Source organism: Lysinibacillus sp. C5.1, from assembly GCF_016350185.1.
Classification (GTDB): Bacteria; Bacillota; Bacilli; order Bacillales_A; family Planococcaceae; genus Lysinibacillus; species Lysinibacillus sphaericus.
This window is the reverse complement of the sequence record NZ_CP066226.1, coordinates 877570-935240: the sequence shown is the minus strand read 5'-3', so window position 1 is coordinate 935240 and position 57671 is coordinate 877570. Positions and strand designations below refer to the sequence as shown.

Annotated in this window: 57 protein-coding genes (2 of these 57 only partly in view); 15 read left to right on the top strand and 42 right to left on the bottom strand. The window is 38.1% G+C overall.

Annotated elements, in window-relative coordinates; translation table 11 throughout:
* The 12 genes from I5435_RS04270 to I5435_RS04215 form a co-directional block, all read right to left on the bottom strand.
* Positions 1–1829, bottom strand: partial view of a stage V sporulation protein D gene (locus I5435_RS04270; protein ID WP_025218752.1) — the 5' portion only. Its footprint begins 88 nt before the window's first position; the window shows 1829 of its 1917 coding nt (coding positions 1–1829); its start codon is at positions 1827–1829; its stop codon lies off the left edge, out of view.
* Between the two features lie 58 nt (positions 1830–1887).
* Complete coding sequence (locus I5435_RS04265) at positions 1888–4104, bottom strand: penicillin-binding protein (RefSeq protein ID WP_337983306.1); 2217 nt, start codon at positions 4102–4104, stop codon at positions 1888–1890.
* Positions 4101–4469, bottom strand: a complete 369-nt coding sequence (ftsL, locus tag I5435_RS04260) for a cell division protein FtsL (protein WP_024362146.1) — start codon at positions 4467–4469, stop codon at positions 4101–4103. Before ftsL ends, I5435_RS04265 begins: the two co-directional genes overlap by 4 nt.
* A complete protein-coding gene (gene rsmH, locus I5435_RS04255; protein WP_024362147.1) occupies positions 4470–5420 on the bottom strand; it encodes a 16S rRNA (cytosine(1402)-N(4))-methyltransferase RsmH in 951 nt (316 codons plus the stop codon).
* Positions 5421–5481: 61 nt separating this feature from the next.
* Positions 5482–5913 carry a division/cell wall cluster transcriptional repressor MraZ gene (mraZ, locus tag I5435_RS04250; protein WP_024362148.1) on the bottom strand — a complete coding sequence of 144 codons (432 nt, stop codon included), beginning with the start codon at positions 5911–5913 and terminating at the stop codon, positions 5482–5484.
* A 255-nt stretch (positions 5914–6168) separates the two neighbouring features.
* Positions 6169–7785 carry a bacillithiol biosynthesis cysteine-adding enzyme BshC gene (bshC, locus tag I5435_RS04245; RefSeq protein WP_337983305.1) on the bottom strand — a complete coding sequence of 539 codons (1617 nt, stop codon included), beginning with the start codon at positions 7783–7785 and terminating at the stop codon, positions 6169–6171.
* A gap of 101 nt (positions 7786–7886) precedes the next feature.
* Positions 7887–8282: a DUF3397 domain-containing protein gene (locus I5435_RS04240; protein ID WP_024362150.1), complete on the bottom strand. Its 396-nt coding sequence runs from the start codon at positions 8280–8282 to the stop codon at positions 7887–7889.
* Positions 8279–9181, bottom strand: a complete 903-nt coding sequence (locus I5435_RS04235) for a ketopantoate reductase family protein (protein ID WP_337983304.1) — start codon at positions 9179–9181, stop codon at positions 8279–8281. Before I5435_RS04235 ends, I5435_RS04240 begins: the two co-directional genes overlap by 4 nt.
* 375 nt (positions 9182–9556) lie before the next feature.
* The gene (locus tag I5435_RS04230) at positions 9557–9934 is read right to left on the bottom strand and encodes a transcriptional regulator (protein WP_024362152.1); all 378 of its coding nucleotides are present in this window, start codon (positions 9932–9934) and stop codon (positions 9557–9559) included.
* A 110-nt stretch (positions 9935–10044) separates the two neighbouring features.
* Complete coding sequence (locus I5435_RS04225) at positions 10045–10812, bottom strand: enoyl-CoA hydratase/isomerase family protein (RefSeq protein WP_024362153.1); 768 nt, start codon at positions 10810–10812, stop codon at positions 10045–10047.
* A 279-nt stretch (positions 10813–11091) separates the two neighbouring features.
* On the bottom strand, positions 11092–11265 hold the full coding sequence (gene rpmF, locus I5435_RS04220) for a 50S ribosomal protein L32 (protein WP_010858320.1): 174 nt from the start codon (positions 11263–11265) through the stop codon (positions 11092–11094).
* Positions 11266–11289: 24 nt separating this feature from the next.
* On the bottom strand, positions 11290–11823 hold the full coding sequence (locus I5435_RS04215; protein ID WP_024362154.1) for a YceD family protein: 534 nt from the start codon (positions 11821–11823) through the stop codon (positions 11290–11292).
* A 258-nt stretch (positions 11824–12081) separates the two neighbouring features.
* On the opposite strand from I5435_RS04215, the gene I5435_RS04210 reads away from it, so the two are divergent.
* Entirely contained in the window at positions 12082–13293 is a 1212-nt protein-coding gene (locus I5435_RS04210; protein ID WP_024362155.1) for a nucleotidyltransferase, read from the top strand.
* A 337-nt stretch (positions 13294–13630) separates the two neighbouring features.
* Here I5435_RS04210 and I5435_RS04205 read toward each other — a convergent pair whose 3' ends face one another.
* Positions 13631–14677, bottom strand: a complete 1047-nt coding sequence (locus I5435_RS04205) for a SepM family pheromone-processing serine protease (RefSeq protein ID WP_024362156.1) — start codon at positions 14675–14677, stop codon at positions 13631–13633.
* A gap of 41 nt (positions 14678–14718) precedes the next feature.
* Here I5435_RS04205 and I5435_RS04200 point away from each other — a divergent pair, with 41 nt between their 5' ends.
* The gene (locus I5435_RS04200) at positions 14719–15696 is read left to right on the top strand and encodes a hypothetical protein (RefSeq protein WP_024362157.1); all 978 of its coding nucleotides are present in this window, start codon (positions 14719–14721) and stop codon (positions 15694–15696) included.
* A 116-nt stretch (positions 15697–15812) separates the two neighbouring features.
* Here I5435_RS04200 and coaD read toward each other — a convergent pair whose 3' ends face one another.
* The 3 genes from coaD to I5435_RS04185 all read right to left on the bottom strand — a co-directional run bounded on the left by coaD (position 15813) and on the right by I5435_RS04185 (position 18369).
* Positions 15813–16355, bottom strand: coding sequence for a pantetheine-phosphate adenylyltransferase (gene coaD / locus I5435_RS04195; RefSeq protein ID WP_052599454.1), 543 nt, complete (start codon positions 16353–16355; stop codon positions 15813–15815).
* The gene (gene rsmD / locus I5435_RS04190) at positions 16303–16869 is read right to left on the bottom strand and encodes a 16S rRNA (guanine(966)-N(2))-methyltransferase RsmD (protein ID WP_337983303.1); all 567 of its coding nucleotides are present in this window, start codon (positions 16867–16869) and stop codon (positions 16303–16305) included. The genes coaD and rsmD overlap by 53 nt, the downstream gene beginning before the upstream one ends.
* A gap of 75 nt (positions 16870–16944) precedes the next feature.
* Positions 16945–18369 (bottom strand): RNA polymerase II, encoded by a 1425-nt coding sequence (locus I5435_RS04185; protein ID WP_337983302.1) that lies wholly within the window; start codon positions 18367–18369, stop codon positions 16945–16947.
* A gap of 56 nt (positions 18370–18425) precedes the next feature.
* Between I5435_RS04185 and I5435_RS04180 the strand changes: the two genes are divergently transcribed.
* Positions 18426–18815, top strand: a complete 390-nt coding sequence (locus I5435_RS04180; protein WP_024362161.1) for a DUF7147 family protein — start codon at positions 18426–18428, stop codon at positions 18813–18815.
* A 2-nt stretch (positions 18816–18817) separates the two neighbouring features.
* Here the strand turns inward: I5435_RS04180 and I5435_RS04175 are convergent, their stop codons facing one another.
* Entirely contained in the window at positions 18818–19090 is a 273-nt protein-coding gene (locus I5435_RS04175; protein WP_024362162.1) for a YlbG family protein, read from the bottom strand.
* 225 nt (positions 19091–19315) lie between these two features.
* Between I5435_RS04175 and I5435_RS04170 the strand changes: the two genes are divergently transcribed.
* Positions 19316–20221: a glycerophosphodiester phosphodiesterase family protein gene (locus I5435_RS04170; RefSeq protein WP_337983301.1), complete on the top strand. Its 906-nt coding sequence runs from the start codon at positions 19316–19318 to the stop codon at positions 20219–20221.
* A 280-nt stretch (positions 20222–20501) separates the two neighbouring features.
* Here the strand turns inward: I5435_RS04170 and I5435_RS04165 are convergent, their stop codons facing one another.
* On the bottom strand, positions 20502–21554 hold the full coding sequence (locus I5435_RS04165) for a tartrate dehydrogenase (RefSeq protein ID WP_229388708.1): 1053 nt from the start codon (positions 21552–21554) through the stop codon (positions 20502–20504).
* A 284-nt stretch (positions 21555–21838) separates the two neighbouring features.
* Entirely contained in the window at positions 21839–22285 is a 447-nt protein-coding gene (locus tag I5435_RS04160; RefSeq protein ID WP_024362165.1) for a YlbF/YmcA family competence regulator, read from the bottom strand.
* Positions 22286–22371: 86 nt separating this feature from the next.
* Here I5435_RS04160 and I5435_RS04155 point away from each other — a divergent pair, with 86 nt between their 5' ends.
* Positions 22372–22875 (top strand): PaaI family thioesterase, encoded by a 504-nt coding sequence (locus I5435_RS04155; RefSeq protein WP_337983300.1) that lies wholly within the window; start codon positions 22372–22374, stop codon positions 22873–22875.
* On the opposite strand, the gene I5435_RS04150 is transcribed toward I5435_RS04155, so the two are convergent.
* On the bottom strand, positions 22853–24325 hold the full coding sequence (locus I5435_RS04150) for a UDP-N-acetylmuramoyl-L-alanyl-D-glutamate--2,6-diaminopimelate ligase (protein WP_337983299.1): 1473 nt from the start codon (positions 24323–24325) through the stop codon (positions 22853–22855). The two genes, I5435_RS04155 and I5435_RS04150, sit on opposite strands and share 23 nt — an antisense overlap.
* Positions 24326–24539: 214 nt before the next feature.
* Positions 24540–25652: a CAP domain-containing protein gene (locus tag I5435_RS04145; RefSeq protein WP_337983298.1), complete on the bottom strand. Its 1113-nt coding sequence runs from the start codon at positions 25650–25652 to the stop codon at positions 24540–24542.
* 148 nt (positions 25653–25800) lie between these two features.
* Between I5435_RS04145 and I5435_RS04140 the strand changes: the two genes are divergently transcribed.
* Together I5435_RS04140 and ytvI are read left to right on the top strand one after the other, a co-directional pair.
* Complete coding sequence (locus I5435_RS04140; RefSeq protein ID WP_024362169.1) at positions 25801–26202, top strand: YugN family protein; 402 nt, start codon at positions 25801–25803, stop codon at positions 26200–26202.
* A 223-nt stretch (positions 26203–26425) separates the two neighbouring features.
* The gene (gene ytvI, locus I5435_RS04135; RefSeq protein ID WP_080653308.1) at positions 26426–27490 is read left to right on the top strand and encodes a sporulation integral membrane protein YtvI; all 1065 of its coding nucleotides are present in this window, start codon (positions 26426–26428) and stop codon (positions 27488–27490) included.
* 17 nt (positions 27491–27507) lie between these two features.
* Here ytvI and I5435_RS04130 read toward each other — a convergent pair whose 3' ends face one another.
* The 7 genes from I5435_RS04130 to cyoE form a co-directional block, all read right to left on the bottom strand.
* Complete coding sequence (locus tag I5435_RS04130) at positions 27508–27969, bottom strand: DUF420 domain-containing protein (RefSeq protein WP_024362171.1); 462 nt, start codon at positions 27967–27969, stop codon at positions 27508–27510.
* Positions 27970–28002: 33 nt separating this feature from the next.
* Positions 28003–28929 (bottom strand): cytochrome c oxidase assembly factor CtaG, encoded by a 927-nt coding sequence (ctaG, locus tag I5435_RS04125; protein WP_025218742.1) that lies wholly within the window; start codon positions 28927–28929, stop codon positions 28003–28005.
* Positions 28930–29256: 327 nt separating this feature from the next.
* Complete coding sequence (locus tag I5435_RS04120) at positions 29257–29601, bottom strand: cytochrome C oxidase subunit IV family protein (protein ID WP_024362173.1); 345 nt, start codon at positions 29599–29601, stop codon at positions 29257–29259.
* A 1-nt stretch (position 29602) separates the two neighbouring features.
* A complete protein-coding gene (locus I5435_RS04115) occupies positions 29603–30229 on the bottom strand; it encodes a cytochrome c oxidase subunit 3 (protein WP_024362174.1) in 627 nt (208 codons plus the stop codon).
* Positions 30229–32112 (bottom strand): cytochrome c oxidase subunit I, encoded by a 1884-nt coding sequence (ctaD, locus tag I5435_RS04110; protein ID WP_024362175.1) that lies wholly within the window; start codon positions 32110–32112, stop codon positions 30229–30231. The genes I5435_RS04115 and ctaD overlap by 1 nt, the downstream gene beginning before the upstream one ends.
* Before the next feature lie 39 nt (positions 32113–32151).
* Entirely contained in the window at positions 32152–33240 is a 1089-nt protein-coding gene (gene coxB / locus I5435_RS04105; protein WP_024362176.1) for a cytochrome c oxidase subunit II, read from the bottom strand.
* A 98-nt stretch (positions 33241–33338) separates the two neighbouring features.
* On the bottom strand, positions 33339–34256 hold the full coding sequence (gene cyoE, locus I5435_RS04100; protein WP_024362177.1) for a heme o synthase: 918 nt from the start codon (positions 34254–34256) through the stop codon (positions 33339–33341).
* Between the two features lie 336 nt (positions 34257–34592).
* On the opposite strand from cyoE, the gene I5435_RS04095 reads away from it, so the two are divergent.
* Positions 34593–35516: a COX15/CtaA family protein gene (locus tag I5435_RS04095; RefSeq protein ID WP_024362178.1), complete on the top strand. Its 924-nt coding sequence runs from the start codon at positions 34593–34595 to the stop codon at positions 35514–35516.
* A gap of 377 nt (positions 35517–35893) precedes the next feature.
* Here the strand turns inward: I5435_RS04095 and pyc are convergent, their stop codons facing one another.
* From pyc to I5435_RS04080, 3 genes are read right to left on the bottom strand one after another with little or no spacing between them, the layout of a single operon-like run.
* Positions 35894–39328, bottom strand: a complete 3435-nt coding sequence (pyc, locus tag I5435_RS04090; protein ID WP_025218741.1) for a pyruvate carboxylase — start codon at positions 39326–39328, stop codon at positions 35894–35896.
* Between the two features lie 11 nt (positions 39329–39339).
* The gene (locus I5435_RS04085) at positions 39340–40521 is read right to left on the bottom strand and encodes an FtsW/RodA/SpoVE family cell cycle protein (protein WP_025218740.1); all 1182 of its coding nucleotides are present in this window, start codon (positions 40519–40521) and stop codon (positions 39340–39342) included.
* A gap of 60 nt (positions 40522–40581) precedes the next feature.
* Positions 40582–40863 carry an Fpa/YlaN family protein gene (locus I5435_RS04080; RefSeq protein ID WP_024362181.1) on the bottom strand — a complete coding sequence of 94 codons (282 nt, stop codon included), beginning with the start codon at positions 40861–40863 and terminating at the stop codon, positions 40582–40584.
* A 182-nt stretch (positions 40864–41045) separates the two neighbouring features.
* Between I5435_RS04080 and I5435_RS04075 the strand changes: the two genes are divergently transcribed.
* Both I5435_RS04075 and I5435_RS04070 read left to right on the top strand, forming a co-directional pair.
* Positions 41046–41546, top strand: coding sequence for a hypothetical protein (locus I5435_RS04075; RefSeq protein WP_025218739.1), 501 nt, complete (start codon positions 41046–41048; stop codon positions 41544–41546).
* 12 nt (positions 41547–41558) lie between these two features.
* Positions 41559–41762 (top strand): YlaI family protein, encoded by a 204-nt coding sequence (locus I5435_RS04070; RefSeq protein ID WP_024362183.1) that lies wholly within the window; start codon positions 41559–41561, stop codon positions 41760–41762.
* 96 nt (positions 41763–41858) lie between these two features.
* Here the strand turns inward: I5435_RS04070 and I5435_RS04065 are convergent, their stop codons facing one another.
* From I5435_RS04065 to typA, 5 genes are all read right to left on the bottom strand, one after another.
* The gene (locus I5435_RS04065; protein ID WP_024362184.1) at positions 41859–42653 is read right to left on the bottom strand and encodes an ABC transporter permease; all 795 of its coding nucleotides are present in this window, start codon (positions 42651–42653) and stop codon (positions 41859–41861) included.
* On the bottom strand, positions 42646–43413 hold the full coding sequence (locus tag I5435_RS04060) for an ABC transporter ATP-binding protein (RefSeq protein WP_025218738.1): 768 nt from the start codon (positions 43411–43413) through the stop codon (positions 42646–42648). Before I5435_RS04060 ends, I5435_RS04065 begins: the two co-directional genes overlap by 8 nt.
* A complete protein-coding gene (locus I5435_RS04055; protein ID WP_337983297.1) occupies positions 43414–44406 on the bottom strand; it encodes an ABC transporter substrate-binding protein in 993 nt (330 codons plus the stop codon).
* Positions 44407–44662: 256 nt separating this feature from the next.
* Positions 44663–45061, bottom strand: a complete 399-nt coding sequence (locus I5435_RS04050) for a YlaH-like family protein (RefSeq protein ID WP_024362187.1) — start codon at positions 45059–45061, stop codon at positions 44663–44665.
* A 31-nt stretch (positions 45062–45092) separates the two neighbouring features.
* Positions 45093–46937: a translational GTPase TypA gene (gene typA, locus I5435_RS04045; RefSeq protein WP_025218736.1), complete on the bottom strand. Its 1845-nt coding sequence runs from the start codon at positions 46935–46937 to the stop codon at positions 45093–45095.
* A gap of 141 nt (positions 46938–47078) precedes the next feature.
* On the opposite strand from typA, the gene I5435_RS04040 reads away from it, so the two are divergent.
* Complete coding sequence (locus I5435_RS04040) at positions 47079–47264, top strand: DUF5325 family protein (protein ID WP_337983296.1); 186 nt, start codon at positions 47079–47081, stop codon at positions 47262–47264.
* A 153-nt stretch (positions 47265–47417) separates the two neighbouring features.
* Here I5435_RS04040 and I5435_RS04035 read toward each other — a convergent pair whose 3' ends face one another.
* Both I5435_RS04035 and I5435_RS04030 read right to left on the bottom strand, forming a co-directional pair.
* Positions 47418–48611, bottom strand: a complete 1194-nt coding sequence (locus tag I5435_RS04035) for a M20 metallopeptidase family protein (protein WP_337983295.1) — start codon at positions 48609–48611, stop codon at positions 47418–47420.
* Between the two features lie 12 nt (positions 48612–48623).
* Positions 48624–50150, bottom strand: a complete 1527-nt coding sequence (locus tag I5435_RS04030) for an AbgT family transporter (protein WP_024362191.1) — start codon at positions 50148–50150, stop codon at positions 48624–48626.
* Positions 50151–50296: 146 nt separating this feature from the next.
* On the opposite strand from I5435_RS04030, the gene I5435_RS04025 reads away from it, so the two are divergent.
* Positions 50297–51595: a hypothetical protein gene (locus I5435_RS04025; protein ID WP_337983294.1), complete on the top strand. Its 1299-nt coding sequence runs from the start codon at positions 50297–50299 to the stop codon at positions 51593–51595.
* A 52-nt stretch (positions 51596–51647) separates the two neighbouring features.
* Here I5435_RS04025 and I5435_RS04020 read toward each other — a convergent pair whose 3' ends face one another.
* The gene (locus tag I5435_RS04020) at positions 51648–52445 is read right to left on the bottom strand and encodes an inositol monophosphatase family protein (protein WP_025218735.1); all 798 of its coding nucleotides are present in this window, start codon (positions 52443–52445) and stop codon (positions 51648–51650) included.
* A gap of 334 nt (positions 52446–52779) precedes the next feature.
* Positions 52780–52977 carry a hypothetical protein gene (locus I5435_RS04015; RefSeq protein WP_024362194.1) on the bottom strand — a complete coding sequence of 66 codons (198 nt, stop codon included), beginning with the start codon at positions 52975–52977 and terminating at the stop codon, positions 52780–52782.
* A gap of 122 nt (positions 52978–53099) precedes the next feature.
* On the opposite strand from I5435_RS04015, the gene I5435_RS04010 reads away from it, so the two are divergent.
* Positions 53100–53726 carry a YktB family protein gene (locus tag I5435_RS04010; RefSeq protein WP_024362195.1) on the top strand — a complete coding sequence of 209 codons (627 nt, stop codon included), beginning with the start codon at positions 53100–53102 and terminating at the stop codon, positions 53724–53726.
* Between the two features lie 511 nt (positions 53727–54237).
* Here I5435_RS04010 and I5435_RS04005 read toward each other — a convergent pair.
* Both I5435_RS04005 and I5435_RS04000 read right to left on the bottom strand, forming a co-directional pair.
* Positions 54238–54525: a UPF0223 family protein gene (locus tag I5435_RS04005; RefSeq protein WP_024362196.1), complete on the bottom strand. Its 288-nt coding sequence runs from the start codon at positions 54523–54525 to the stop codon at positions 54238–54240.
* A gap of 21 nt (positions 54526–54546) precedes the next feature.
* Positions 54547–55506, bottom strand: coding sequence for an NAD(P)H-dependent flavin oxidoreductase (locus tag I5435_RS04000; protein ID WP_024362197.1), 960 nt, complete (start codon positions 55504–55506; stop codon positions 54547–54549).
* Positions 55507–55652: 146 nt separating this feature from the next.
* Here I5435_RS04000 and I5435_RS03995 point away from each other — a divergent pair, with 146 nt between their 5' ends.
* The gene (locus I5435_RS03995) at positions 55653–57122 is read left to right on the top strand and encodes an aminotransferase class I/II-fold pyridoxal phosphate-dependent enzyme (RefSeq protein ID WP_024362198.1); all 1470 of its coding nucleotides are present in this window, start codon (positions 55653–55655) and stop codon (positions 57120–57122) included.
* Positions 57123–57392: 270 nt separating this feature from the next.
* Positions 57393–57671 carry the start of a class I SAM-dependent methyltransferase gene (locus tag I5435_RS03990; protein WP_337983293.1) on the top strand. It continues 318 nt past the right edge of the window, so only the first 279 of its 597 coding nucleotides appear in the window; it begins with the start codon at positions 57393–57395; the stop codon falls past the right edge of the window.

Below are 57671 nucleotides of genomic sequence, written 5' to 3'. Positions count from 1 at the left end.
CCATGCCATTCAATACGGAATGGATAATGTTGCTTGGCAATGTCATCCTTCGTTTGACCAATAAAACTAGGTACTTTCACAGTAAGTGGGTCACCCCAACGATAATCCTTTTCAAGCTGTTCCTTTGATTTTTCAATGCCAATAAAAGGTGCTACATCTTCAATAATTTGACCAACAATCGGAGCCGCTACCACGCCACCAAATTGCGTTGTTTTCTTCGGATTATCCACCGCTACATATACGACAATTTGTGGATTATCGGCTGGTGCAAAGCCTATAAAAGATACGATATACTCGCCATCTTTATACCGGCCATTTTCAACTTTTTGTGCTGTACCTGTTTTACCCCCAATACGTAGACCATCTCGATACGCTTGTCGACCTGACCCCTTCGCTACTACCGACTCTAATGCTTCACGTACTTTTGCAGACGTTTCTTCACGAATTACTTGCCTTTTAATAACTGGTTTTGTTTCGTTAATCGTTTCACCCGTATCTGGATTAAATATTTTCTTTACAACATACGGCGTATACAGCTTGCCCCCATTGACTGCAGCAGCTACTGCTTGCACCTGCTGGATCGGTGTTACGGCTACCCCTTGACCGAATGAAGTGGTCGCTTGTTCTACAGGGCCAAATGCCTCTTTCGAAAATAGTATCCCTGAAGCTTCACCAGCAATATTGGAGCCTGTTTTTTCTCCAAAACCAAAGTCTTTAATATACTGTAATAATCTTTCACTACCCAAACGTTGACCTAATTCTATAAAACCAGGGTTACAAGAATTTTGTACAACTTCTAAAAACGTTTCATGTCCATGACCTTCACGCTTCCAACAGCGCAGTCTAGCACCGGCAACCATTGTATAGCCTTGATCGTAAAAAGTATCCTTTTCTAAGTCCACCAAGTTCTCTTCTAAAGCAGCACTAAGCGTAATAATTTTGAAAGTAGAACCTGGCTCATAGGTCATCCACACCGGCAAATTCCGATTGTAGATAGCAGGCTCGACCTGTTGATATTCAGCCGGATGAAAGGTTGGATAGGAGGCTAAAGCTAGTATTTCACCTGTATTAGGATTCATTGCTACCGCCATTGCCTGATCTGCTTCATAACGTTCCATTGCCTGTGATAATTCACGTTCAACGACTTGCTGTACATCGACATCAATCGTTAGCTCAATTGTTGCCCCATCTTCTCCTGCTTTCCATGCACTTGCAACATTGGGTAAGTTATTACCTTTGGCATCTGTAAAAAGTCGTATAGCTGAAGAATTCGCTCGCAATAGTTTGTCATACTCATATTCTATACCTGCTAGCCCTTGCGCATCATATCCTGTAAAACCTAAAAATCGCGATAGAAGCGTGCCATAAGGATAATCTCTTGAGTAATCCACACCACTATATAATCCCTCAATTTGCATGCCTTGTAGTTGAACAGCTTTCTCGTAGGAAATATTTTTCCCTTCAGGTGCTAGCTTTACTAAGTACGCCTTTTTCTGCATCTTTTCCAACAGTTTTTGTTGGTCTACTTCCAGTACCTGTGCTATTTGTGCGGCTGCTCCTGCAATATCTTTACTTTGCGAAGGCATAAAATATAAGGTAGGCGCCAGCTTATTAGTCACAATACTATTACCATCCCTGTCCGTAATATGTCCTCGCTCATTGGCAAAAGGAATTTCACGATCCCAGTTTTCTTCTGCTTTTTGTGTCAATTCTTTTTGATCAAATACTTGTAAAACAAATAACCGAATAACTATCGCTACAGCTACGCACAAAAACAAAACATATAAAATACGTAAACGTTTTTTGGAATGGATAGAAATCCACTTCATTCGACATCACACCTTGTTTTTTACAACGTATGAAATAAAGTGGACTTCTATTCAATGGCTATTCATCATCTACCTGTTCAATTTCTCCTTCAGACGGCGCTTCTACATCTTGTACAAAGCTTTCAGCAGGTGTTTTCAACTTCACTACAATTGGCGCACTATCTGAAATTACGGTACCTGCAGATACACTTTGACTGACTGCAAAGCCCTCTCCAACAACTTCAATTTCTAGACCTGACATGGATTTAAAAACTAATAGATTACGTAATGACCAGTTTGTAAAGTTTGGCAATGCAATATCCCCTGCTGTTTTCAAAAAGACAAAACTACCTTTGACAAGTTTTTGTCCACTTTTCGGATATTGCTCTAAAATTTCTCCTCCAGTTCCAACAATTACTGGATTTAATCCATCGTTTGCCAGTTCAACTTGAATAGCTTCTGCATGCTGACCAGTATAATCTTGTATAGCTGTATGATTGACATGCTGAACATCAGCAGGGCTAATATTTAAATGTTTTAAACTATTTTGCATAACTGGCTTAAATATTTTGGAAACTGGTACAGAACCTAGCTCACCTTTAAGCTTTGGTTTTTCCACCGACACATACATAATGAGTTGCGGATCATCATATGGCGCCATTCCTAGGAATGAATACAAGAACTGATTGGCTCCCCATGAATAGGTTCCGTTTGCCTTTGGTATCTGGGCTGTACCCGTTTTACCAGCTACTTGGTATTCATCAAGGATAAAGTCCTTCGCTGTCCCAAACTCTGATGTTAATGTCGAAGCAAGAATTTCACGTACTTGTTTTGCTGTATCTGCTGACACTGGTTGGCCTTTTTCTTCCGGCTCATGTTTTTGGATAATTTCACCAGTTGAAGAATCTACAATCTTATCGATAACGTACGGCTGCATCATCTTACCGTCATTCGCAATCGCTGTCATCGCTTGGATTAGCTGTATCGGTGTCACGGTTGAACCTTGCCCATACGTCGTTGTCACGCGTTGAATTGGATATTTCGATAAAATCGTACCCGTTGCTTCATTCGGTAAATCAATGCCTGTTTTCTTACCAAAACCGAATTTACCTAAGTAATCAACAAATACATCATCACCAATGCTTTTTAATAAATGGGCCATTGCTGTATTAGATGAACGTTGGAAACCTTGTAAATACGAGATTTTCCCCCAACCTACTTGGTTATGATCTCGAATTGTACGGTCATAGACTGTATATTGCCCAGACATATATTTTTCAGATGGTAACCATTTACCTGTATCGATGGCAGAAGCAAGTGTGAACGTCTTCATCGTCGAACCTGGTTCAATGGTTTCTTCAATCACAGCATTAAGCCATTTCATATTCGTACTTTCACGTGTATCTGGATTAAAAGTTGGACGCTGTGACATCGCTAATATTTTCCCTGTTTTCGGTTCAGCTACAACGACAATCATTGACTCGGGATTATATTCTTTCTCAACTTGCGTCATAGCATCCTCTACGAAACTTTGAATCGTTTTATCAATAGTTAAAAAGATATTATCGCCATCTTTTGCAGGTGTCACCATTTTTTCACTGTTTGGTAATAAGTAACTAAAGGCATCTGTTTGGTATTTTACTTTGCCATTAACACCCGTTAACTCCTTGTCATAGGTAAGTTCTAATCCCATTTTCCCTTTCGTCGTTACGGTGCCGTCCTTATTGTCCTCTTTCAGAGCAAAACCAATTAAATGTGAAGCAAAAACACCATTCGGATAATAGCGTTTTAAATCGCTAACAAACAAAATCCCAGGTAATTTTTCTTCTTTAATTTTGCTCATGACTTCATGGTTAATTCCTCTACCTGCCACACCAAACTCCACCTGATATGGCAAAGTTCCATCACTGCGGAGCTTCGTTAGCCTTTTATAAATATCCTCTTTATCCATTTTGATATATTCACTTAAGATTTCTGCCGTTTTTTCAGGGTCTACAACATGATGGGGTCTCTTTTCATCTGTAGTAGCCTTATCACTAACTACGGCAATTAGTCGATAACTAAGCGTATCTTCAGCTATAACTTGTCCATTTCTATCAAAAATTTTGCCTCGGTTTGCTGTGATTGCACTTTCTTTGTTATATTTAGCCGCTGCTTTTGCAGCGAGCGCTTGTCCTTCTGCTTCACCTGTCGCCTGTAATGTAATCATTCGCGTGAATAATAGAAAAAAGAGCCCTCCATAAAAAACTAGTAATAGAAAGGCTCCCCATTGGAATCGAAATCTCTTTTTTTTCATTCTCCCGGCACTACCTTTACATTTTTCTCATTTTGAGTTAAACCGAGTTCTTTTGCTTTTTTCCATATATTTTCGTATGTAGAAAGTTCACTTACACGAACTGTTAAGTCAACATTCTGTTTTGCAATCTCATCTGCTTCTGCTTCGATTTTTTGAATATCCATGCTTGTCGTTTGAATCGCTGCTTGATTATTCAAAACTAACACTGACAATACAATGATGATACTTACTAAAGCTAGTAGCATCATTTTTTCAAACTTCTGGTTCGTTTTTTTACGACGTATGATAGTGGGTTGTGGACTAGGTGGTGTTATCGGTTGTTGCACATGTTGCTGTTGGTGCTGCCTTACACGTACTGCTGCCATTTACTCACGCCCTTTGTCGTTAATTTTCTCCACCACTCTAAGCTTCGCTGAACGAGCTCGATTGTTAACTGCTAATTCTTCCTCAGAAGGTAGAATCGGCTTTCTAGATATAAGCTTTAAAGTTGGCTTCATGTCATCAGGAATTACAGGTAAATTTGGTGGTAATTCCGGTAAAGATGACGCTTCTTTAAAAATAGTCTTGCATAGGCGGTCTTCCAATGAATGGAATGTAATAACACTAATACGGCCACCTACATTAATCATATCAATCGCATCGACTAACGAATCCTCCGCTGCGCCTAGCTCGTCATTCACAGCAATTCGAATTGCTTGAAATATGCGCTTCGCAGGATGTCCACCTTTACGGCGAGCCGCTGCTGGTATACCCTCTTTAATAAGTTCTACAAGCTGTCCTGTTGTTTCAATTGGAGCTGTTTTACGAGCCTCTTCAATTTTACGAGCAACTTGCTTCGAAAATTTTTCTTCCCCATAACGGAAGAAAATACGAACTAAATCTTCGTATGCCCAGTCATTCACGACATGATATGCTGTAAGCGCTGCCGTCTGATCCATGCGCATATCGAGTGGTGCATCATGATGATAGCTAAAACCACGCTCTGGCGTATCTAATTGCGGAGAAGAAACGCCTAAATCATATAAAATGCCATCTACTTCTTGTATACCAAGTGCTAGTAGCTCTTCTTTTAAATAACGGAAATTCGAATGAACAAATGTAACACGCTCTAAATAAGCAGCTAATCGAATTTTCGCATTTTCAATAGCCGTCGTATCTTGGTCAAAACAAATGAGACGACCTTTATCAGATAATTGTTGTACTAAATATTCACTGTGTCCTGCTCCACCAAGCGTACAGTCCACATATACACCATCAGGATCGATGTTCAACCCATCAACAGTTTCTTTTAATAGCACGGTTGTATGATCGAACATACCAATCGCTCCCCTCAGGCCTTAACCTTTTCAGTTGACGTTTTCACGTCTAATACAAAAATTAAAAATCAAAGCCAATCATATTTTCTGCAATTTCATTAAAAGATTGTTCAGACTCCGCAAAATAAGTTTCCCAAGCATCTTTTGCCCATATCTCAATTCGATTCGAGACACCTAGCACAACACATTCTTTTATTAAATGAGCATGTTGCATAAGTGTTGAAGGAATATTAATACGACCTTGCTTGTCTATTTCTACTTCCGTCGCACCTGAAAAGAAGAACCTCGCAAAAGCACGAGTATCTTTCTTTGTCATCGGTAAACCTTTTAATTTTTCTTCGAGTTTTCGCCATTCATCCATAGGATAGCCAAACAAACAATTATCAAGTCCGCGTGTCACAACAAAGGTTTCACCTAAGGCTTCACGAAATTTTGCGGGCACGATTAATCGTCCTTTCGCGTCAACAGAGTGTTGATATTCTCCCATGAACATGCTAGTCACCCCACTTTATTAAATAATGTACCACATCGCCCCACTTTCCTCCACTTTTTTAAAAAAAAACTTGACAATTTCATCTCATATGTGTGTTTAGACCTTTAGACAAATTTTCATTTTGTGCTAAAGGGCATAAAAAAAGAACTACCCTTAGTAGGATAGCTCTCTTTTTTCCTGCAAAACCGACAGATTCCTTCAAATCTACGTTTACACCCTAGCTTTTAATAGCCCTAAAGGCATATGTTTGTGATATTACAAATAAAGGAAATAGTGGTGATTTCCAATATTGTATGTTTTCTTCAACATTTCTTCAATTAACGTAGGTCCAAACTCATTTATATATTGATACGGATTATAAGAACGCTCTTGGAACCCATCATTTGGATACAGCTCATTTTGAAGTGTCATTAATTTTCGAATAGTCGTTTCATGCTTACTTAGCACTGTTTGTTCTACTTTTTGTTGTAAATACTCAAACTGTCTAACATGATTTTCTTTGTTTTTTTCAAGTATTTTATCTAATGATATTTGTTGTTCTGCAAAATAGCGCTCAAGTGTAGCGTATTTTTCTAAAAGCAGTTGTTGCATGTCTAAAATTTGACGCTTCGCTTCAGCATCTTGCACTTCAGCAATAAATTGCTCCTTTAAAGCGATTGCTTTACCATTCCATATATCTTCAACCGTTAAATGATATTCACGTAATAGTTGATCTACATGGCGCGTAATAATCGTAATATTAAGACGTGGTGCAAAAATTGGCATTTGTAAACCTAATACAGCAAACGCATCCTTTAATGTCGCCCAGTATGCAAGCTCACCAGGGCCACCAACAAATGCTAATACTGGTATCGTCATTTCCTGCATTAACGGACGCGTAACAACATTATTACTCAAATTCTCTGGATGTTGCTGTGCCATCGTTAAAAGCTCTTCTTGCGAAAGTTTAATATTTGCTGCTAAATTAACAAATTGATGTTGTCGTCTTTCTAATAAAAAGCGCTCTCCATCTTTAACATAGAACAAATTAGCTGCATCTTCAGTTGCTAATATCGGCTTACCATAACCCGCTCTGTCCAACGCAGCTTCTTTTTCTGTTACTAGTCTTGCAATTTCTTTACTATGATGAATGAGCTGAACAAAATGGTTACGTTCATATTGACGGAATTTCACATCGGCTGCATCAATCATTAGAAGACCTTCGTCTTTGAACAGCGTATTCATTAGTCGTGCAAAGAAATCAGTAAATGTTTCACTCTCGTTCAACGCATCCAAAAGTTGATTGAACAACCTTTCAGTGTGCGCTGTTTCACCAAAGTCCTTGATGATCGTATTAATTAATTGGGTCATCGCTTCTTTGTTTAAGTTTGTAGTCGAAGCCATTGTTTTTCTTCTTGAACGCTCACCATACGCACGCTTTTTTATATCCGTATCGCGCATTGTAAATGTATGGTTAATTTCCTCTAAGTCATGATCTTCCCCAGCAATCCAAAAAATCGGCACAACTGCTCGTTGAAGCTTTTCACTTTGCTCTTTTGCTAATGTTATGACCGAAATTGCTTTATGAACTGAGTAAAGAGGGCCAGTTAGTACACCCGCTTGTTGCCCACCGACAACTGCAACAGCTCCTTGCTCTAGTTGTTGCAAATGCTCATTCGTTTTATCTGATAAGCCAAGTGGCTCCATAAACTGACGAATTATTGCTGTTAACTCTTTTTGATCACCTGCTCGCTGTTCTAAATATTCCGCTCGCATTTCAAACGACTTATCATTGTATTCATATTCAAAAAACTCATGAATGGCAGTATTTGGCGACCAATAATCTGCTAGCACACGATTTTTTACGGGTACTTGGATTGACTCCAGTTTCATTTAACACAAACTCCTCTACTCACTAAATCATCGTATTCCTTGTAAACATTTTTTAATGCTATTATTTTACCCCTTCTGTCTTCAACATGAAAAGAAAATGCTTATACAGATTGTAAATATTCTACAACAGATTGAATCATACCGACTAGACAAATTAAAAGATACGCTGTACTAAGTACTAAAAATAAAAAACGCCAAATTTTTCGCAATAGCGGCCTCACTTCAATTTCCTTTTTCGTACGCCAATCAACATATGTAAAAACAATCGCTAGCACAATTGCTAGCATGACTAAAAGAGCTCCCACATTCACTCCCCACAGCGCACCAATTGCCAATGGCACAGAAAAAAACAGCCAAAACGTCGTGACATCTGATGCGGCACCAAATGCATGAGTGCCTCTAATATTAACCTTTCGACTAACAGCATAGACAATTACAAATAACAGAATTGGACAAAAAATAATAACACTTATGACTATATGTAAAATATCTTTCAATATTGTTCACCGCTCTCTTCCATCGCTAGAACTTGGTGATATAAAGTTCGCAAAGTAGGTAAAGAATAACCGTTTGCTGAAGCTTTTTGTAAAACTGCCCCTACAATCGTGTCAACTTCGCTTTTTCTACCCTGCATGCGATCAGCTAGCATCGAGGATGTATTCTTCCCTGTTTTTTCACACAAAGTTATTACTGCTGAAAATGGAATTGTCTGTTGCATGTCTACAAAGGCCTCTGCTAACTCTTGATATATGGTATGCATTAAAAAGAACGCATGCTTATTTGTTAATAACTCACCGTTCTTTATTTGCAATATAGCCGTTAATGGATTAATCAGACAGTTCAATACAGCTTTTTCAAAAAGCATTTGTTCGGCATTTTCAACCATTTCTATTGGGCATAAAGGATTTTGCATCTGTAGTAACTGATGAAATATTCCATCGTTCCCACGCGCTATCCCTATTTTACACAGACCCATCCCTCTATGCTGGACTGTAGTAAAATTAATTATTTGGGCACCAAAAGAAACCGAGCAAAAGGCTATCGTTTGCTGCGGTAAACGTAAAGCTTCATCGAAATGCGCTAAACCATTTTGCACAAATAGCAATGGCACTTCCTTTGGAACATCCAATAATTGTTTATAAATATTTTGTAGTTGCCGATATTTAACTGCTATTATAATCAAATCGGGTTTCGATATCGTCTTCAACTCTACTGTAGAAGCAATTTGATGCACTGTCTGCGTTCCATCTAACTGAACCCTCGTTAAGCGCTTTAATTGAAGTTCATGTGCTTGTTCCTGTCTTCTCACCACTAACGTTACGTGCATATGAGCTTCTGCCAGGAAACTAGCCATTAGCTGGCCTACTGCTCCAGCTCCAATAACTACTACATTCACAATGTTCGCCACCTCCACTTAATGAAAAGAGGCTATCTAACAGTAAAAGCAAACTTTTAAACAGCCTAAATTGACAAAGCCAATCAACACTTTTCCAACATTTACTACACTCGTCCTATCATAACACAATCATTACTTTGCCTTACGCTATAGAAGGAGGTGCCTCAGAAATACCTCTGAGACACCTCCTTTGCAGGTGTTTCTATTATACAAGATTGGTTGGTAATTACGATACAATAATGGTTGTTTTCATACAATGAAGGTAAACATATAGTCAACATTTGCGTTTACACCTTGATTTCTTTAGCTTCATTTTCTTATAAGCACTGTCGCTAATCAGCCATCTCTACTAATAGGCATTTTTCTTTCAAAATGTTAATCTTTCATTAACGAATAACCTTGCTGTAACCATTTCACTAGCTTTTCATGCTCGTTTTGTAATTCACGATGTTTAATTTCAAGATTTTGATAAGCTTCCGTTAATTCATCAAAACTCGTTAACGCTAATTTTAAATGGCTTCGCATAGATTGTTGAGGTTGATTGCGAACAGCTAAAAGCGATTGACTATATTGCCCACGTAATGTTTTATTCCAACGAAAACCACATGCTTGTTTTGTACGTCCAAGCTCATTAGCAGCCATTTCAAATGCCTCTAACTGCGTTTTACCGTTTTGCACATTATGCAAGACAATTTCTGCTAATCTTTCATCGTCTTCCTTTGTCCATTGATCTTTTCTTTTTTTCAGTTCCATAATCTATCACCCTCACATTTTTTACTACTATATGCGTTACCAGGCAAAATAGAATCACAGGACGAAAAAAGACAGTGATTATGTTTCGAGCTAATCACTGCCACTATACACTACTTACTGTTCTTTTTTGTTAGAAAATTATTAACTGCCTCGTGATGCGCTTCACTTTCCCATAATTTTGCACATGTGCGAACTTCCTCCATAACGCGCTCATACATATTACGCTCTCGCCATTTACGAAGTTCAATTTCTTTATACGCTTTGTGCACGGAAGGATGTATTTTGCGCATATGTTCAATAAACTCATTCAAAGCAAGTTCCTTCGATCCTTCAAATACACGCATTGCCCAACCAATCTCATATAGTAAATCAGCCGGATATGGCTTTGCATCCACTAGCATCTTCATTGCGCGGTCATGGCGTAAACCTCGTTCAAATAAGTAGGTTCCACCACCCCAGCCACTTGTAATTGCTAATGTCCCTTGAATAAAGCCACATTTAGCATGGCTAGCCACTAAACGAAAATCACAAGCAGTGGCAATCTCGCAGCCACCGCCTACAGCAGTCCCATTAATCAGTGCTATCGTCGGTACTGGTAATGTAGCAAGATCATATAAGATTTCCCCCATCTTACTTAACATTCCAAAGGCTTCATCTTCAGTTTCAAGAGAATGAAATTCTGATAAATCCCCTCCTGAACAAAAAGATTTTTCCCCCGCTCCTGTCACGACTAAAAAACGCACATCGTCATGATTTTGTATATATGTAATTACTTCTCGAAGACCATTCATTACCTCATCATTCACAGCATTACGCTTTTCTTCACGGTTTATGGTAAATGTCATGATCCCATCTTGATTATCAATACTATAAGCCACTATAGTTCCCCCTTTGTCCCCATCAATTATACGTCGGCTAAATCGGAGCCCACTTGAAAAGACCCTCTGAAAATGTATAACGTTTGCTAATACCTTATCACTTATTCAGCAATCGTTCGAAACCTCACTGAAGCAAGCTAAATAAATTGTATCACACTATTGTTATAGCACTATATAAATTTAAAATATTTATGAAAAATTCTGTTATTTCAAGCAAACAAAAAGGCTAGTAAAGAGCCATGGTCTCTTTACTAGCCTTTTAAGTGAGCAAACACTGTATTATTTGCTTACTACTTCTTTACCTTTGTATTGTCCGCAAGCTTTGCAAACACGGTGTGATAATTTTGCTTCACCACAGTTTGGGCAAGCTACCATACCAGGTACAGATAGTTTGAAATGCGTACGACGCTTTCTTTTTGCAGTTTTAGAAGTTCTTCTAAATGGTACAGCCATTGATGGCACCTCCTTACAGATCGTCTATTCGTCTGTTTGATCAAAATACTTAGCTAAAGCAGCTAGTCTTGGATCCACTTTTGGTTCGTCAGTTTTTTTGTGAAGCGCCACGTCTTCATCTGTTGCGTAAGACCAATTTTTACCACCTTGCACTTGTCCTTCGGTATTCTCTTTGAATACTTGCAATGGTACCTCAAGAAGCACTAGCTCCTCAATAACTGGCTTCATGTCGATTACTTCACCATCAAGATAGTGAATATCACCGTCATCTTCCCCTCTTTTTTCTTCGTCAATCCAGCTGAATATTTCAACTGTCTCAACTTCGATAGGAAACTCAACATCTTCCCATGTGCGAGCACAAGGTAGTGTTAACGTTGCTGTCACAGTTAGCTGACAAGTCATTTGCGATGCACCGAATGTACATAGCCCTTTTACATGAACGGGCGAAATTGCTCGAATATCCTGGTTTCGCTCCATCACCTCATCCAATTGGACATAGGTATCGATCGGCATTCCGTCTTGACGGTATTTAGATAATTGATGAATTGACCATTTCATTCGTTTAATCACCTCGAGACAACACTGTTGATTATATAATGTGTAAAAATAGATGTCAAGATAATTTCTTGTCACCACTCGAAAACCCACCTATAATTAAGTACATCTAATTTGTATTTAGCCTCTTGTCGTAACCGACAGTAAATCATCAGTAGCTATAAGCAAAATTTCAGATAGAGGCACTGTAACACTATTTGTAGCATCTTGACTGGTCAAAATCAAGATGCGAGAAAAATATAAATAAAGGAGGTTTTACATGTGAAAGCAGTCGGCATTGTTGTTGAATACAATCCTTTTCATAATGGACATGCTTATCATTTGGAACAGGCAAAAAAAGTAGCGCAAGCGGATATAGCAATCGCTGTGATGAGCGGGACATTTTTGCAGCGCGGTGAACCTGCCATGGTAGATAAATGGACACGTACAAAAATGGCACTCGCTAGCGGTGTGGATATTGTTATTGAGCTACCGTATGTCTATAGTACCGCACCTGCAACTGATTTCGCAAAGGGGGCGATTTCATTATTGTCGGCAATCCGCTGTGATGCATTTGCCTTTGGTAGTGAAGATGGTTCCATTCAGCCCTTTTTGAACACCTATCAGTTAATTTCGCAACACCGTACTGAATACAACTCGCTTATTAAAGAAAGTGTGCAAACAGGTGTTAGCTATCCTAAAAGCTTACATTACGCCTATGAACAGCTTTCTCAAAAGTTCCCTGCACCATACATTGATTTAGCACAACCGAACAACATACTCGGATTCCATTATATTGAAGCAGCTATGATGTTAGGGAGCAAAATTAAGCCTTTAACCATTCCTCGTATAGCAGCAGGATATCACGATGCACTACAGGAAGGGGCATCGATAGCAAGCGCAACTGGAATTCGCAAAGCGCTCGCTTCGACAGGATCTTTACAAAGTGTGCAAGAAGTACTGCCGGATGCATCTTTTCATTATTTACAAGATTGGATTTTACAATACAAGAAATTCGCTAGTTGGGAGGCTTTTTGGCCGCTCTTACAGTTTACCCTTATAAGACATAGTGCAAGCGAGTTAACACGCTATGCAGAAGTTACAGAAGGTATTGAACATGCGCTACTAAAAGCAGCTAAAACAAGTAACTCCTTTAGTAGTTTTATGGAGAAAATTAAATCTAAACGCTATACATGGACACGTCTACAACGCATGCTAACACATATTTATACTGGTTTTACAAAAGAGCAGCTAAAAAGCTTTCAAGCGCCTTCAACAATTCGCTTACTCGGTATGAGTACAAAAGGGCAAGCTTACTTAGGCGTACATAAAAAGGATTTCACATTGCCTTTAATAAGCCGAGTTGCCTCTACGAATGATGCGATGCTAGCAGTAGATATACATGCTGCTGAAGTTTATAGTTCTAGTATTGAACTTGGCGCACAGCAGGCTACATTACCAAAAGATTATCAAATGCCGCCGATTCGATTTTAACGAGCGGCCTAACTTATCAATATTGATAGCTACTACCGTGGGAGAGGACGCCTTAAGCTCCTTGGAAGGGGCTGGAGTATCACTTTTTATATAATAATAAGGGCATCTGTCATTATTACGCTAATGCCCTTTAATGCGCGCGCCCTAGTTGCTGATAGCTTAAGACAATGACTTCTGCGAGAACAGCACATAATATTAGACGCAACAGCGATAGTTACGGTTATCCTATGCCAAGCTGATAGCATCGTCGTTGCGGACATCGACAACATAGTAAAAAGTGTTAGATTGATTGTCAGCAATCTAACACTTTTTCAGTTTGACAAGTTAAAATATCACATTATTTTGGTGCTAGCTGTTTTAAATAAGCAATCGCATCATCGACTGTTTTCACAGGGACAATTTTCATTTTCGTCCCAATTTCTTTAGCCGTTTTGACAGCCGTCGCATAGTTCGATTCTAACTCAGGATATTTCGCTTTCATTTCAGGTGTAATCTCATCATCAGGTGCAAAAAATATTTCCATACCGTCACGATCGGCTGCAATAATTTTGTAGTCAATACCACCAATACGCCCAACAGAACCATCGATTAACATTTCACCAGTTCCAGCCACAGCATAGCCTTTTGTTAAATCCTCATCGATTAATTGATTTAATATTTCTAGTGTAAACATAAGCCCCGCGGAAGGTCCGCCAATATCTTCGGTTTTCATCGTAACATTTGGATTAGTTTCAATCGATTTACTCTCCGCATAAGTAATCCCTAACCCAGCTCGCTTTTCCTCTGCTTGCGGAATTTCTTTCAAGGCAATGGTTTCTTGTTGTTCCTTTTTATCGCGTAAAAACTGAATCGTCACTTTATCGCCGAGTTGTTTTTTGGATAAAAGCTCCACAAGCATTTGTTGATTCGTAATTTCGATACCATCCACTTTCGTTATTTCATCCCCAGCTTTTAATAATCCATCTGAAGCGCCACCATCTAAAACATTTAATACAAATACACCATTGAAATGTATTTTCGCCTCTAGGCCCGCTCTTTGAAAAGCTACATATTTTGCATTGAATTGAGAATCTGACATTAATTTCAGTTGACGAACATTATATTCCTCGTCATCCTCTAATGGATTTCTTACTTGTTTAATATCCATTATTTTTTCATATTTTTGTGTTTTCGCCCAGAGATACGAAAACGGTGTAGCTTGTTGCATAGCAACTGTCATTAAACTCATCGAACCCGCCTCATCAGAATGATTATTGGCGACAGTGACAAATTTACTAACATCGTATGCACTTCCAGGCTTCATAATATACGCGTCTAGTCGGTATAACATAAAAAAACAAAGCGCGACTAAAAACACTGCATAAAGACCAATTTTTTTCTTCATCGAATGGACACCTCCTAAGACGCACGCAAAACTATTAGTTCATGTTTTTGCCTTTTTTACATATATTGATTTTAGCATTTGCCTATGTGAATGACAAAAAGTTGAAACGAGATGATATCATGTTTGCGACAATTCAAATAGCGCTCTGCATACTTCTTATCCTATTACTCTTGTTGTTCCCACAAACTGCTCATAGTGGTACCGATTTAGGATTAAATCTTTTTATGGAGGCGTTATTCCCTTATTTATTGCCTTATCTTATTTTAACGCAATGGTTACTTCGTTTAACCGCTCCTATGCGTGCAAAAACAAAACGAATTTCTCTATACGTACAAGCCTATCTTATTAGCGCACTTGGTGGATACCCGACAGGAGCCACAACTATTGTCTATTTAAAAAATAGTGGACAATTACACTTAAAAGAGGCGAACTTTTTACTTGCCGTTTGTCATGCCCCAAGCCCTCTTTTCGTACTAGGTTTTGTCAGCCTTGATTTATTAAACAGTAATACGTTTGGTTGGCTGTTTTTATGTTTACTACATAGTTTTAATATTTGTTGCTTAGTAGTTGGTTATTTTTTATTTCGTAAAACCGACCCTCCTACCATTTCTGTACACAATACCGTCTTATATACAGCCCCATTTTCAGAGAGCATAAAAGAAACGGCACCAACCATTCTATTAGTTGGCACAACCATCATTTTTTTCACAACCATTCAAACCATATTACAACAAGGATTAGATAAAATGTTACCTGCTATTCCACAAACAGTTGAGCTTGCTATCGCCGCGATTCTTGAAGTAACAAACGGATTAAAAATGACGGTTACTGAGTTTTCTGATTTCCCGTATTTATCATTACTCGTTGTCATAATGTTGACAATGCAAAGCATAAGTATTCATTTACAAATTTTTGTTATTGCAAAATCAGCCAAACTTTCTGTCAGACCTTACATCAAATTTCGCCTTCTTAGCATAATCATTGTGCCAACAATTTATGCTGCTTTTTTCTTACTATAGTGCCAGTCACCCAAACAATTCTGAATTTTCCTTGCTTAAGCCGCGTAAAATGGTTGTATATAAAAAAGACTATAGAATGGACTCGAATTTTTTCAAGTCCGTCTATAGTCTACAGATTATTTAGCAAAACCATATTTTTCCTTTAAAGCTCGTTCAACACAAGCTGGAACCAACTCACGGACATCGCTTCCGTATTTCGCTACCTCTTTAACAATGCTAGAGCTTAAGAACGAATATTGATTTTTTGTCATAATAAAAAATGTTTCAATCGTTTCATCTAGAAAACGGTTCATCGAAGTAATTTGCATTTCGTATTCAAAATCCGAAACTGCTCGTAATCCACGAACAATGGCTTTCGCATTCTTTTCTTTTGCATAGTCAATCAGAAGACCAGATGAACTCTCAATTCTGACATTTGGCAAGTCCTTTGTAACTTCCGCCATTAATGACATCCGTTCATCTACAGAAAATAATGGATGCTTGGATGAATTGTTTAACACTGCCACATAAACCACATCAAAAACATCTGCAGCACGCTTGATAATATCTAAATGACCAAATGTAACAGGATCAAAACTTCCAGGAACAACAGCAACTTTCTCCAACCTACTCTCCCTCTTCCCCAGCACAACGATAAACCGAAATAATCGTTCCGCCATATGTTTCTTGTCTCTGTAATAGAAAAGCACCAAAGCTAGAAGGCAATTCTACCTCTTTTGCATGTTCACATAAAATAATACCATTGCGTTGTACTTTATCATGCTCGACAAGCACCTGTACTAAATCATAGTATTCTTTATGATGATAAGGCGGATCTAAAAATACAATATTAAATGTAATATCACGCTTTAACAGCGCTTTCACAGCACGCTTTGCATCAATGCGAAAAAGCTCTGAACAATCTTCATAACGACACTTCTTGATATTTTCCTGTAATACCTGATAGGCTTTTACGTCTTTTTCAATGAAGACAGCATGTTCTACACCTCGACTAAGCGATTCAATTCCTAAACCGCCACTTCCAGCAAATAAATCGAGTGCTGTCCCTCCATCAAAAAAGGGACCGATTATATTAAAGATGGATTCTTTTACCTTGTCTGTTGTAGGTCTTGTTGTACTCCCCGCAACAGCCTTTAGGGGCATTCCTTTGCGTTCTCCTGCTACTACTCTCATAGATGTAATTCACCGTACTTTCTGCTACATATAGAAAGCATTTTTGCAGCGAAAGACATCCTCCGCTGCAAAAAATTATTCTTGTTCTTGTGTTAACACTTGAATACGACCATCACTTTTTTGTAGTTCTACTAAAAATAGACGTTGTAACCAAGCTTCTTCTACATAATAATGATCCACAATTTTTATAATTGGATCAGAGATTGTGGAATATCTACGTTGATTGAACACGTAAAATCCAGATTCTTTTGGGAAACGGAATGTTCGATTATCACTATTTACATAATAGCCGTTTTTCCCTTCACTAGCTGTATAACCTAGGTATGGTAGCAATGTATCAGCACTGTATAATACTTGACCCTCATATAAAATAACATGAACATCTTTTTTAATTGTGCCATCTACATAAATACTACGCTCATCTTCCAATAATAATGGATACGTACCATTTTCTTGGCTTGCATTCAATTGGAAATACGAAGTTTTTGCATTCAATATTGTTGATAATAGCTTGTCCATTGAAACCGGCGATATCGGCTCTTGTCCAAGATTGTGCATCGCATCTTTCCATGCCACCTGTTGATCTGACGTCATGTACTCTTTTAATGTCTTCACAATTGCTTTTGACTTATCTGAGCCAATTGAATCCTTCACTAAATAGGATGCCACAACTTCCGCTAACCATGCCGGTGAATTTTCAAATGTATATTGCGATTGAATTTGCGAAAGAATCACTTCCTGCTCCACCGCTTGAGGTGTTAGCGTCGGTAAAAATAATAAACGTTCATCATGTTGGGCAACAGGATTTTTCTCTTGAATAATCGCTATGTGCTCATCATTTAAAAACTTGATATTTTCAAGTGATTTTAAGAAATCGTTTGAAATTGCCTGCTGTGCATAAATTGTTAAAACAGGCGTCTGTTCTTGTGCCTTTAAATTACCAGCCTGCCAATAAATATCACTCACTGCACCGTTTCCACTAAACATCGTATAGTTAACAAGTGATAATTGTTGCTGACCTACTAAAGGTAAACCTGTAATCCATTGACCAACAGTTTTACTATCTGTTGAAATATGAATGACAGAATAAGATACTTCTCCATTCGTTAAAGTAGCAAATACATTTTGAAGAAGCATTTTGTCTTTCAGTCCGCCCTCAATAGGGATTATGTATGAAACAGATTGTGATTTTGTTTCGCCTTTAGCAAAATAGGATGCTTCCTCTGATAAACGTTTACAACTATTTTCATTCTCGATAAAACATGTTGGGTTTGTTGCATCGTCCGGCCATTTAATTTTCACCTTTTGATTTGGTAAATTTTTAAAATGATGACGAATATCAAGACTATTTTCACGATACACAATCTCAATTTCTTGAGAATAGTGGAATGGACCACCGTTTCCTGATTCTAAATCAGAAGAATATGCCTGATATTGGAAAAACAACACACCTGTAACGACTAATACTAAAATTGTAAAGAAACTCATTGCAAATTTCATGTGCTTGACCTCCCGCAGCATGATACTATGTGTATTGGAAAGGATGTGCAATATATATGCCACAACAGTTTATAGAATTAGGAGAAGGCTATGGCGATGTTTATGAACTACTTGAAATTATTAAAACAAATCAAGGTCGCTTTCACCAAGCCTTTATACTAACGTCTACAAAAGAAGATAAAAAGGTTGCTTCTTTAGCTATTGCTTTAAAACCAGTCGGAGAAAGTAAATTCATGCCGATTTATATTTGTCGCGAAGGAATTCCATTTCAAGAGGACAAGCCTTCAAAGCGTCAAATCATGTTCGAAGAAAGTATTGAACAACTGGGTCGAAAAGCGGTTGTTGTAGAAATAAAGCACTCATCTATATTTTCGGAGCCAAAACTATTTTATCAATACTTAATTGGAATAATGAGACTACATCACTATATCCCAGCATTAAATTAATGTTATAGGCCCGTTTTATAGTCATATTCCTTCGCTTTATCCGGCTTTGCATTTTCGAACTCAGTTTTAACGAAGGGACGATAAGATTCCACAACGTCTTTCACAAATGGAAGGCGTTGTAATTTTATTGTCATCATTTCAATGTCCTCTCGATCGCAATACAGTACTACATATTTTTGCTTACGAGAAATGTAATGAACATGACCATATTTTCGAAGTGATTTCGCATGTTTTAATTGATGGACGTAAACGATTAGCCCTTGTCGTTCGTTCATATAGTTTTCCCTCATTTCTTACATAAAAGCATACCATAGACCGGAAAATGATAGCAACAGAGTTTAGCTGACAGAACGCTCATTTTTCCGTTATAATGGAAAAGCATAGCGCGTTTATCGACAGATTTACATTCTCTCATGCTAGATAAAAGTGCTTTAGCTAAAACATTGCAAGTGAATTCGCCAGCACCTTTTATATTAATTTGATTGTTAAGGAGGACGAATATGGGTAAGAAAACGAAGATAGCTATTGCAATAGCAGCAGCCAGCGCAGCTGCTTGGGCAGGTAGTAAAGCTATTTCTAAACCTCAACAGCGTGAAGGGAAACAAGCATTACAATTTGATCGCCCGATTATTTTGGCACATCGCGGCGGAGCACATTTAGAACCCGAGCATACAATGCTTGCTTTTGAAAAATCGGCACAACTAGGTGTAGACGGCTTTGAAATAGACATTCGCTTAACAAAAGACGAAGAAATTATCGTCTTCCATGATGCTACCGTAGAGCGTACAACTGAAGGTTATGGTGCAGTATCAGAAATGACATTAGAAGAAATAAACGCATTAAATCATGGTTATCAGTTCGAGAATTTAGCAGGCGAATATCCTTATCGGGATGCAAAAGTTGACGTTGTTACACTACGTGAACTGCTAGAAAGCTATCCAAATATGTTAATCAATATTGATATTAAAGATGCACCAGATACGTATGAAGGTAGTTTAATGCCTTCAAAACTATGGAGATTAATAGAAGAATTAGGCGTAGAGAATCGAGTTGTTGTCACTAGCTTTTATGGTGAACAGATTGACCGTTTTAATTTATATGCACAAAATCAAGTCGCACTTGGCGCAGGTGAGTCTGATGTTCGTAAAGCATTCGCTTCATTCTCAAGTCAATTCGGACATTTATATCATCCCAAAGTAGATGTATTCCAAATTCCTCCAAAGTCAGGTGTCGTGTCACTCGATTCACCAAAGTTTATTCAGTTTTTAAACAACTTAAATATTCCAGTTCATTATTGGACAATTAACGATTTAGTGACTATGAATAAATTAATCCATAACGGCGCAAAAGGTATTATTACCGATCGCCCTGATATCGCAGTTGAATTACTAGTACAACATGACTAAAGACAAAAAGAGTCTGGGACAAAAGAGAAAAGGTGTTAGATTGATGGCAGTCAATCTAACACCTTTTTTGCTGCGCCGTTGTTGTCCGCTTCGACTGTGCTTTCCGCTCAGCACAGTAAGCTGCAATCCTCGCTAACGCGCAAAATGCCAGCGTCTTACGCTGTGTGCGTTCTGAGCAGGATTCACCGCCTCCGTTACCAACAACTAGATAGCTAAGTTCTCCATATAGCAAAAATTTATGAACACCTTTCCTCTGTTCCTTAAATTTTTTTAGTTACGCTTATGATAACTGATTTAAAATTGCATCCGTTACCTCTCTCATTGTAGCCGTTCCTCCTAAATCTCCCGTTTTTATGCCTTGAGCTAAAGTAGCTTCCATTGCATTTAACACCTTACTGCCGAGTTCTTGATAGCCTAAAAAATCAAGCATCATTTTACCTGTCCATATTTGCCCAAGTGGGTTGGCAATTCCTTTTCCAGCAATATCAGGTGCAGACCCATGAACCGGTTCAAACATCGAAGGATAGTCGCGTTCAATATTTAAGTTAGCCGCCGGGGCAATGCCAATACTCCCCATAATAGCGCCACCTAAATCTGTTAAAATATCACCAAATAAATTGGACGCAACGATTACATCAAAGTTTTCTGGTTTCATGACTAAAAAGGCAGCTAATGCATCAATATGATTAGTCGTATGTCCTATCGTTGTATAATCTTTTGCAACTTCCGCAAAAACATCATCCCAAAAAGGCATGCTGTATGTTAATCCATTCGATTTTGTCGCACTCGTTACATGCTGGCGACGTGTTTTAGCCATTTCAAAGGCATATCGCATAGCCCGTTCCGTTCCTTTTCGCGTAAAAATTGCATTTTGAATGGCGATTTCATCCTGCCCACTATGCATACGACCACCACTCTCAGAATATTCCCCTTCTGAATTTTCACGGACAACAACAAAGTCAAAGTTATTTGGATTACGCAACGGCGATGGTAAGCCCTGTAAAAGCTTTGCTGGACGGACATTAATGGACTGCTTCATTTCACGACGAATTTTAATCAGCAAGCCCCACAAAGATATATGATCTGGTACTAAATCAGGCATGCCCACTGCACCTAAAAAAATTTGGTCATAGCCTCGTAATATTTCAATACCATTATCAGGCATCATTTTACCTGTCTCTAAGTAATAGTCACACCCCCAAGGAAATGTTGTCCATTCAAATTTAAAGCTTCCATCTAATTGTGCAATTTTATCTAAAACTTCTATTGCGGCAGGCACTACTTCTTTCCCTATACCATCTCCTGGTATCACAGCAATTCGATATATTTTCATTTCATTGACCCCTTTTTCCAACTTTACTTACACACTTACTATATAATTTTTCTTGCAAAAAAAATAGCGCGATGTCGCTTTGATGTACTTTTTGAACTTATAGAAATAAAACATGTTGCTTTACGTTCCATGCGCCCCAATCAACCAATATCATATACAAATAAGATGATTTGCTCCTCCCTCCTAAAAAGAAGGATTCTTTTATAAATTTTCACAAAAAAAGACACAACACCTCGAGAGGTATTGTGTCTAGACATGAAGCAATGTTAATTCGCACTGCTTAATTATGCTGAACAAGAACATGAGCCACCTGTGCCACAACCGCTTCCACATGAAGAATTCGATGCAAAGAACGGATTGCTAACTGGTACTTTCACTGCTTCCGATACGGTTTTACCAATAAGCAAGCTTATTTCATCAAGCAAATCTTGAAAATCATTTTCAGCTAACTTTAATGCTGAAATCTTTTCATTTAAATCGAGTGCTCGCTTTTGCTGACGAATCGATTTCATAATTGTATGATAATCCGGATGATATTTTCCGAAACGTTGTACATCTTCGTATTGCTCCTTCATGCGACCAAATGCATAAATAGCTTCGACTAATTGCGTATCACTATAGACAGCATTATACGCGAGCTTTAGCGTATGCGCAGGTTCAGAGGAAAGAATCATTTCACAAAGCGCATCGGCCTCATCCAAAATGATTGCCCATTCAGAGGTCATCATCATTTTAATTCCCCCAATCTATTTCCCATCATAACAGATTTTATGGTAATTTTACATTATTGATATTTCTAAATAAAGGAGTTTTATAATTGGGTACATCATCTAAAGGGCAAATTGAAGAATTACTCGCTACTATTTTACAACATAGTACAGCGGAGGATGAGGAAGTATTGCTACACTTGCTCAATGGCATTCGCGATAAAAAACAAGGCATACATCGACGTTATATAAATGCCGCTTTACATATGGTAGGCAACTTTAAACCCGAAGTGAGTGAAGTACGAATACCTATTACGCCCGTTATTCATAATACTATTAAAGTCCCACATGGAGGCATTATTGCAACAATCGCTGATGCAGCAATGGGAGGATTAGCTTCACGTTCTGTTGCAGAAGGCTTTAATGTTGTGACTACTAATCTAAACATTTCGTATATAGCAACCACGACCAATAAAGAGTTAATCGCACGAGGACGTTTTGTTCATAAAGGGCGACAAACGCTAGTTATGGAATGTGATATCGAGGATGAGACAGGGCGTAAACTGGCGATTGCTACCGCTACTTTCTTCGTTATTCAGCGCCGTCCGTCTTAACTTCTGAAAAATAATCTTTAATACATTGTTGGTCGGAAAAAGGGAATTTTTGATTTTTTATTTGCTGCGTTTGTTCATGCCCTTTTCCGGCAACAAGAACAATATCCCCTTTTTGTGCTTTTGCCAATGCCTGATGTATCGCTACTTTACGATCCAAAAAAATTTCATAGTATTGCTGTTCAGAGAAACCTGCAATAATACTTTCATTAATGACTATCGGGTCCTCATCACGCGGATTATCAGACGTTAAAAAAATTACATCTGCATACTTACTTGCCACAGCCCCCATGGCAAATCGTTTTGCCTTATCTCTATTACCGCCACAACTAAATACAAGATAAATGGTCTTCTTACTATCGAAAGTTTGTAGTACAGCCTGCAATGCTTCTGCTGTATGTGCGTAGTCTACATATACATCAATACCAAGCGGGTTATCAATTCGCTCAAGTCTACCCTCCGGAAGCTTTAGCGCCCACATATGCTCAGCAAGTTCATCAATGGAGAAACCTAGACGCCACACCGCCATTAGTGCAGCTACTGCATTTTGCACATGATATTTACCAACAAAGGGGATAGCGATGATGTGCTCACTTGCTGTCGTTTGCAGACAGATAACTGTTTTTCCAACGGATTCACTCACAATTTGGATATGTAAATCATTGTGATTGTCAAAACCGAATGAGCATGATTTTTTCTTATCGTAAATACCAACGGAACGACAGAAATTATCATCGCCATTTAACACTAATTTTTTCGATAAATCTGCTAGCCTCTTTTTGGCACGCTTATATGCTTCAAGTCCCCCATGGTCTTCTAAATGATCCTCTGATAAATTTAAAAATACACCACAGTCAATATCACAATGATCTAATCGATGCTGTTGCAAACCCATTGAGGATGCTTCTAACACAACGTGTGTCACACCTTGTCGTACACATTGTTTTAATATGGGATGTAGCTCTTTTGCTTGCAGTGTTGTTAATTGCTCATATTCAGTTTGTTGTTTTTGTCCATTAATAAAGAAGCCCACTGTTCCAATAACTGCTACATTTTTATGTACAGCTTCTAGTAATTGGCTCACAAAATGGCTCACTGTCGTTTTTCCATTTGTTCCTGTAATGGCGATAACTGATAATGCCTCTGCCGGAAAAGCGGCCAGTTTTGCACTTGCATAAGATAAAAACAATGCCGTATTGGGCACCCACACAAACGGGATATTTTGATCGTTAAATGGTATGGCAATACTTTCCTCGGATACAACGGCCGCCGCACCCCTTGCCAGTGCTTCTTTGACAAAACGACTGCCCGATGTCCTTTTCCCTTTCCGTACAATAAAGATATCTCCAGGCTTCACCGCCTGTGCATAATCCTCAACACCAGTAATTATTGTACGAATGGATCCACCGGTTACACTACATGGCCAATCTTTCAATAGCTCAGCTAATTGCAAGGTCTCTCCTCCTTTCAGTTCTCTATCATATGACGGCCTTTATAACGGTGTGACGAAAAATGCAGGTGGCTCCAAGTGCCAAAAACGGTGCAATCTTGCACGCCATAACCTAGACGAAAAAGAAAAACCATTCAATTTGAAAGTGTTAAGCACAAAAAAAGAATGTCTAGAGGTAATCAAGACATTCTCTAAAATTGTGTGAGTGACTGGCACCTTATTCATCCGAATTCTCAAACGATTCTTCGCTTGCATCTTTCTCACTGTCATCCTTTTGCTTTGTAGGTTCCATAAAAATTTGGGTATAGTAATTTAAAAAGACACCTGACCCTACTACCGTATATTTATCATTTAAAATGACTTTGCGATGTTCTGGTGAATTTTTCCAACCATGCATTGCTTCAATAGCATCGAAGTACGCAGTCGCTAGATTTTCATTCGCATTATTAAAAACAATACCCTGTGCATCTAAACGTTTCTTTAAATCGCCATTCGTTGGTGATTCATGACCAGAAAAATTTTGTACCTTCATATCTTCACTGTGTAGTTTTGCCACTTCTTCTAATTTTTCATCACGTTCCAATGGCGCTAAATGGTGATGAGCTCGCGTGACGTTAATTAAATCATCAAGCTGTCTAGCACTTGCTTCATTAATTTCCTGTTGTAAAAAGGAGGATGGAGGTGTTGGACTCACAAGCTCACCTTGATAAATCATTTCATAAGGCTGATGTAGTACTAACGTCTCACTATCTGTAAAGCGAACGCCTTGTAGCTCACCTGTTTCGCTATCAACATAAAGCTGTGCAAAAAGCCCGTCAAATTTAACGAGTAATCTTGTCTGCATATCTTCTTCACTCATAGAAAAAATGAAAATATTTTCTCCTACATTCGCTGCTACTTCATAGTCAATAATTGTCATTCGGTAAATATCGTCGCGCTTCTGACCAATTTTAAAAGGTGAAGCATCCAACTTATCTCCGGCTATGTATACTTGTGTCACGATATTATTTTGCACACCTAGCATAAAAAATGTTGACACACTTGTGTTATAAACCCACCATTCGTAACCAAATGACGAAGGTTCTTTTCTTGCTGGTTCACCGTATTGTTCTACAATCATCTGAGTTCCTTGTCCAATGAATGTCGACATACCACTTTGCGGACGGGACATCGCACCTACATCTGGCTGCTCCAGCTCTGTTTTTGGAATAATATTCGAATTGGCATTTGGTCCTTCGAGTGGCTCATTTTCTTTTGCAGTATTAAAGAACATAAAGCCGATAAACGCAATTGTTGCACAGGCAATTAAAATGCGAAATAAAGCTTTCATACACGACTCCTTTTCTTCACCATTATTGTAAGTTATTATATCAATTGTAAACGTGTTGACACAATGTTGTCATTGCAACAATGTCGAATATGCTCTATTATAAAAATGAGCGTATACTTTGTATAAAAAGCTAAAGGAGGATTATTAGATGTATTTTGAGAACACTAACCTTGAAAATTTAACAGCTGACCAAGAACTGATTGAAAACATTATGAAAAAAAATGGTTTAGAATGTGACGGTGCTTGGGATTACGAACGAATGACTTTTGACCGTCGTTTTGATACTCGTGAAGGTCGTTACTACCTACGCGTATTCGCCTATGCGCAATCTGGTGATGTTGGAGCACACGATGCAGTTCTAACATTAATGAAACCAGTTCTTGGTAAATACTACTATCCACATGGCGTTGAGTATGGTGCAGATGAAGTTTTCCCAGCTCACCTTGTCAAAAAATGTGACGAAATCTTAAACAAAGTAAGATTAGACTTAGAAGCATTCGCAATTGAATCTCCTTCTAATAAAAAAGCATTGGAGCCTGTTAACGCATAATTAGCGCTGACGACATTCTTGTGAAAGCCAATGCCTTCACCACTTGCATCTTATTAACGATAGAGTTGCCTCGAAGCGACAACAATCTTTTAAAAATGCGAGATTGTCATAACAAATAGATATGTATCAAGAAAAGACTGGTGGTCCAGTCTTTTTTATTTTGAGTAAAAAAATTTTTTCTTCTCATACTAACAATATCTTTCAAATGATGTAGGTGAGATTCTTGATACAATTTCTTAAACAACCTTTTTTTCGTCATCCAATAATCGTTATCGCTTTAGGATTGATTATACTTTGGTTTTTATCCTTATCTTTTCCCATACTTCTTGCCTATGTAACCGCATTATTATTAGAACCTCTCATTATCCGAATGAGCAAACGCTTTCGAAAAAAACGAAAAATCATCGTCTCCATTTTTTGGTTATTATTTTTTTGCATAACGCTATTACTATGTATTTTGGTAGGCTTTATAAGCTGGAAACAATTTTCATCGATTATTATTCATATTCCAGATTACCTTAACCAATTATCAGCGCTCTGGATTCAAATTCAATCTAAACTAGCTAACTATACGTATCATTTACCTTTAGATCTCGTAACACAAATTCAATTCATGATAGCACGAGCACTTTCTTCCATTGAAAAATTTGCCCTTTCATTAACAAATATAAATGTTTGGTCATCAATACTGACACATATCCCAAATCAATTGTTTGATATTTTCGTTTATTGGATTGTGTTATATATGTTGCTTTTAGATTTACCTGCAATTAATCGAAAACTTCTGACTCCTATCCCCTTTCATTACCAACAAAAAATACTCTTTATTGGGGAACGAGTGAAAGTGGCATTATTCGGCTTTGTGAAGGCACAATTACTCGTGGGTGTTTGCATTTTTGCAGTAGCCTTAATCGCATTTTACTTGTTAAAAACACCTTTTCCATTCATATTAGCACTTTTACTTGTCGTATTAGATATTATCCCCTTTTTAGACTCGTTTATTTTGCTAGTACCTTGGGCAATTTACAAAGCTTTTACAGGTGACTATGTCTTTGCTATTGCCTTAATTGCGCTGACAGTCATTCTTTTCTTAATACGACGCATGATTGAACCAAAAATTATTGGAGACAAGATCGGGCTTTCATCACTTTCCACCTTTATCGCAATGTTTGTCGGCTTTAAAATATTTGGTTTTCTCGGTATTTTAATCGGTCCTTTACTAGTTGTCGTAGCACTATCTTTATTCAATCAGCCTTCTATAAAAAATCTCCCACCTACAAAAGAGTAAGGAGGGAGATTTTTGCGTTAAAATCCTAAAATTGCTTTAATAACAGACGTTGTTTCACCTGGTTCAAATAGTATATATAACAACATGTATACCATTACACCTGTGACTGCTACAAAAAACCAAATAATACTAGTAATTGGTCCAATGCGTTTGTGAAGCTTAATGTTCATTTTTAACCCTGAAATAATACTAACAATCCCAAACACTGCCCCAGTAGTTGCTAAAGTAATGTGGAAAATTAGAAAGAATGTATAATAAGGTTTTAAATCCTCACCGCCACCAAACGCTGTATTACCAATAAAGATCGTACGTGAAGCATAGATGATAAAGAAGCAAAGTGCAGCAACACCAGCAGCTAACATAACTTTTTTATGCGCTTCTACTTTTCCCTTTATAATTAAGCCCCAACCAATTGCTACAAGTACTGCACTTATCACGATAAATGATGTACTTATAGTAGGCAAAATTTGCAATTCCATTCACAAAACCCCTTATACAATATAAATTTCTTATTAAAGCTGATGTTGTTCTCTTTCCCATTTCTGTTGGTGTGCTTTTAATGCATCGGCAGTAATTTTATCAGGATCTTTTTGCTCAGAACGATACCATTTTGTAAAGATAGCCCCGATTAATACACCAAAAATAATTTCTTGCAATATTTTCATAAGCACTCCACCAAGTTGCTGATCCGCCACAGGCTTCATATCTGTAAATAGCTCTGGTCCAGATAATGACAAGCTAGATAAAGTGGAGGCCGGCACACATAACTCCATTGCCTTTAACCACGCTTCACCACTCGTATACGTTTCATACATCGCATTCGGTGCGAAAATAATTAATGCACACGCAGGTGTAATTAAAACCGCATTGGCAATAATGTAAGCCAATTTATGCAAAGGTTTCATTTCAGAGCTATTTGGCATTTTTTGAATTAAAGGCCAGTACATTAACACAGCAGAAACAAATAATACAAAAGTATATGTACCATGTAACGTCTCGTTTAATTTAATGTAGTCTAAAACTGACGGTAAATGATAGAAAGAAAATAGACCAATAAAAACAAATATCGCAACCACTGGTAATGTTAACACTTTAAATAATGATTTGACAACTGGCGCTTCAATCGCAACTTTCCATACCCACCATGGAATACCCTTAATAAGGAAAATTGGTACAAGTAATAAAAGAATAGCCATTTGCACCATATGCATCGTAAACATGATATGAGCCATAACATCTATTGGAGAGCCTTTTATAATATAAATCGTAATCATTGCCAATACGAAATAAATCGCTTCACCTTTTTTCAGCGGCTCACTGACTTTAAAATCTTTACGCCATTTCGTTGTCACTAAAAAATAGATTGCTGTTATAAAAACGAGAACCCCTATTAAATACGGGCTCCATAAAGCTTGGAAACCAAATATACTAAGTGGCATACTATTAGCGCTCCTTTACCTTATTTCAGCATACATTGCTAACACCTAAAGTGTAATGCACGCTAAAACATTCTACTTATTTTGGAAACAAACTTCTACAAACAAAGTTAAGCCTCTGGCACATGTCCTAGATTTAAAAAGCAGACACTATAAATAAAGACCTATTTATACCGAGACGTAATCAAAACTTCAGTACTCCCATTATAAAACGCTTACAGCTATACTGCAATGAACGAACGGTGAACAATTTACAAGCGATCAATTTCTGTTTATAAACGAAAAAAGCACGTCTCTGCAAATTGCAGAGAACATGCTCATTTTTGGTGATTACCACCAAATAATTGTTAAAAATGCTAAGAAGAACGTAAATGCGATTAATATTCCCATCCACATAAAGAATGCAATCACACCACCGAAGTGTGTTTTTTTGTCTTCTAAGTGCATGAAAGCATAAAGTTGTAGGACAACTTGAACGCTTGCAAGCAATAGTACAAATGGCGCTATAAAGTATTTAGAAAAACCAGCTGCAACAACAGCGAATGCGATAAATGTTAAGAAAATCATAATCGCAAAGTTGATTACTTGTTTACGCATATGAACGGCATTATGATGACGATCATATTCAAATTGAGCTTGAGACTTAGCAACTACAGGTGTATCATGTGATGACATATTATCCGATCACTCCCATCAAGTATACTGCTGTAAAGATAAATACCCAAACTACGTCAATAAAGTGCCAGTATAAGGCAGCCACGAAGAACTTAGGTGCATTATACAAGTTAAGACCACGTTTAGCGTTACGGATAAGTAAAGTTGTAATCCAAACTAACCCTAAAGATACGTGGAAACCGTGTGTACCTACTAGCGTATAGAACGCAGTTGCGAATGCAGATTGGTCAAATGTGAAACCAAGATGCACATAGTGTTGGAACTCATAAATTTCTAGGGCAAGGAAGCCAAGACCTAAAAGTAAAGTGATTGCTAACCAAGTTTGCATACCTTTGTAATTAAAATTACGCATATGGTAAATTGCATAAACTGAAGTTAGTGAAGATGTTAATAATAACATCGTCATAGCAAATGCTAACGGTAATTCAAATAAACCTTGTGTTGTGAACTCCATGCCAGCTGGCCCTTTGTTCTTAAGTGCTAAATAAGTAGCAAATAAACTTGCGAAAAGTACAACTTCACAGGCAAGGAAAATCCAGAATCCAACGATTTTATTTTTACCTTCCATCGTTGCTTGTTCAGGATGGTCTGGCCAAGTATGAGGAGTAAATTTAGTATTGTAATCCATTATTTATTTCCTCCTTTACCGTAAAGTTGTTCTTCAATTTCAAGAATGTCTTCTTTGTGTAGGTGGAAACCGTGATCGTCTTTAACAGAACGGACAATCATTGCACCAAATGTAATAGCAAGACCGATAATTAACACATAAATTGACCATGATTTATCAGCATCTGCATTATAAAGAGCACCGAATGCTGCGATAAATAAACCTAAAGAAATAACGAATGGAATTGCAGAGTTGTTTGGCATATGAATATCACCAATTGGCTCAGCAAATGTTACTTCTTTATTTCCTTCTTGCTTTTCAATCCACCATGGATCTAGACCACGAACAAGTGGTGTTTGACGGAAGTTGTAGAATGGAATTGGTTGTGGAATTGACCATTCTAAAGTACGACCGTCGCCCCATGGATCGCGACCTGCTGGTTTACCTTTGATAGACATTAAGCAGTTGATTACCATTAAGATAACCCCTACGCCCATCATCAATGCACCGATTGTAGAAATATAGTTGAACTGATCCCAACCTTGACCTTCCATGTAAGTGAATACGCGACGTGGCATACCCATTAAACCTAAGAAGTGTTGCACGAAGAATGTTAAATGGAATCCGATAAAGAATACCCAGAAAGTCAATTTACCAAGCGCTTCGTTTAACATACGGTTGAAGAAAATTGGCCAGTAGAAGTGCGCTGAACCGAATAAAGCCGTAACGATACCACCAACGATTACGTAGTGGAAGTGAGCAACGATAAAGTAAGAATCGTGTAATTGGTAGTCAAGTGGAGCAGATGCTTGCATTACCCCAGTAACACCACCCGCAACGAATGACGGGATGAAACCAAGTGCATATAGCATTGGTGTCGTAACTTTAATAGATCCGCCCCAAATAGTTAAGATCCAGTTGAATACTTTCATACCTGTTGGAACGGCGATTGCCATTGTTGCAACAGCGAAGATTGCGTTCGCAGTTGGCCCAAGACCAGTTGTGAACATGTGGTGAGCCCAAACCATGAAGCCTAGGAAACCAATTAAAATTGTTGCGAATACCATTGAAGAGTATCCGAATAGACGCTTACGAGAGAATGCTGGGATAATTTCCGAGAATAAACCGAAAGCTGGTAATACTAAAATATATACTTCTGGATGTCCGAAGATCCAGAATAAGTGTTCCCAAATTACTGTGTTACCACCCATTGTATGGTCAAAGAAGTTACCACCGAACATACGGTCAACTAACATCATTAATAAACCAATTGTTAATGGAGGGAATGCGAATAAGATTAATGCACTTGCTACTAATGTAGTCCAAGTGAATAATGGCATACGCATAAATGTCATACCTGGAGCACGCATTGTAATAATCGTAACGATAAAGTTAAGACCTGAAATTAACGTACCTGCCCCTGAAATTTGTAAACCAAGTACATAGAAGTCAATACCATGACCTGGAGAATATAAAGATAATGATGCATAAGATGTCCAGCCCGCATCAGGAGCGCCACCCATAAAGAATGACAGGTGAAGGAATACAGCACCTAGGAAGAACAACCAGAACCCTAACGAGTTAAGGAACGGGAATGCAACGTCACGTGCACCAATTTGTAATGGTACAAGCATGTTCATAAATGCGAATAGTAATGGAGTCGCAGCAAGGAATAACATTGTTGTTCCGTGCATCGTTAATAATTCATTGAAAAAACCAGCTGACACGAAATCGTTATTTGGTTTCATTAACTGAATACGCATTAATAACGCTTCAAAACCAGCGATAGCGAAGAACAACGTACCGGCTAATAAATACATTACAGCTAACTTTTTATGGTCAACAGTTGTAATGTAATCCCAGACAGCTGCTCCAAAGCCCTTTTTCTGTGTATATGAGCTCACAACTTTTACCTCCCTCAAAGTTTGTTACATAAACAAAAATTATTTCTCTACTGATAAGCCCATGATGTAAGTTGCAAGAGCTTGAATTTCTTCATCAGTTAAATCACCATAAACTGGTGCAGTACCTTCAGGATTCATCATTAAGTTACCTGGTTTGAATTCTCCTGGATTTTTAATCCATGCTTTTAAGCTTTCTTCATTATGGTCTAAGAAACCTGCAACTCGGTTACGGTCACCGAATGTAGTTAAGTTAGGACCAACGCCACCAGTACCGCCTACGCCAGATACAGCGTGACAAGCTAAACAGCTGTTAGCAAATGTTGCTTCACCTAAATCAGTTGAATCTTTAGAAGCAGTTTGTCCTTCAGTTGCTTTCATGTTTGCTACCCAAGCATCGAATGCTTCTGGGCTAACTGTTTTTACTTTAAAGTCCATTAGTGCGTGTGAAGGGCCACATAGCTCAGCACATTTACCATAGAATACGCCATCTTTAAGATCTGCTGATTCTTTATCAAATACTAAGTAGAATTTGTTTAAGTTTTCTACGTTCGTATCCATTTTACCGCCAATCGCGGGAATCCAGAATGAGTGCTTAACATCAGCAGCTTTTAAGTTAAAGTAAACTTTTTGACCTGTTGGTACAACTAATTCTTGAGCTGTTACAATCCCTTGGTTAGGATATTCGAACTCCCACCAGTATAATTTTGCAGTTACGTTTACTGTTAGAGCCGTTTTGTTACCTGCTTCATCTACTTCGTCCATTGCAGCAACATCTGCAAATTTATAAGTAGCTGTAACAACCGGTACAGATAAGATTAATAATAAAATAATAGGAATAACTGTCCAAATTACTTCAAGTGTGTGACTACCTTCTACTTGCTTAGGAATAACATTTTCGCCTACTTTTGAACGGCGGAACTTTAAGAATGCAAGTAAATAGATAACAGATACTACAACTATAACTAACGTCATAATTCCAGTAGCCAACAATAATAGGTTGAATTGTTCTTTACCTACTTGACCAGATGGTTTCAGTGCAGAAATATAATCTTCACCACAACCTGAAAGGAAAACCATCATCACTGCTAGAAGTGAAAAAAGACGCCACTTTTTAAGCCCTTTCATCATAGCTTAATTAAACCCCTCTTTCTTTGTTGTATTTTCATGTGTACCTAGGACATTGGTTCTGTCTATATGAATTCTTGTGAAAGAAAGAATCCCTAAATTTAGCTGAACACCGCAAATATTATAATTGCCACAAATAAGATCGTCATATGATTCAATGAGTAAATAAACATTTTATTTGCCCATTTCATATCATCTTTTGTGGTAAAGCCCTTTAAAGCTAGTATTAACCAGCCTAAGTTCAAAGTAGTCGCAAGCACTAAAAATCCAATTCCAAGCTCAGGTAATAGGAACGGTAACGGGAATAATAAAAGAATCCAGAAAAACATTGAGTACTTCGTTCGTTTAAAACCTTTCACTACTGGTAGCATTGGAATATTAGCTGCACGATATTCTTCAGTACGTTTCATAGCAAGCGCATAAAAATGCGGTGGTTGCCATGCAAACATAATAAGAAAGAGAGCAAGTGCTCCTGGGCCGAGTGCAGGTTCAACAGCTGCAAATCCAATTACAGGTGGAATCGCCCCCGAAATACTTCCGACTATCGTGTTACTAACATGCTTTCTTTTTGACCACATTGAATACAGAACAACATAAGCGAATATTCCTACTAGTCCCCACATGCCGGCTGCAAATGATGCCGTAAATAACAAAATTTCACCTACAATTAAAAATGAGAGGGCAATGGTCAATACAAAATTCGGCTTAAATCTACCTGTAACTGTCGGTCTTGACTTCGTTCGTTTCATAATGGGATCAATATCTCGGTCAATGAAATTATTCATTGCACCAGAACCGCCAATAATTAATGCCGCACCCAGCATGATACAAACGATGACATTAAGCTCTTGCAAGAAATGTCTACCAGTAAACTGAAATGCCAGCCACATCCCTGTAAACGTTGTGACAAGATTCGAGTTAACGATTCCAATTTTTATCAGAGCTAAGAAATCTTTTACAACAGATGTTGATTCTGGATCAGTGTTTCTAGTAGCCGATAACGTACGACCGTTTGACATGTTACCTCTCCTTTCATTTTTGTAAGCATATTCCGCTAACAATAACTATAGCGAAATTTGCGATTGATTTCTAGACGTTTAGTGAAATTTAGATGAAGTTGTAAAAATTAGCTTTGTCTAGAAATATAATTAAAAACAACATATCTATAGTAAAACATTTTCTAAAATGAATTGTGAAGGTTAAAGTACGAAATTATGAACAATTTGTGAAATGGAATCGACATCTATTACTCCCTTCTCTTTACAAGTTGTATTTTAATTGTATTTTAGATATCATCTAGTAGCAGAAACATTACTTTCATGTAATATTGATAGATAAAGTAGGTGACTCATTTTATGCAACATAACAGGTATATGAAGTGGTTTGCTGTTGCCGCTACACTGGGAATGCTCCTTATTTTACTTGGCGGGGCACTTGTTACAAAAACAGATAGTGGCTTGGGCTGTGGTCGAAACTGGCCAGATTGTAATGGTTCTCTTATCCCAAAAGAAATTACAACAGAAGTATTAATTGAATTCTCTCATCGTCTTGTTACAGGAGTCGTATCCATCTCAATTCTCGTTCTAACAATTTGGACATGGCGGAAACTTGGTCATATTCGTGAAGTAAAATTTTTAGGTTTTTTATCGATGTTCTTCTTAATTGCACAGGCACTTATTGGAGCAGCTCAAGTATTATGGGGACAAGGAGACTTCATTCTAGCTCTGCATTTTGGAATCTCGCTTATTTCTTTTGCAGCCGTTCTTCTTCTTTCTATGATTGTATTTGAAGTTGATCGAAAGTTTGATGCAGATAACGTATTTATTGGGAAAAAGCTACGTTGGCATACAATTGCTGTCACAATTTATTCTTATTTAGTCGTTTATACAGGGGCACTTGTTCGACATACAGATTCTAGTTTAGTATGTCCTGACTGGCCATTTTGCTACAATGAAACACCTTTTGCTCAACCAAACAATATGTACGAATGGGTTCAAATGGGACATCGACTGGCAGCTATCATTATTTTCATTTGGATTACATACATAACTTGGCACGCTATAAAAGAATACAAACAACAACGTGTTATTTATTATGGCTGGATTACTGCTTTCATCATCGTTATTCTACAAGTTTTAGCAGGTATGTTAGTAGTCCTTACTAGATTGAATTTAACAGTAGCTTTATTACACTCATTGTTCATTTCACTTTTATTCGGCCTTCTTTGTTACATGATTATGCTCGTAGCACGTAGCAATTATAATGAAAAAAATAAATAACATTCGAAAAGGATTCGACACGTTGCTGTCGAATCTTTTTTATTTTCCATCACATCCTTCCTCCTGACCTCAAAATAATGCGTGCCTTTAATTTTTGCGAAGAAACAACTGAATTATATTATTTTTTTGATGTCTTCGTAGTTAAAGAATAGGCCACCTTCAGCAATAAAAGGGTAGACAATTGCAACCTATTTGTGGCTAAGTCAGTGCAATGGCTAAAGACGCTGAATGTCTAGAAAGAAAGTGGGCTTTAATGCTCTTTTCAAACCATCTGTTATGAAAATGGATTTATAACATGCCTTAAGCACTTTCTACTATTAAGAAAAAAGGTTATTAGTGCGCTACAATAGCTACTAATAACCTTTTTTTATCGTTAATTATTCAATTTCAATTAATAAATCACCTGTTGAAATGGCATCTCCTGCACTTGCGTATACCTCTTTCACTATACCATCCTTTGGTGCCTGTACAGTTGTTTCCATTTTCATGGCTTCGGTAATTAACAAGTGGTCACCACGTTTGACAGGGCTGCCTTTAGATACAACGACTTTTAATACAGTCCCTGGCATTGTTGCCCCAATTTGGTTCGGATTGCTTGGGTCTGCCTTGAGAGCTATGCTGCCATCCACTTCTACCGTCATATCTTGAATGACAAGCTCGCGCGATTGACCATTTAATTCAAAGTAAATAACACGTGTACCATCATGCTGTGGTTCACCAATCGATACCAGTTTAATAATTAACGTTTTGCCTTTTTCGATTTCTACTTCAATTTCTTCGCCTAGCTTTAAGCCATATAAAAACGTTGGCGTATCTAGCACTGAAATATTACCGAAGGACTCTAGCGTTTTCGCATACTCTTCAAATACTTTCGGGTAAAGTGCATAAGCGAGTATATCTTTCTTCGTAACAGGACGATTTAATTTATCCGCCAATACTTCCTCTAGCTGTTCAAAGTTAACAGGCTCTAACAGTTCACCTGGTCGAACAGTAATTGGTTCACGCTCTTTCAATACCACTTTCTGAAGTTCCGCTGGGAAGCCCCCATGTGGTTGCCCTAAATAACCTTGGAAAAATTCAATAACGGAATCAGGGAAATCAATCGTTCTCCCTCTCGTTATAACGGTTTCTTCATTTAATTCGTTTTGCACCATAAATAATGCCATATCACCGACTACTTTAGATGACGGTGTCACTTTCACAATGTCTCCAAATAATAGGTTGACACGTGAATACATGCGTTTTACTTCATCCCAGCGATCGCCTAATCCTACAGCCTTTGCTTGTTGTTGTAAGTTGCTGTATTGACCACCCGGCATCTCATGGACGTAAATTTCAGAATGAGGGCTAATCATGCCACTTTCGAAATCTTTATAGTATTTACGCACATCTTCCCAGTAATAAGAAAGCTTTTCAAGCGATTCAATCTCTGCACGAATTTCACGTTTACTACCTTTCATCGCATAATATAAAGAGTTAGCACTTGGCTGTGATGTTAAACCTGCCATTGCACCGAGTGCAGTATCTAAAATATCTACCCCTGCCTCGATTGCTTTTGCATATAAATAAATCCCATTGCCACTTGTATCATGCGTGTGCAAATGAATTGGTAGGCTTGTCGCCTCTTTAAGCTCCGATATTAAGCGGTAAGCAGCTTCCGGCTTTAACAACCCAGCCATATCCTTAATCGCTAAAATATGGGCTCCTGACGCCTCTAGCGACTTCGCCATATCTTTGTAATACTGCACGGAGTATTTTGCACGTCCGTCATCTAAAATATCACCTGTGTAGCAAATCGCAGCCTCTGCAATTTTCCCTGCATCTCTTGCTGCATCAATGGCAACTTCCATTCCTTTAATCCAGTTTAAACTATCGAAAATACGGAAGACATCAATACCCGATGCAGCCGACTCAGCAATAAACGCACGAATTAAATTATCGGGATAGTTCGTGTAGCCTACAGCATTCGCCCCACGCAATAGCATTTGGAACAGCACATTCGGTATTTGCTCACGTAGCTTAGCTAAGCGTTCCCATGGATCTTCCTTTAAAAAACGATACGCTACATCAAACGTTGCGCCACCCCACATTTCTAACGAGAAGAAATTATGCATCATACGTGCTGTTTCATCTGCAATTTGATACATATCTTGTGAACGCACACGCGTAGCTAATAAGGATTGATGTGCATCACGGAACGTTGTATCTGTTAATAACACATCATCTTGTTGTAAAATCCACTGCACTAAACCGTTTGCACCTTGCTCATCTAAAATTTGCTTTGTACCCGATAACGGCCGCCCATTCAAATCCACAAGTGGCTTAATAGGCTGTGAGAAAATTGGCTTGGCCTTGTTTTCCACCCCTGGGAAACCATTTAGCGTCACATTACCGATATAACTTAACAGCTTTGTCCCGCGGTCTTGTCGCACAGGGAAATTGAATAATTCAGGCGTTGTATCAATAAAGCTCGTGTCAAACGAACCTTCTAAGAAATTTTTATGCGTTACTACATTATTTAAAAATGGAATATTCGTTTTTACCCCGCGAATACGGAATTCTTTTAAGTTACGGTCCATTTTCGCAGCCGCTTCTTTAAAAGTCATACCTGATGTTGAAATTTTCACAAGCAATGAATCATAATACGGTGTAACAACGGCACCTTGGAATCCGTTCCCTGCATCTAAACGAACGCCAAAGCCACCACTTGAACGATATACCATTAACTTCCCTGTATCTGGCATAAAATCATTCGCTGGATCTTCAGTTGTTACACGTGCTTGAATCGCATAACCAATCATCGGAATATTCGCTTGTTCCGGTATGTGTATTTCTTCGCTATGCAAGCTGTAGCCTGCCGCTACCTTAATTTGCGCATGTACGATATCAATGCCTGTAATCATTTCCGTAATTGTATGCTCTACTTGAATTCGAGGGTTTACCTCGATGAAATAAAAGTCATCACCCGCAACTAAAAATTCAACTGTCCCTGCATTTATGTACGAGACATTTTTCATTATTTGAACTGCTGCATCACAAATTCTATTTCTTAAATTTTCTGAAATTGAATTCGATGGCGCAATCTCTACAACCTTTTGATGGCGACGTTGAATCGAACAATCACGCTCATATAAATGCACAATATTGCCCATTTTATCGCCTATAATTTGAACTTCAATATGTTTTGGGTGAAGTATGCATTTTTCTACATACACTTCATCAGACCCAAAGGCTGCTTTTGCCTCTGATTTGGCACGTTCATAAGCAGATGCTACATCATCCTTTGTTTGCACGACACGCATGCCGCGCCCACCGCCACCTAAAGAAGCTTTAATCATAAGCGGGTATCCGTATTGTTCACCAAAAGCTTGTACTTCTTCTACTGAAGCAACTGGACCATCAGTACCCGGAATAACAGGAATATCTGCGTTAATAGCTTGTTCACGCGCTTTTACCTTATCGCCAAACATATCTAAATGTTGTGAAGTAGGACCAATAAATAAAATGCCCTCTTCCTCACAACGACGTGCAAATTCCACGTTTTCTGATAAAAAACCATACCCTGGATGAATCGCATCAACGCCTGCATCCTTAGCGATTGCAATGATGCCTTCAATATCTAAATACGCATCGATTGGTTTCTTGCCTGACCCTACTAAATAAGCCTCATCCGCTTTAAAGCGATGGAATGCTCCACTATCCTCACGTGAATAAATAGCGACTGTGTGAATGTTGAGCTCCGTACACGCACGGAAAATTCGAATTGCAATTTCTCCCCGATTGGCTACAAGGATTTTGTTGATTGATTCCATAGGTATCCCCCTTATGTTTGTGATTTCCTTCTTTCTACCTTTTCGAACATGGAAACATTAATCAATATCCCCATAGCTAAAGATAGCAAAATTATAGATGTCCCGCCGTAACTAATGAAAGGCAGCGTGACACCGGTTAACGGGATTAACCCGGTTACACCCCCAAGATTAATAAACGATTGCCAGGCAATCCAGCTCGCAATCCCAGCAGCAATCATACGTGCTAGTGGATCTTTTGTTCGCAATGCAATGGAAAAACCTTTATATACAATAAATCCTAAACCACCTAAGACGATTAGAACTCCCCAAACGCCAAGTTCCTCCATTACAATCGCCATTATAAAATCGGTTTGTGGCTCAGGCAAATAACCTAATTTTTGAATAGATTGACCGAGTCCTCTACCTTCTAGACCACCACCGCCAATTGCATAATAACTATTGACAACTTGGTGACCTACTCCATTTTCAAATTCAAATGGATTAAAATAAGACTCGATACGTCCTTTACGGTTCCCTTTTAATAATTCACCTTTAAATAGCCAGAGCATGCCTAGAATAGCTGTACCAAATGCACCTAACACACCAAAAAACTTCCAAAATGTTTTAAAAGGAATACCACTTGCTGCGACCACAGATACAGCGATACCACATAAAATAATAACTGCCCCTAAATCTGTTTCAAAGGCTACACCAGCTACAACAAGTATCCAAAGGAAAATTGGATAAAAAATCTCTGTCGGCTGAAGCTTTTCAAATGTATACTTTTGAGATTTCCGATAAAATGCTGCTGCAAAATATAAAATTATAAATAGTTTCGCATATTCGGAAGGCTGGAAATTCCCCAATCCTGGTACACTAATCCAACTTTGAGAGCCTACTTCCTCTGCCCCATTACCAGCTACTTTTACCCAAGTAAAAAGCACAATTAACACAATCGTCAGTAACAACATAATATTCTTATTTGCATAATGCTTATAAGGGAAAAATGCTGCGGCCACAAATCCTAAAGACGCGACTGCTAAGTTAGTAAGTTGTTTTCGATAAAAATAATCAGGTGCTTGTTCTTTGTGGACGATTGCCACCATCATACTTGAGCTATAAATCATTACTAAGCCAAATAAACTTAACAACAAAACCGTAAAAAATAATGGGTAATCAAAATTTTGAGCATATCGTTTTAAGTATTGTTTCATTGGAAAACCTCGTTCTAGAAAAAAAACTCAAATCGCAAGCAGCGTTTGAGTTTTTTCTTTTTATTTGTCTGTATACGCGTCATGTAGTACAGAAAGTTCCTTCTCGAGTGAATCGAGAATGGCCTTGCCTTTTTCGCGTTCAATAAGTCCAAGCTTCACAGCAAAGTCAATTTCACGTGAAAGGCCGAACATTTGTGTATCTAATACTTCTTCATATAAAGGGCATTGTGGCATCGTTAAATGATCCATTTGTACTCGAATGAGGCGAGCAATTTTATCTGCATCAGCAACTAAAAGCTCCAAAGCCTTCTCTTGAAAGGAAGTTTGTGATTTCGTATCCATGAGGACGCCCCCATTATCTGATATTTCTTCGATTCTATCTTAATAAAGTTTATCTTTTAGTCGCTAAAAATGCAAGTGTCTTCGTCGGAAAATAAACAATCCGAATTATATTTCTTTATTATCTCCTTGCATTAGCGTTATACTAATTCATGGATATACAAGATTTGAGGAGGATTTCTATTATGGAAACAATTATTCCTATTAAGGGTGCAGTTTCGTATCAACTAACATTAGATCCCACGGTTTGGATTTTTGACGATCGTAAATTAGACTTAAATACGTACTTCCAGGCAAGTGCAGTAGAGGAAGATGCGGATACAAAATATATGCGCGAAGTCGGTGCTCACTGGTCACGCGAAATTATGGAAGGTGCTACTTTCCCACCAACATTAAAATCAGAACGAAAATTCGACCGCAAAGGGATGGAAACGGGCACTTTCGGTATCGAATTAAGTCACTTCTTGAAAAATGCTGAAGTTAAACCCGAAGCGACAACAATCGTCATTGAATGCAAAAACGGGGAAGAACATGCATTTACAATTGAACAAGCACAGACATTAATTTTTAAATACAGTCAGGATGGCAAACCTTTAACCGAAGATGGACCCGTTCATGTATTATTTGGAGACGGCTCCAATGTAGACAGCCCTATTAAAAATGTGTTAGCCATTCGTGCGGAATAGGGAGGGAATGCGATGCGCGTAAAATGTGTCATTTGCGATACTATTAACCAGTTAGACGATGATTTACCGTTAGCAAAAAAACTGCGTAATCGTCCGATTCATACGTATATGTGCGACACATGCCATGATCGAATTAAGGAAAATACGGTGGCACGTATTGAAACGGGAAATTTCCGCTTTTATCGCACCTCACCACAAATGGACAAAGAATTTTAAGTGCCAGGCACTCATACAATTTAAAAAGCGCTCGCTCTAGCAGATTTAACAGTACAAAACGCAAAACCCTATTCATACAGGTTTTGCGTTTTTTACTTAGCCATTATTTTTGATAATCACTTTTTCCAGCAATTCGACAACTTGATACATAATTGTCGCGAAGAAAGCGATAATGAGCAGTGACATAAGGACAAGATTAAAGTTAAATACTTGGAAGCCATAAATAATTAAATAACCAAGCCCCTTTGAAGCAACTAAAAACTCACCAACAATCACACCAACCCATGACAAACCAACATTCACTTTCAAAGTCGAAATAATAGTTGGAAAAGAAGCAGGCAAAATCACCTCTTTGAAAGTTTGCCAACGAGTTGCACCAAAAGTTTGTAACACTTTACTGTAATTGGGATCCACACCTTTAAAAGCGGTGTACACAACAATGGTAGTAATGATGATAGATATCAGAGCACCCATTGCAATAATCGAAAAATAACCTGGTCCAAGTGCAACGATTAAAATCGGCCCTAACGCCACTTTTGGCATAGCATTTAATATTACTAAATACGGATCTAAAATTTTGGATAACATCGGAGACCACCAGAGGACAGTTGCAATCAAGGTCCCTAATAATGTTCCAGCAATAAAGCCGATAATCGTCTCCATTAACGTCACACCAACATGTAATGTGAGTGTGCCGTCGCTTACTTTTTCAATAAACGTTTGCCATACATAGGTTGGTGAGCTAAAGATTAAACGGTCAATCCATTCAAGCCTCGAGAGCAGCTCCCACCCCCCAAAAAAGACCAGTAAAATAATGATTTGATATAGGCGAACGAAGCGCTTTTCCTTCTTTAGCAATTGTTGATATTGTTTAAACAATGTATTATCCAAGACTCTCCAGCTCCTTCCAAATCGTTTGGAATACATCTGAATAAGCTGGATGTTGCCTTACATCGAACGGAGATAATTGTTGTAACTCAGAAGGTATTTCAAACACTTTGTGTAACATGCCTGGATTAGCCGAGAAAAGAAATACCCTTTCACTCATAGCGATTGCCTCACCAATATCATGTGTGACAAGAATCGCCGTTTTCTGATAGGCCTTTAATGTTTCGACAACTAAATCTTCAAGCTTTAACTTAGATTGATAATCGAGCGCTGAAAATGGTTCATCTAGCAATAATATTTTCGGATTAACCGCTAAAGTCCTTGCAAGTGCTACGCGTTGACGCATTCCTCCGGATAATTCTCTCGGATAATAACTTCCGACATGTGGCAAACCAATTTCATGTAAGAGCGCATTGGCCGTTACTTTATGCGTTTTATTATCCCGCTGCATGATTTTTAAACCAATGGTGACATTGTCCTCAATCGTTTTCCACGGGAATAGATAATCTTGTTGAAGCATGTAGCCGATAAGTGCCTGATTATGTGGCGCAATAATTTCGCCATCAATAAAAACCTTACCTTCCGTTGCAGGAAATAACCCAGCAATAATGGACAAGAGTGTCGTTTTTCCACAGCCACTTGGCCCTATAAAAGAAACAAACTCCCCTTCACGAATATCTAGATTAATATCTTTTAAAACTTCCTTTGCCTGCGTACTAGAAAAATAACTATGGTGAATATGATCTAGTTTTAAAAATTCCATTTACTCTGCAGCCTTTTTTGCAAACTTTGTATTCACAAGCTCTTCATATTTTACTCGTTGAGGAAGTTCACCTGCTTCCTCCATAATTGTTTGTAAGTTATCCCACTCTTCTTCATCCAAAATTGGATCTGTTGCATAAGAGCCTTGTGATTTATAACGTTCGACCACCGTCTCAATTAACGCTACATCAACATTTTCAAAATACGGCTGAATTATTTCTGCCACTTCTGCCGCACTTTTCTCTTGTACAAAATCTTGTGCTCGCTTCAGCGCATTAGTAAATCCTTGCACCGTTTTAGCATCATCCTTTAAGTAGCTACTTTTTGCCATAAAGGACGTGTATGGTAAATGGCCTGATTCCGTGCCAAATGAAGCAACAATATAACCTTTACCTTCTTTTTCAAACACACTCGCTGTCGGTTCAAACAACTGAACATAATCTCCTGTTCCTGAAGCAAAGGCTGTAGCGATATTGGCAAAATCAATATTTTGAATAAGTGTTACATCTTTTGTAGGATCAATGCCATGCTTTTTCAAGACAAACTCCCCAGCCATTTGTGGCATTCCACCTTTACGTTGCCCTAAAAATGTTGATCCTTTTACATCTTCCCATGAAAAATTATCCATCTTTTCACGGGCTACTAAAAATGTACCATCTGTTTGTGTTAATTGTGCAAAGTTTTGAATCGGATCGTTCGCACCTTGAGCTGTTACATAAATGGATGTTTCTGAGCCAACTAAGGCAATATCGATGCCATCTGAAAGTAACGCTGTCATCGTTTTATCGCCACCAGCAATCGTTTGTAGCTCAACAGAAAGTCCTTCCTCTTCAAAAAAACCTTTTTCAAGCGCTACATATTGCGGAGCATAGAAAATCGAGCGCGTCACTTCTCCGACCTTTACTTTTTCTAGCTCCGCTTTATTACACGCTGCCAATGAAAGGAGCAACAAAGCAATACTACTAAATAACAAACCTTTTTTAAGCCAACGCATTCCATTTCCTCCTTGATTGATAAATAGCCTATCGAGACTAACTTATTCACGTTAGAAGATTTAGGTGCCAACCATTTTGTCATATGTCATTCAATTGAATGAACATAGATGCACAGCTATTCTTACATAGGTAGATTGCCTAAGACGTAAAAATTTTCTCTATCAAAGAAAAAAAGCCCTAGCAAATAAATGCTAAGACTTTTTTTATGCCCTTAAAACTTAAGGTAAGTTTTATGGTAAAGGAGCCAAGCTACTATCATTGATTGGCAGCTTGTTGCTCTTCTCTTTTTTCTCGCCACATACGTGTTTTGTATACAATCAAAATTAACGCCGCTACGATGAGGCCTTCAATCATAGGTAGGAATAACGCGAAAAATGTCAACATAATACACCCCAAAAATAGGAACACATAAATGACAATATTTTGAGATAGCTTTAACTTTTTTGCAAAGCCTAATTTATAGACAATTGCAGAAAGTACAAAGACAAGAAGAAATACAACATAGCCTGCAACTTCATAGCTTGGTAAATTTTCATATAGAAATCTTGTAATACCAGCCATTCTCCCATAAACCTTTGTTGTTTCCTCTGCATTTGTTGATGCAGCAACTTGAATAACATTTAGTTCACCCAATAAAGCGGACTTTATATCCAAGACTCCCTCTCCCTTTCATATCAGCGGAAAATTATTGTTCAGCGTTTTTTAATTTTTTCGCTGCTTTCTCACGTTCGTTTTTATCTAGAATTTTTTTACGAAGGCGAATTGATTCAGGTGTGATTTCTAAGTACTCATCATCCCCTAAGTATTCAAGCGCTTCTTCTAGAGATAAAATACGTGGTTTTTTAATAACATTCGTTTGGTCTTTATTTGCTGAACGGATGTTTGTTTTTTGTTTCATTTTTGTAATATTTACAGTGATATCAGCGTCACGAGTATTTTCGCCAACAATCATACCTTCGTAAATGTCTGTACCTGGCTCCAAGAATAGTGTACCACGGTCTTCAATCTGCATCATACCATAAGTTGTTGATTTACCAGTTTCCATTGAAACGAGTACACCTTGGTGACGACCACCAATTTTCCCTGGTAATAATGGTTGGTAGCAATCAAACGTATGGTTGATAATACCGAAACCTTTTGTCATCGACATAAATTCAGTTGTATAACCGATTAATCCACGAGCTGGTACTAAGAACGTTAAACGCACTTGACCACTGCCGTTGTTCACCATATCAAGCATTTCACCTTTACGAGTACCAATAGATTCAATAATAGAACCAACATTTTCTTCAGGTACATCGATTTGAACACGTTCGAATGGTTCACATTTAACACCATCGATTTCACGCACGATTACTTGTGGTTTTGATACTTGTAATTCAAAACCTTCACGACGCATATTTTCAATCAGGATTGATAAGTGAAGCTCACCACGACCTGAAACTGTCCAAGCATCTGGAGAATCAGTATCTTCAACGCGTAAAGATACGTCTGTTTGTAATTGAGCACGTAAACGCTCTTCTACTTTACGAGAAGTAACCCATTTCCCTTCACGACCTGCAAATGGAGAATTGTTTACTAAGAAAGTCATTTGTAAAGTTGGCTCATCGATACGTAAAGGCGTAAGCGCTTCTTGATGTTCAACAGGGCAAACTGTTTCTCCTACGTTGATATCTTCCATACCAGAAACGGCGATTAAGTCACCAGCTTTTGCTGTCTCAACTTCTTCACGTTTTAAGCCGAAGAAACCAAAGATTTTTGTTACACGGAAGTTTTTCACTGTACCGTCTAATTTCATCAGAGCAACTTGTTGACCTACTGAAATTGTTCCGCGGAATACGCGACCAATTCCGATACGTCCAACGAAGTCATTATAGTCAAGTAAAGCTACTTGGAATTGTAATGGTTCTTCAGAGTTATCAACTGGTGCTGGGATAGCTTCAATAATTTTTTCAAATAGACATTTCATATTTTCTTCTTGTTTAGATGGATCAGCGTCTAAAGAAGCCGTACCATTTACACCTGAAGCATACACAACAGGGAAGTCTAATTGATCGTCATCTGCACCTAACTCGATGAATAACTCTAATACTTCATCTACTACTTCAAGTGGACGAGCTGAGTCTTTATCTACTTTGTTCACTACTACAATCGGTGTTAACTTTTGTTCTAACGCTTTTTTCAGTACGAAGCGTGTTTGCGGCATACAACCCTCATACGCATCGACAACTAGTAAAACGCCATCTACCATTTTTAAAATACGTTCTACCTCACCACCAAAGTCGGCGTGTCCAGGCGTATCAAGGATGTTGATACGAGTTCCGTTATAGTTGACAGCAGTATTTTTTGCTAATATTGTAATACCACGTTCACGTTCGATATCGTTAGAGTCCATTGCACGTTCTTCAACACGTTCGTTTGAACGGAATGTACCAGATTGTTTTAATAATTGGTCGACTAAGGTAGTTTTACCATGGTCAACGTGGGCGATAATTGCGATATTGCGAAGATCTTGACGTAAGTTTGTCATTATTCCACTCCATATTCTTTTTTCGAATGTTTAACTGTGATATTATAGCACAAGAAGGATGTAAATGTCCTTATTAGAATTTCTATCATTCTAAAAAAATATTTTTAATCACAAATTTACTATAAATTAGGGGGCTCGGTTATGCATCGTGGAAAAATCGTAATGGCCATTTATGCACTAGCAGCTGTGCTAGCAATGTGTTCTATCGGGTATTCAGTAGCAGCAAGTAATATTTGGGGAGTAATAGCAGGTATTGTAGCTACTTGTGTCATTTTTATGACAGCTTTTAAAATGAAGCGTAAACTTCGCGAACAAGGCTTACTTTAATGTTAGTATTTGCACTCTAACTACCTATATGTGGTCTAAAAAGAGGCATTGTCCATAATAGACAACGCCTCTTTTTGGCTATATTTCACAACATATTTGTTTAATGTTTAGCTACTATCTCCTCAGCCTGCAAGCAAACAAGTGATGCTTTCATTAATAGTCTTTTGCCAAATAATCTAACGTTGCTTGACCTAAAACATTAGCTGCAATCCGCAATGAACGTTCATCAATATCGAATTTTGGATGATGGTGTGGATACACTTCTTGCCATTGTGGATTTTTTGCCCCCGTAAAGAAAAATGCCCCTGGTATTTCCTCTAAATAGTACGCAAAATCCTCTCCACCCATCGTAGGGTCAACAAATTCAACCGCTTCGACATCTGCTACTTTTCTTGCTGACGCCATCACATGCTCTGTTTCTGCTGCATGGTTCACCACTGGTGGGTAACCACGACGAAACTCATATTCATAGTCCGCTTTTGTTAAATAACAAGTTGCCTTTAATAGCTCTTCAATTTCACGCTCCAGTAAATCGCGCTCCTCCTCATGGAAGGTACGGACAGTCCCTTTCATATAGACTTGGTCTGCAATGACATTAAAAGGGTTTAACGCCTCAATATGACCAACTGATACTACCGCAGGACGCAATGGATTAATACGACGTGCTACAAGTTGTTGTAAATTTGTAATAAATTGCGCTGCCAGCAAGATGGAATCCTTCGTATCGCTTGGATTTGAGCCATGACCACCCTTTCCTTTAATCTTAATGTAAATGCCATCAGCCGCAGCCATAAATGGTCCAATTGCTGTTTGCACCTTACCAAGTTCTGTTGGTGCCCATAAATGTGTGCCAAATATTACATCGACACCTTCTAAACAGCCATCAGCAATCATTGATTTCGCCCCACCTGGTGCAAGCTCCTCTGCATGTTGATGAATAAAGACAATTGTCTCCGCTAAGTTTTCTTTCATTTGATTTAATGCCTTCGCCAAAATTAATAATGAAGCTGTATGTCCATCATGACCACATGCATGCATGCGCCCTTTTATTTTTGATTGGAATGGCAGACCTGTTTCTTCTGTAATAGCTAAAGCATCAAAGTCTGCACGTAATGCCACTGTTTTCCCTGCCTTAGCACCAACTAACTTCGCTACAACACCGTTACCCCCAACACCTTCACGTACTTCATGCCCTAAAGCACGATGAAATGCAGCAATCGTTTTCGGTGTTTCAATTTCTTCAAAGGAAAGCTCGGGATTTTCATGAAAATGACGACGAAGTTGAATCATTTCCTCTTCATATCGTTTTAATAAATCAACTAACTGCTCTTGCTGTAATACTGCCATTAGTAACACCCCTTATTTTAAGTATATATAATCTCCAGGTCCTAGTGGTAAACCAAGTAGGAACCAAATGGCGAACAGTATAATCCAACCGATTGCAAAGAACACAGAGAATGGTAGTAACGCGGAAATTAGTGTCCCCATACCGATATTTTTATCGTAGCGTTTGGCAAATGATAGCAAAATAGCAAAATACGGTAGCATTGGTGTAATTGGATTGGTAATAGAGTCTCCTACTCGATAGGCCATTTGCGTAACAGCAGGGGAATAGCCTAAGTAAAGGAACATTGGAACGAAAATTGGCGCAAGTAAAGCCCACTTCGCAGAAGCGCTGGCGATAAGTAAGTTAACGAAAGCACATATTAAAACAAATCCTATCATCATTGGTAAACCTGTAAAATTTAATGCTTGTAAAAGTTCCGCTCCTTTAATGGCTAAAATAGCACCGATATTACTCCAGTTAAAAAAGGCAATCATTTGTGAAGCGGCAAATGCTAAAACAATAAATGGAGCCATATCCGCAATCGATTTAAAAATTTTCTCAGCCACTTCCTTGTCATTTTTCACTTCTTTTGCCGCAATGCCATAGGCAAGACCTGGTAAAAGGAAGAAGAATAACATAATCGGCACAATACCTGACATAAATGGTGAATTTAAAAAGCCCCCTGTTTCCGGATCACGTAAAAGACCGTTAGACGGAATGACCGTAAATGCAATAACTGCACTATAAATGACTGTCACCAGTCCTGCCCATCGTAAACCACGCTTTTCTAAAGCAGTTAGCGGTTCTAACATTTCAACCTTGCCTTCAAACTTACCAAAGCGAGGCTCAGTAAACTTTTTGGCAACCCACGTACCAATCCCAATTAGTAAAAATGTCGAAGCAATTAAAAAATAATAGTTCATCGTTGCTCGACCTGTGTAGCCAGAATCTGCAATCTGTGCTGATGATTCCGTAATTCCCAATAACAATACATCAAGTGAACTAATTAAAATATTGGCACTAAAGCCTCCAGCTACTGCGGCATATGTAATAATTAAACCTGCTAGTGGGTTTCGACCAATGCTCATAAAAATCATCGCTGCAATTGGCGGTAAAATAATGAACGCTGCATCGGCAGCTAGATTCCCCACTAAACCTGTGAAAATAATAAATGGCACGATTAATTTTGTCGGAGCTGACAGCACTAGCTTTTTCATTACGGCAGATATAAGCCCTGTTTGCTCGGCTAAACCAATACCAATCATTGTCACAATCACTAATCCCAAAGGAGCGAAGCCTGTAAATGTTGATACCATTTGCGTTAATATTAAAATAAGACCTTCTTGACTTAGCAGATTTTTTACTTGAATAACATCTTCAGTGCCTGGTTGAACTGCTGAAACACCAAACATCGATAATATCCATGATAAAACAAGCACAATACCTGCTAAAATAATAAATAGCGTAATGGGGTCTGGTAGTTTATTACCTGCCTTTTCAATGCTATCTAGCATTCTATCAATCCAAGATTTTTTTACTGTGTCTAAATTTTTTTGCATAAGCCCCTCTCCTTCTCTGTGTTATTCGACTTGTGCTATTCATCTTAATCCTCATTTAAGACATTGATAGCATGTGTCCTTAATACAAAGAAACCATATTTTTAGAATATTTTCAATATTTAATTTATAGTTAAGGAGCTTACTCTATGTATAAAATTAATGTTTTCACCGCTAAACTATCTCTCTCATGGGTAACGCAACTAGAGAAAATTAAGCCATCTTTTTGCCATTTCCATTACCATCCCTACACAGATTTTGAGCATTTAAATGCGCTGCTACAGCAACATTTACTAGCTGGAGATGGTGCACTTTTTAGCGGGCAAATCCCATACTTTTTTTCGCAAACATATTTTCCAAACACGGCTATCCCCATGCTCTATTTTGATATTTCAGAGCGAGATTTTTACCGTGTCTTAACGGAGTTATTTTATGACAATACAATTGCTATGAATCGGATTGCCATTGATTTTTGTTATGAAGAGAATGAATACCTCGGCATTCATGAATGGTCAATCGGTAGACAGCCCTATCTATTTAGTCAAACAATGAACGAGTTCGCAAGCAACGATATTGTTGAGAAGGCTGCTAATTGGCATATTCAGTTACATCGCGACAATAAAGTAGATTTAAGCTTTACGCGCATTGCAGAAATGCGCGAGCGATTGGCACAGCTAAATATACCGTTTATCGCGTTTCACCCATCACTCCATGCTATGCAATTAACATTGGATCAGTTGGTCAATCAGCTTCAGCTTCGACAACTTGAGCAAAATAAAGTAGTCGTTGTCCATATTTTAATTCCGATTGATAAATCCAATATCGATGAATTGGAATATCGACAAATTGCTTTATATAAAGCCATTTTAGATTTTAAGCAACGCTATGCAAGCACCTTTATCGTGCATCGCGAAGCTTCTTATATGGCCATTATTACAACCTATCAGCAATTTTTAATCACAACCGATGATTATAGCCATTGCCAACTTGTAGATTTTTTAGATGATACATTACAATTTCCTGTAAAAATAGGTTGGGGTATCGGTAACTCTTTAACTGAAAGTCAGAAATACGCAAAAAGGGCTGCTACGCTCTGCTCTTCCAAGGAAACGCAAGGCTATATTATTGAACATGAAAAAGAAATTGGTCCGTTGCTAAACGGGACTTTATTGCAGTTTGATAACGAAAAACAACAGCTCTTACAAAAATTAAGCGTTACCCATGATCTTCCTTTATTACAATTGCAAAAAATCGAGGCTGTTATCGAAAGATTAGCAACAACTATCGTCAATGGCGAACTGCTAAGCAAGCATTTAGGCATTACTGTACGTTCTGCAAACCGCATTTTAAAACAACTGCATGAAAAAAATTTAGCTGTTGAATTACCTAGCACTACTTCCACCACTCGAGGACGTCCGAAAAAATACTATCAGCTCGATTTAAATTAGCGCATACAAAAAACTGTTTAGGAATCAACAGTCCTAAACAGTTTTTTAAAGGTTATACATCATAAGGCACAATATATTTTTCTAATAATTCATGATGAATAGAAGGATTTGCAATAATAAAAGTATCTTGATGTAGTAAATCTACAGTTCGTCCATGTAAATTGGATGCAATAGCCCCAACTTCATTTGCAATAATTGTTCCGCCGGCAATGTCCCATGGGGATAACCGCATCGATACATAAGCGTCTAATTTTCCACTAACAACAAAGGCAATTTCCATTGCTGCAGAGCCATAAGAACGCGTACCTCGAACTTTACGAATTAGGTCAATGACTTTTTCATGATGTATATGGCGATTGGGTGCAACCCAATGTGCATTAATGCCAATAACGGACTCTTCAATGGTCACAGGTTGTAACTTACGTAACGGTGATGCATTATACCAAGCACCCTGTCCAGCAATTGCATAAAATAAATCTTCGCGCATTACATCATATATGTAACCAAGTTTCCCTATACCATCAATAAATATTCCAATTGAAATCATAAAGTGGCGATGTTGCTTTACAAAATTCATCGTTCCATCAATCGGGTCGATAATCCATACAACGCCATCTAATGACTCTACTTTCTCCCCCATACCCTCTTCGCCTATAATATGATGGGTAGGATCAAAAGATTTAATTTTTTCTATAAAAAACAATTCTGTTTCACGGTCTATATTTGTAACAAGGTCATTCGCATTCGATTTTGTCTCGATCACTAAATTATACGAAAAGGCATTACGAATACGGTTTCCCGCTTCAACAATAATACTTTTTGCAAATTGATCGATCTGCTTTAAATCCATAAAAACCCACCCCTCGAATATAGAAAACATTTACGCTCGTCCACACACAACTTGCTTATCTGTGGTATTCAAGCAATAAAACTACCGTAGCTACACACTTTAAACGTACTCTAGTTCTAGACAGTAAAATGGCCTACACACTCTCCACAATAAGAGTGAGCATCATGTACAATGTGACCCTTTAAGAGCTTTGCATGTGTAGCGTCAAATGAAGAAAGATGAAAACTCCATTATCTAACAATGGTATATTGTCTATTTTACCCTTTATAACAACAAAAATCACCTGCTGTCGGAATATTCAGCAAGTGATTTTCATATGGGGGTTAATTTTTTTTTACGCATAGGCGTGCAAACTTTCCAGCTCCATCTGTATTTCAGCTAGACGCTTTTTACTTTTTGCGATTGCACCTTCGTCTTTCTCATTCATCGCTAAGAAGAGTGAGGCTAGCTCATAATCTAATTCTAATTGTAAAATGCGTTCATATTGCTTTTCAATGTCAACTTTACGTATAATTTTTACGACTTGTTTCATAAAAGTCACGTCCCTTTTTTATTTTTTTCAAAACCTTATACGATTCGCTAAAGTTCTTGTTATAAGATTTTTTCCCATTTTTTTAATAAAATAAACCTTATAATCGAAAGGAGTTATTAAAAATGCCTACACTAAAATGGACTAATAAAGATTTTAATGTATTTCAAATAAATGGCTTAGAACAAAGAATGGATGCCTTAAATTCCTGTGTACGACCAAAGTTCAATAAACTAGGAGAGAACTTCTCTGCTTTCTTTTCCAGTCATCTTGGAGAAGAATTTTACCCCCATGTTGCTAAACACGCCCGCAGAACGGTAAATCCACCAAATGATAGTTGGGTTGCCTTTGCTCCTTATAAAAGAGGCTATAAAGCATTGCCTCACTTTCAGATTGGTCTTTGGAGCACACATTTATTCATCGTCTTTGCTATTATTTATGAAGCACCGCAAAAAAATTTAATGGCACAACGTTTACTAGCCAACAAACCCTTGCTACAGCAGCTTCCGAATGATTTTATTGTTTCTGGGGATCATATGTCACCAGAGGCAATTTCCATCGAAGACGCGAAAGAAGAAAAACTAGATGAATTGCTTATCCGTCTACGTGATGTTAAAAAAGGGGAATTTTTAGTTGGCCGTCATATTCCACGAGAAGACGCGATAAAGTTGTCTGTTAGTCAATTCCAACAATTAGTAGAGGAAACATTCACTGCATTACTTCCAATTTATAAAATTATTCAAGAAAAATAAAATGGCCTATTCATTTTTGAAAATGTGGCATAAAAATCTTACAAGAAATTTATAAGGTTTAACAATTTTGGACGAGGTATTTATCCATTAACCGTTTCTGTAAATTGTAAGCTAAAGGACTGAAGCACTTTCTTTTGAGGTTGTTGAGGATTTTGCACAGCAAGAATTATCAATCACTTGTTGTGGCTAAAGTTTTTTCTATAGCCTTGAGCTATGTCAGTGTATATTATTGGAAAATCCAAAATCTGTGAACATTTTTAAAAAAATTGATATTGCTGTAGTTTATGCAGACAACTATAAATTAACACCATAATGCTAGTGAATTCTTAAGAAGAATTATTATTTTAACATATCATAATAAATAGTAAGCTAGCAAAATCCGCTTTGCTTTCAACGGGCACAAATATTCACAATCCATTGTGTACATCTGTCCAGAAGGCAGGGCGGGTTTGTTTTTTTATAAAAAAAGCATGCTAGAGTATTCCCTAGCACACTATTTCCAAGCCAATGTTTAACGTCTTTGCTTTGGTACAACTTTGATTATCGTACCATCAACCGCTTCTTTTGCTTGCTTCACTACTGGATAGCTAACATATCCACTAGCATCTTCGAATTCACGGAAAATGGTTTTTTCCTCTGCTTGTGAAGGCACAATTTCTTTAAATCGACGATATTTTGCCAGCATCACTTCACGTTTAATGCCCTTTTCATACGCAAGTTCAATGCCTTCAAAAAATTTTACAACATCGACAATTTCTTCTGTTGACCAATCAATTGAAAACGGATAAGAATATTCCATTTGAACGTAACCACCTTTACATTAGTGTCCCCATTTTACCCGGATACTTTCCGCTTCTGCAACCATTCTTGTAATTAGCTCGTCCACTGTTGGGATATCATGGATCATGCCCGTCACTTGTCCTGCCCAACCAATGCCAGCATCCTTTTCTCCATCGTAAATAAAACGTTTATTGGCACTGCCACTAATATAGTCTTTTAAAGCCTCATAAGTAGGCGTTTCACGCTCTATTTCTAAAATTTTTGCTGTGAAGTCACTCCTTAACGCGCGTGCAGGCGCCCCAATAGAGCGTTTAATCACCGTTGTATCTGCCTCAGAACTCGCGAGTAATGCGTCTTTATAGGCTTGTGAGGCATCCACACATTCCTTCGTCGCAATAAAGCGTGTGCCCATTTCAATGCCCTCTGCACCAAGTGCATGTGCGGCCATCCAACCCCGACCATCGCCAATGCCACCAGACGCAATCACAGGAATTTTTACACTATCAACCACTTGAGGTACGAGCACCATTGTCCCAACGTCATCACGCCCAAGATGGCCACCACCTTCTTGTCCAACAACCATCACTGCATCTGCCCCTAGTTCTTCAGCTTTCTGAGCCTGTCTACGGGCTGCAACAAGCACTAGCTTTTTAATGCCTGTTCCTGCAAGTAAATCAAAAATCGGTGCGGGATTACCGCCTGTCATTGTGACAACAGGTACATTTTCTTCAACAGCAACTCGCACCATATCTTCATAGCCTGTGCCATGCATTCCAATGGCAAAATTTACACCAAACGGCTTATCTGTTAATGTTCTTAGTTTTTGTATCTCTGCACGCAATAAGTCTGGGTCGCGTAAACTCATCGCCGTTATTTGCCCTAAACCGCCAGCATTTGACACAGCTGCTGCTAAATCAGCATATGCTAAATAGGCTAATCCCCCCTGGATTATTGGATATTTAATCTTTAATAGTTCGGTAATACGTGTCTCCCATTTCATCGAATCTCTCCTTTCGTTCCATACTATCTTCTCGTAATCACGAAAAAATCCTTTTATTTTTTTAATTAAAGTCTATTTTTTCATGTCGTTAGGTGCTATAATTCATTTGTTTTCTTAGATATTATAAAAGTGAGGTGGTACCTGCGTTGTCACAATTAGAGACTCCATTGTTCGACGTATTACTAAAACATCGGAACAGACATCCAATTCAGTTCCATATTCCAGGCCATAAGAAAGGGCACGGTATGGATCCTGCTTTCCGAGAATTCGTCGGCGACAACGTTTTATCAATTGATTTAATCAACATTGCTCCACTAGACGATTTACATTCACCAAAAGGTGCTATCAAGGATGCGCAAGCACTGGCAGCAGAAGCCTTTGGTGCTGATCATACATTCTTTTCCGTTCAAGGTACTAGTGGCGCCATTATGACGATGATACTGACCGTCGTCGGTCCAGGTGATAAAATTCTAGTACCACGGAATGTTCATAAATCCATTATGTCAGCGATTGTTTTCGCTGGTGCAATTCCTATTTTTATTCATCCTGAAGTAGATAGTGAATATGGCATTTCTCATGGTATTTCGGCGGAAGCTGTAGAAAAGGCTTTAAATGCTTATCCGGACGCCAAGGCTGTCCTTGTTATTAATCCAACTTATTACGGCTTCTCTGCGGATTTAAAACGCATTGTCGAAATTGTCCATCGCCGTAATATTCCAGTCGTTGTCGATGAAGCACATGGCGTGCACATTAAATTCCATGACGAGCTACCATACTCAGCAATGGAAGCAGGCGCGGATATGGCTGCAACAAGCGTACATAAGCTTGGAGGCTCCATGACGCAAACTTCAATTTTAAACGTACGTGAAGGACTAGTTTCAGCTAAGCGCGTACAAGCAGTCTTTTCTATGCTGACAACAACATCAACATCCTACCCATTACTTGCATCGCTCGACACAGCTCGTCGTCAGCTTGCAATTCATGGCTATGATTTAATTGGGGATGCACTACGTTTAGCAAAAGATGCGCGTAAACGCATTAACCAAATTCCACATTTAAAATGTGCAGGTAAGGAAAAGCTTCACTCGTCCGCAACATACGATATGGACCCACTAAAACTGTTAATTAGTGTAAAAGATTTAGGCATATCAGGGCACCAAGCTGAGGAATGGCTTCGTCACAATGCAAATATTGAAGTAGAGTTATCGGACTTATACAATATTTTATGTTTAGTGACATTAGCAGATACGAAAAAAGAAATTAATCTTCTCATCAATGCTTTAAGCCGTATGTCAAAAGCTTTTGATTCAGAAGCTGCTGTTACTGAAACAGTTGTCAATGTACCTGAAATTCCAGCACTTGCAATGTCACCGCGTGATGCTTTTTATGCAGATACAGAAGTAGTCCCTCTTGCAGAAGCAGACAATTGTATTTGCGCTGAATTTATTATGGTCTACCCGCCTGGAATACCTATTTTTATTCCCGGGGAAATAATTACACAAGAAAATATTCGTTATATTCAAATGAATATTGAAGCTGGTTTACCAGTTCAAGGACCCGAAGATACAACATTACAAACAATTCGTGTTATTAAAGAACGCAGAGCAATTATTTAAAAAACAAAGCTACCTCTTCATTTTAGAAGGGGTAGCTTTTTATAGTTGAATCATACAGTTGTAAGCATTCTTACATAAAATACCTTTATTTTACAAACCTAAAATCCCCATTCTTTTTCTATCCCTATTTACACTCTTTCATTCTATTAGTTAAATTCTATTGCATTGCTTTCATCAAATTGAAAAAGATTGTATTAATAATTGTATAAAGCAAAAAAATAGCTTATGTGCTGTCCTTTACTTACAATATTTATAAAGGGAGTGAATTGTATGAATACATGGGATGAACGATTTAACACAATTGAATACGTCTATGGCGAACAGCCAAATACGTTTATAGAAAACTATGTAGAATTTTTAGAGGGGTATGTTAATGTTGCCGCATATGCTGAAGGAGAAGGTAGAAATGCTGTTTATTTAGCTTCTAAAGGGCATGTGGTAACGGCTTTTGATTATGCAAAAAGCGGTCTTGAAAAAACAGCACAGTTAGCAAAAAAGCATGGCGTTACTGTCAACACACAACTGCAAGATTTACTGCAAGATGAACTA

What these genes read in the sequence shown, in the direction of transcription:
- I5435_RS04085 (WP_025218740.1), bottom strand. Translation starts at nt 40,521, where the DNA reads ATGAAACAATACTTAAAACGATATGCTCAAAATTTTGATTACCCATTA.
- I5435_RS04075 (WP_025218739.1), top strand. Translation starts at nt 41,046, where the DNA reads ATGGAAACAATTATTCCTATTAAGGGTGCAGTTTCGTATCAACTAACA.
- ctaG (WP_025218742.1), bottom strand. Translation starts at nt 28,929, where the DNA reads ATGCCACTTAGTATATTTGGTTTCCAAGCTTTATGGAGCCCGTATTTA.
- I5435_RS04055 (WP_337983297.1), bottom strand. Translation starts at nt 44,406, where the DNA reads ATGCGTTGGCTTAAAAAAGGTTTGTTATTTAGTAGTATTGCTTTGTTG.
- ftsL (WP_024362146.1), bottom strand. Translation starts at nt 4,469, where the DNA reads ATGGCAGCAGTACGTGTAAGGCAGCACCAACAGCAACATGTGCAACAA.
- I5435_RS04175 (WP_024362162.1), bottom strand. Translation starts at nt 19,090, where the DNA reads ATGAACGAACGACAAGGGCTAATCGTTTACGTCCATCAATTAAAACAT.
- mraZ (WP_024362148.1), bottom strand. Translation starts at nt 5,913, where the DNA reads ATGTTCATGGGAGAATATCAACACTCTGTTGACGCGAAAGGACGATTA.
- I5435_RS04035 (WP_337983295.1), bottom strand. Translation starts at nt 48,611, where the DNA reads ATGGCAGTATTACAGCAAGAGCAGTTAGTTGATTTATTAAAACGATAT.
- I5435_RS04005 (WP_024362196.1), bottom strand. Translation starts at nt 54,525, where the DNA reads ATGGAATATTCTTATCCGTTTTCAATTGATTGGTCAACAGAAGAAATT.
- rpmF (WP_010858320.1), bottom strand. Translation starts at nt 11,265, where the DNA reads ATGGCTGTACCATTTAGAAGAACTTCTAAAACTGCAAAAAGAAAGCGT.
- I5435_RS04200 (WP_024362157.1), top strand. Translation starts at nt 14,719, where the DNA reads ATGTTTTTGCCTTTTTTACATATATTGATTTTAGCATTTGCCTATGTG.
- I5435_RS04165 (WP_229388708.1), bottom strand. Translation starts at nt 21,554, where the DNA reads ATGAAAATATATCGAATTGCTGTGATACCAGGAGATGGTATAGGGAAA.
- I5435_RS04030 (WP_024362191.1), bottom strand. Translation starts at nt 50,150, where the DNA reads ATGCAAAAAAATTTAGACACAGTAAAAAAATCTTGGATTGATAGAATG.
- I5435_RS04265 (WP_337983306.1), bottom strand. Translation starts at nt 4,104, where the DNA reads ATGAAAAAAAAGAGATTTCGATTCCAATGGGGAGCCTTTCTATTACTA.
- I5435_RS04130 (WP_024362171.1), bottom strand. Translation starts at nt 27,969, where the DNA reads ATGGAATTGCAAATTTTGCCTACTATAAGTACATCATTTATCGTGATA.
- I5435_RS04170 (WP_337983301.1), top strand. Translation starts at nt 19,316, where the DNA reads ATGGGTAAGAAAACGAAGATAGCTATTGCAATAGCAGCAGCCAGCGCA.
- I5435_RS04070 (WP_024362183.1), top strand. Translation starts at nt 41,559, where the DNA reads ATGCGCGTAAAATGTGTCATTTGCGATACTATTAACCAGTTAGACGAT.
- I5435_RS04025 (WP_337983294.1), top strand. Translation starts at nt 50,297, where the DNA reads ATGTATAAAATTAATGTTTTCACCGCTAAACTATCTCTCTCATGGGTA.
- I5435_RS04080 (WP_024362181.1), bottom strand. Translation starts at nt 40,863, where the DNA reads ATGGATACGAAATCACAAACTTCCTTTCAAGAGAAGGCTTTGGAGCTT.
- rsmH (WP_024362147.1), bottom strand. Translation starts at nt 5,420, where the DNA reads ATGTTCGATCATACAACCGTGCTATTAAAAGAAACTGTTGATGGGTTG.
- coxB (WP_024362176.1), bottom strand. Translation starts at nt 33,240, where the DNA reads ATGATGAAAGGGCTTAAAAAGTGGCGTCTTTTTTCACTTCTAGCAGTG.
- rsmD (WP_337983303.1), bottom strand. Translation starts at nt 16,869, where the DNA reads ATGAGAGTAGTAGCAGGAGAACGCAAAGGAATGCCCCTAAAGGCTGTT.
- typA (WP_025218736.1), bottom strand. Translation starts at nt 46,937, where the DNA reads ATGACAAACTTACGTCAAGATCTTCGCAATATCGCAATTATCGCCCAC.
- I5435_RS04095 (WP_024362178.1), top strand. Translation starts at nt 34,593, where the DNA reads ATGCAACATAACAGGTATATGAAGTGGTTTGCTGTTGCCGCTACACTG.
- I5435_RS04040 (WP_337983296.1), top strand. Translation starts at nt 47,079, where the DNA reads ATGCATCGTGGAAAAATCGTAATGGCCATTTATGCACTAGCAGCTGTG.
- I5435_RS04205 (WP_024362156.1), bottom strand. Translation starts at nt 14,677, where the DNA reads ATGAAGAAAAAAATTGGTCTTTATGCAGTGTTTTTAGTCGCGCTTTGT.
- I5435_RS04145 (WP_337983298.1), bottom strand. Translation starts at nt 25,652, where the DNA reads ATGAAAGCTTTATTTCGCATTTTAATTGCCTGTGCAACAATTGCGTTT.
- I5435_RS04015 (WP_024362194.1), bottom strand. Translation starts at nt 52,977, where the DNA reads ATGAAACAAGTCGTAAAAATTATACGTAAAGTTGACATTGAAAAGCAA.
- I5435_RS04140 (WP_024362169.1), top strand. Translation starts at nt 25,801, where the DNA reads ATGTATTTTGAGAACACTAACCTTGAAAATTTAACAGCTGACCAAGAA.
- I5435_RS04010 (WP_024362195.1), top strand. Translation starts at nt 53,100, where the DNA reads ATGCCTACACTAAAATGGACTAATAAAGATTTTAATGTATTTCAAATA.
- I5435_RS04060 (WP_025218738.1), bottom strand. Translation starts at nt 43,413, where the DNA reads ATGGAATTTTTAAAACTAGATCATATTCACCATAGTTATTTTTCTAGT.
- I5435_RS04000 (WP_024362197.1), bottom strand. Translation starts at nt 55,506, where the DNA reads ATGAAATGGGAGACACGTATTACCGAACTATTAAAGATTAAATATCCA.
- coaD (WP_052599454.1), bottom strand. Translation starts at nt 16,355, where the DNA reads ATGGCGGAACGATTATTTCGGTTTATCGTTGTGCTGGGGAAGAGGGAG.
- bshC (WP_337983305.1), bottom strand. Translation starts at nt 7,785, where the DNA reads ATGAAACTGGAGTCAATCCAAGTACCCGTAAAAAATCGTGTGCTAGCA.
- cyoE (WP_024362177.1), bottom strand. Translation starts at nt 34,256, where the DNA reads ATGTCAAACGGTCGTACGTTATCGGCTACTAGAAACACTGATCCAGAA.
- I5435_RS04020 (WP_025218735.1), bottom strand. Translation starts at nt 52,445, where the DNA reads ATGGATTTAAAGCAGATCGATCAATTTGCAAAAAGTATTATTGTTGAA.
- I5435_RS04180 (WP_024362161.1), top strand. Translation starts at nt 18,426, where the DNA reads ATGCCACAACAGTTTATAGAATTAGGAGAAGGCTATGGCGATGTTTAT.
- I5435_RS04185 (WP_337983302.1), bottom strand. Translation starts at nt 18,369, where the DNA reads ATGAAATTTGCAATGAGTTTCTTTACAATTTTAGTATTAGTCGTTACA.
- pyc (WP_025218741.1), bottom strand. Translation starts at nt 39,328, where the DNA reads ATGGAATCAATCAACAAAATCCTTGTAGCCAATCGGGGAGAAATTGCA.
- I5435_RS04115 (WP_024362174.1), bottom strand. Translation starts at nt 30,229, where the DNA reads ATGGATTACAATACTAAATTTACTCCTCATACTTGGCCAGACCATCCT.
- I5435_RS04215 (WP_024362154.1), bottom strand. Translation starts at nt 11,823, where the DNA reads ATGAAATGGTCAATTCATCAATTATCTAAATACCGTCAAGACGGAATG.
- I5435_RS04230 (WP_024362152.1), bottom strand. Translation starts at nt 9,934, where the DNA reads ATGGAACTGAAAAAAAGAAAAGATCAATGGACAAAGGAAGACGATGAA.
- I5435_RS04160 (WP_024362165.1), bottom strand. Translation starts at nt 22,285, where the DNA reads ATGATGATGACCTCTGAATGGGCAATCATTTTGGATGAGGCCGATGCG.
- I5435_RS04120 (WP_024362173.1), bottom strand. Translation starts at nt 29,601, where the DNA reads ATGTCATCACATGATACACCTGTAGTTGCTAAGTCTCAAGCTCAATTT.